The organism is Bifidobacterium sp. LH_512, from assembly GCF_056356435.1.
The window spans coordinates 922,382-980,052 of sequence record NZ_JBKEUE010000001.1 but is presented as its reverse complement, the minus strand read 5'-3'; the positions used below and the strand labels follow the sequence as shown (position 1 = coordinate 980,052).

Annotated in this window: 37 protein-coding genes and 4 pseudogenes (2 of these 41 running past the window's edge); 24 read left to right on the top strand and 17 right to left on the bottom strand. The window is 55.1% G+C overall.

The window, feature by feature from the left end; all coding sequences use genetic code 11:
- The 5 genes and pseudogenes from AC1AWD_RS04250 to AC1AWD_RS04230 form a co-directional block, all read left to right on the top strand.
- A protein-coding gene (locus AC1AWD_RS04250; RefSeq protein ID WP_476563966.1) for a hypothetical protein crosses the window boundary here: on the top strand, window positions 1-35 show its 3' end. 1,084 nt of this gene lie to the left of the window's left edge; the window shows 35 of its 1,119 coding nt (coding positions 1,085-1,119); its start codon lies beyond the left edge, outside the window; it ends in the stop codon at window positions 33-35.
- Window positions 36-189: 154 nt separating this feature from the next.
- Window positions 190-600 (top strand): hypothetical protein, encoded by a 411-nt coding sequence (locus tag AC1AWD_RS04245; RefSeq protein ID WP_476563965.1) that lies wholly within the window; start codon window positions 190-192, stop codon window positions 598-600.
- Window positions 601-796: 196 nt separating this feature from the next.
- A complete protein-coding gene (locus AC1AWD_RS04240; RefSeq protein WP_476563963.1) occupies window positions 797-5,716 on the top strand; it encodes a type ISP restriction/modification enzyme in 4,920 nt (1,639 codons plus the stop codon).
- Between the two features lie 161 nt (window positions 5,717-5,877).
- Window positions 5,878-6,741 carry a hypothetical protein gene (locus AC1AWD_RS04235; protein ID WP_476563961.1) on the top strand — a complete coding sequence of 288 codons (864 nt, stop codon included), beginning with the start codon at window positions 5,878-5,880 and terminating at the stop codon, window positions 6,739-6,741.
- Window positions 6,742-6,924: 183 nt separating this feature from the next.
- Window positions 6,925-7,093: pseudogene (locus AC1AWD_RS04230) on the top strand (transposase); the annotation flags it as partial.
- 562 nt (window positions 7,094-7,655) lie between these two features.
- On the opposite strand, the gene AC1AWD_RS04225 reads toward AC1AWD_RS04230, so the two are convergent.
- Window positions 7,656-8,930: a Fic family protein gene (locus tag AC1AWD_RS04225; RefSeq protein WP_476563959.1), complete on the bottom strand. Its 1,275-nt coding sequence runs from the start codon at window positions 8,928-8,930 to the stop codon at window positions 7,656-7,658.
- A 367-nt stretch (window positions 8,931-9,297) separates the two neighbouring features.
- Here AC1AWD_RS04225 and AC1AWD_RS04220 point away from each other — a divergent pair, with 367 nt between their 5' ends.
- Window positions 9,298-10,071, top strand: coding sequence for a DNA alkylation repair protein (locus AC1AWD_RS04220; protein WP_476563957.1), 774 nt, complete (start codon window positions 9,298-9,300; stop codon window positions 10,069-10,071).
- Between the two features lie 73 nt (window positions 10,072-10,144).
- Window positions 10,145-11,512: a 3-phosphoshikimate 1-carboxyvinyltransferase gene (gene aroA, locus AC1AWD_RS04215; RefSeq protein ID WP_476563955.1), complete on the top strand. Its 1,368-nt coding sequence runs from the start codon at window positions 10,145-10,147 to the stop codon at window positions 11,510-11,512.
- A 227-nt stretch (window positions 11,513-11,739) separates the two neighbouring features.
- On the opposite strand, the gene AC1AWD_RS04210 is transcribed toward aroA, so the two are convergent.
- The 4 genes from AC1AWD_RS04210 to AC1AWD_RS04195 all read right to left on the bottom strand — a co-directional run bounded on the left by AC1AWD_RS04210 (window position 11,740) and on the right by AC1AWD_RS04195 (window position 15,835).
- Window positions 11,740-12,969 carry an acetate/propionate family kinase gene (locus AC1AWD_RS04210; RefSeq protein WP_476563954.1) on the bottom strand — a complete coding sequence of 410 codons (1,230 nt, stop codon included), beginning with the start codon at window positions 12,967-12,969 and terminating at the stop codon, window positions 11,740-11,742.
- A 160-nt stretch (window positions 12,970-13,129) separates the two neighbouring features.
- Window positions 13,130-14,800: a phosphate acetyltransferase gene (gene pta, locus AC1AWD_RS04205; protein WP_476563952.1), complete on the bottom strand. Its 1,671-nt coding sequence runs from the start codon at window positions 14,798-14,800 to the stop codon at window positions 13,130-13,132.
- Between the two features lie 146 nt (window positions 14,801-14,946).
- On the bottom strand, window positions 14,947-15,378 hold the full coding sequence (locus AC1AWD_RS04200; protein WP_476563951.1) for a hypothetical protein: 432 nt from the start codon (window positions 15,376-15,378) through the stop codon (window positions 14,947-14,949).
- Between the two features lie 172 nt (window positions 15,379-15,550).
- Window positions 15,551-15,835: a hypothetical protein gene (locus tag AC1AWD_RS04195; protein WP_476563949.1), complete on the bottom strand. Its 285-nt coding sequence runs from the start codon at window positions 15,833-15,835 to the stop codon at window positions 15,551-15,553.
- A gap of 156 nt (window positions 15,836-15,991) precedes the next feature.
- Between AC1AWD_RS04195 and AC1AWD_RS04190 the strand changes: the two genes are divergently transcribed.
- The 3 genes and pseudogenes from AC1AWD_RS04190 to AC1AWD_RS04180 all read left to right on the top strand — a co-directional run bounded on the left by AC1AWD_RS04190 (window position 15,992) and on the right by AC1AWD_RS04180 (window position 20,175).
- Window positions 15,992-18,349, top strand: a complete 2,358-nt coding sequence (locus tag AC1AWD_RS04190; protein WP_476563947.1) for a hypothetical protein — start codon at window positions 15,992-15,994, stop codon at window positions 18,347-18,349.
- A gap of 100 nt (window positions 18,350-18,449) precedes the next feature.
- A pseudogene (locus AC1AWD_RS04185) lies at window positions 18,450-19,082 on the top strand (GyrI-like domain-containing protein).
- 112 nt (window positions 19,083-19,194) lie between these two features.
- A complete protein-coding gene (locus AC1AWD_RS04180; protein ID WP_476563945.1) occupies window positions 19,195-20,175 on the top strand; it encodes a GIY-YIG nuclease family protein in 981 nt (326 codons plus the stop codon).
- A 1,265-nt stretch (window positions 20,176-21,440) separates the two neighbouring features.
- Here the strand turns inward: AC1AWD_RS04180 and AC1AWD_RS04175 are convergent.
- Together AC1AWD_RS04175 and AC1AWD_RS04170 are read right to left on the bottom strand one after the other, a co-directional pair.
- On the bottom strand, window positions 21,441-24,761 hold the full coding sequence (locus tag AC1AWD_RS04175) for an nSTAND3 domain-containing NTPase (RefSeq protein ID WP_476563943.1): 3,321 nt from the start codon (window positions 24,759-24,761) through the stop codon (window positions 21,441-21,443).
- 379 nt (window positions 24,762-25,140) lie between these two features.
- On the bottom strand, window positions 25,141-25,287 hold the full coding sequence (locus AC1AWD_RS04170; RefSeq protein ID WP_476564580.1) for a type II toxin-antitoxin system mRNA interferase toxin, RelE/StbE family: 147 nt from the start codon (window positions 25,285-25,287) through the stop codon (window positions 25,141-25,143).
- Window positions 25,288-25,832: 545 nt separating this feature from the next.
- On the opposite strand from AC1AWD_RS04170, the gene AC1AWD_RS04165 reads away from it, so the two are divergent.
- The 7 genes and pseudogenes from AC1AWD_RS04165 (at window position 25,833) to AC1AWD_RS04135 (ending at window position 36,682) form a co-directional block, all read left to right on the top strand.
- Entirely contained in the window at window positions 25,833-26,216 is a 384-nt protein-coding gene (locus AC1AWD_RS04165) for a helix-turn-helix domain-containing protein (RefSeq protein WP_476563942.1), read from the top strand.
- Between the two features lie 826 nt (window positions 26,217-27,042).
- The gene (locus AC1AWD_RS04160) at window positions 27,043-28,263 is read left to right on the top strand and encodes an MFS transporter (protein ID WP_002584949.1); all 1,221 of its coding nucleotides are present in this window, start codon (window positions 27,043-27,045) and stop codon (window positions 28,261-28,263) included.
- Window positions 28,264-28,302: 39 nt separating this feature from the next.
- On the top strand, window positions 28,303-28,530 hold the full coding sequence (locus AC1AWD_RS04155) for a hypothetical protein (RefSeq protein ID WP_476563940.1): 228 nt from the start codon (window positions 28,303-28,305) through the stop codon (window positions 28,528-28,530).
- 116 nt (window positions 28,531-28,646) lie between these two features.
- A pseudogene (gene istA, locus AC1AWD_RS04150) lies at window positions 28,647-30,057 on the top strand (IS21 family transposase); the annotation flags it as partial.
- A 54-nt stretch (window positions 30,058-30,111) separates the two neighbouring features.
- Window positions 30,112-30,877, top strand: a pseudogene (gene istB / locus AC1AWD_RS04145) (IS21-like element helper ATPase IstB).
- 1,808 nt (window positions 30,878-32,685) lie between these two features.
- On the top strand, window positions 32,686-32,790 hold the full coding sequence (locus AC1AWD_RS04140) for a helix-turn-helix domain-containing protein (protein ID WP_476563939.1): 105 nt from the start codon (window positions 32,686-32,688) through the stop codon (window positions 32,788-32,790).
- A gap of 28 nt (window positions 32,791-32,818) precedes the next feature.
- Window positions 32,819-36,682 (top strand): AAA domain-containing protein, encoded by a 3,864-nt coding sequence (locus AC1AWD_RS04135; protein WP_476564579.1) that lies wholly within the window; start codon window positions 32,819-32,821, stop codon window positions 36,680-36,682.
- Between the two features lie 32 nt (window positions 36,683-36,714).
- Here AC1AWD_RS04135 and AC1AWD_RS04130 read toward each other — a convergent pair whose 3' ends face one another.
- The 6 genes from AC1AWD_RS04130 to AC1AWD_RS04105 all read right to left on the bottom strand — a co-directional run bounded on the left by AC1AWD_RS04130 (window position 36,715) and on the right by AC1AWD_RS04105 (window position 41,871).
- The gene (locus tag AC1AWD_RS04130; protein WP_476563938.1) at window positions 36,715-38,088 is read right to left on the bottom strand and encodes an ISL3 family transposase; all 1,374 of its coding nucleotides are present in this window, start codon (window positions 38,086-38,088) and stop codon (window positions 36,715-36,717) included.
- Between the two features lie 231 nt (window positions 38,089-38,319).
- Window positions 38,320-39,225: a putative RNA methyltransferase gene (locus tag AC1AWD_RS04125; RefSeq protein WP_476563937.1), complete on the bottom strand. Its 906-nt coding sequence runs from the start codon at window positions 39,223-39,225 to the stop codon at window positions 38,320-38,322.
- A 411-nt stretch (window positions 39,226-39,636) separates the two neighbouring features.
- The gene (locus tag AC1AWD_RS04120) at window positions 39,637-40,146 is read right to left on the bottom strand and encodes a hypothetical protein (RefSeq protein WP_148335440.1); all 510 of its coding nucleotides are present in this window, start codon (window positions 40,144-40,146) and stop codon (window positions 39,637-39,639) included.
- Between the two features lie 84 nt (window positions 40,147-40,230).
- The gene (locus AC1AWD_RS04115; protein ID WP_058985406.1) at window positions 40,231-40,602 is read right to left on the bottom strand and encodes a plasmid mobilization protein; all 372 of its coding nucleotides are present in this window, start codon (window positions 40,600-40,602) and stop codon (window positions 40,231-40,233) included.
- Between the two features lie 2 nt (window positions 40,603-40,604).
- Entirely contained in the window at window positions 40,605-41,684 is a 1,080-nt protein-coding gene (locus AC1AWD_RS04110; RefSeq protein ID WP_476564577.1) for a tyrosine-type recombinase/integrase, read from the bottom strand.
- On the bottom strand, window positions 41,665-41,871 hold the full coding sequence (locus AC1AWD_RS04105; RefSeq protein WP_024963414.1) for a hypothetical protein: 207 nt from the start codon (window positions 41,869-41,871) through the stop codon (window positions 41,665-41,667). Before AC1AWD_RS04105 ends, AC1AWD_RS04110 begins: the two co-directional genes overlap by 20 nt.
- Window positions 41,872-42,006: 135 nt before the next feature.
- On the opposite strand from AC1AWD_RS04105, the gene AC1AWD_RS04100 reads away from it, so the two are divergent.
- On the top strand, window positions 42,007-42,420 hold the full coding sequence (locus tag AC1AWD_RS04100) for a helix-turn-helix domain-containing protein (protein ID WP_025296209.1): 414 nt from the start codon (window positions 42,007-42,009) through the stop codon (window positions 42,418-42,420).
- A gap of 505 nt (window positions 42,421-42,925) precedes the next feature.
- Here the strand turns inward: AC1AWD_RS04100 and guaA are convergent.
- On the bottom strand, window positions 42,926-44,488 hold the full coding sequence (gene guaA, locus AC1AWD_RS04095) for a glutamine-hydrolyzing GMP synthase (RefSeq protein ID WP_476563935.1): 1,563 nt from the start codon (window positions 44,486-44,488) through the stop codon (window positions 42,926-42,928).
- 497 nt (window positions 44,489-44,985) lie between these two features.
- On the opposite strand from guaA, the gene AC1AWD_RS04090 reads away from it, so the two are divergent.
- The 5 genes from AC1AWD_RS04090 to AC1AWD_RS04070 all read left to right on the top strand — a co-directional run bounded on the left by AC1AWD_RS04090 (window position 44,986) and on the right by AC1AWD_RS04070 (window position 53,084).
- Window positions 44,986-47,463 carry a phosphoketolase gene (locus AC1AWD_RS04090; protein ID WP_476563933.1) on the top strand — a complete coding sequence of 826 codons (2,478 nt, stop codon included), beginning with the start codon at window positions 44,986-44,988 and terminating at the stop codon, window positions 47,461-47,463.
- 724 nt (window positions 47,464-48,187) lie between these two features.
- Complete coding sequence (locus tag AC1AWD_RS04085) at window positions 48,188-49,456, top strand: OFA family MFS transporter (RefSeq protein ID WP_476563932.1); 1,269 nt, start codon at window positions 48,188-48,190, stop codon at window positions 49,454-49,456.
- Between the two features lie 229 nt (window positions 49,457-49,685).
- The gene (locus AC1AWD_RS04080) at window positions 49,686-51,167 is read left to right on the top strand and encodes a DUF1846 domain-containing protein (protein ID WP_476563931.1); all 1,482 of its coding nucleotides are present in this window, start codon (window positions 49,686-49,688) and stop codon (window positions 51,165-51,167) included.
- Window positions 51,168-51,391: 224 nt separating this feature from the next.
- Window positions 51,392-52,444: an inorganic phosphate transporter gene (locus AC1AWD_RS04075; RefSeq protein WP_476563929.1), complete on the top strand. Its 1,053-nt coding sequence runs from the start codon at window positions 51,392-51,394 to the stop codon at window positions 52,442-52,444.
- A 16-nt stretch (window positions 52,445-52,460) separates the two neighbouring features.
- Window positions 52,461-53,084: a DUF47 domain-containing protein gene (locus tag AC1AWD_RS04070; protein WP_476563927.1), complete on the top strand. Its 624-nt coding sequence runs from the start codon at window positions 52,461-52,463 to the stop codon at window positions 53,082-53,084.
- 73 nt (window positions 53,085-53,157) lie between these two features.
- On the opposite strand, the gene AC1AWD_RS04065 is transcribed toward AC1AWD_RS04070, so the two are convergent.
- Window positions 53,158-53,913, bottom strand: coding sequence for a putative ABC transporter permease (locus tag AC1AWD_RS04065; RefSeq protein ID WP_476563925.1), 756 nt, complete (start codon window positions 53,911-53,913; stop codon window positions 53,158-53,160).
- 202 nt (window positions 53,914-54,115) lie between these two features.
- Between AC1AWD_RS04065 and AC1AWD_RS04060 the strand changes: the two genes are divergently transcribed.
- The gene (locus AC1AWD_RS04060) at window positions 54,116-55,534 is read left to right on the top strand and encodes an MATE family efflux transporter (protein ID WP_476563923.1); all 1,419 of its coding nucleotides are present in this window, start codon (window positions 54,116-54,118) and stop codon (window positions 55,532-55,534) included.
- An 89-nt stretch (window positions 55,535-55,623) separates the two neighbouring features.
- Here the strand turns inward: AC1AWD_RS04060 and AC1AWD_RS04055 are convergent, their stop codons facing one another.
- Complete coding sequence (locus tag AC1AWD_RS04055; RefSeq protein ID WP_476563922.1) at window positions 55,624-56,991, bottom strand: nucleobase:cation symporter-2 family protein; 1,368 nt, start codon at window positions 56,989-56,991, stop codon at window positions 55,624-55,626.
- Between the two features lie 192 nt (window positions 56,992-57,183).
- Window positions 57,184-57,671 carry the 3' portion of a xanthine phosphoribosyltransferase gene (locus AC1AWD_RS04050; RefSeq protein WP_476563920.1) on the bottom strand. 94 nt of this gene lie beyond the right edge of the window, so only the last 488 of its 582 coding nucleotides appear in the window; its start codon lies beyond the right edge, outside the window — the gene reads right to left on this strand; the stop codon is at window positions 57,184-57,186.

The following is a 57,671-nucleotide window of genomic DNA, read 5'->3' as shown; positions in this document are numbered from 1 at the left end:
AGGGCATCGCGTTCGGCCAGGGTGCGAGCAACTGAGGCTGGCCTAACCGGTTGGATGATGATTGTCAGGCGGGCGGAACAGTCGAATTCCTGATATTAATCGTGTAGTCGCGTTGGTTTTGGCTGTTCCGTTTTTGCCTGCATAGAAGGCAAGCGTTCCGATACTTATTATGTAGAAAGGAATGCCGTCATGACCACGCCCGACGATATCGCCCGTCACATCATCATGTCCCTACCGGACCCGCCGTCCGACACCGAGCTGGCCGATCTGGCCGAGGTCGGGTTGGACGGGATCATGATGTACGACGTGCCGCAACGTTTCGCCGATTTGCCGGATTTGTCCGCTCGGGAGCAGGCGGAGGCGGATGACCGTCTGTGGAGGTTTTACGACCATGTAGCCTGTGCGGCGTCCAAGGTCGGATGCGGCCCATATTTCGCGGCTCTGACTCAAATCCTGCCGTCCGTGACGAACTATTCAATCAGCGTATTGATGGAACTGTGCAATACGGAGAGCTTGAATCCTCGCGCAATCGAGATCACGCGTGACTGCATCGTCACCGCATTGCGCTCCGAGGCACGGAAACTAGGCGTGTATTGCTGAGCGTATTGCCGGGGGCTGCTGCTCCGCCGTCGCTTTTTGTGGAAGTCGCAGAGCGCTATCATTGGCTCGCCCATATCCCGATATCCTTTTCTGAATAATGTCTGTCATTCGGGCTTGTCTCCGGATGGTTTTCGACTGTGATTCGGTACAGTTGAGAGCGGAACAGTGTCGCCCGGGGTGAAAGGATGTCGTGCGTATGGTTACGACCGTTGATGAGGTGTTTGATCAGATCGTTTCCGATTCGGCCGATCTGCGGCAGCAGGGCACGCGTTGGGAGCGGGCGGTCCAGTATTTCCTGCAGCATGATCCGGCATGGGCTGAACGTTTCGCGAACGTGTGGATGTGGGATGACGCGCCGGAAGCGTTGAATCCCGGCCGTCAGGACACGGGCATCGATCTGGTCGCCCAGGACATGGACGGCGAGTATTGGGCGATCCAGGCGAAATGCTATTCCAAGCAGCTGTCGAACTTGGACGTGAGCACGTTCTTCATGACGGCGATGGCCGACGCGCGGTACAAGCATTACATCATCGCGGACACCGCCCCGTCGATCAGCCATAATCTGGAAAATTATATCAGCGAGCATGCCGATCGCGACATCGTGCGCATCGACTTGGATTGGATCCGCAACGCCAACATCGACTGGTCGCCGTTCACCGGCGCGGGCGTCAGTGCGGGCCGTGTCATCTACGAGCCGCGCGACTACCAGCGTGAGGCCATCGACGCCATCAAAAAAGAATTGAAGGATCATGACCGTGCGCTGGCGGTCATGGCGTGCGGCACCGGCAAGACATTGACGTCGTTGCGTTTGGCGGAGGAACTGTGCCCGGGCGGCACGGTCCTGTTCCTCGCTCCCTCGATCAGTTTGGTCTCGCAGACCATGCGCAGCTGGGTCAACCAGGTGCGCGGCAGGATCAACACGTACGTCGTCTGCTCGGACGGCAAGGCCTCCAAGGTCGTGGACGAAAGCTACGGGCAACTGTCCGACATCCCCTATCCGGCGACCACGAACGCTTATACGATCGCGGAACGCTTCAAACAGCGCGAGGACGCGTTGAACGTGGTGTTCAGCACGTACCAGTCGATCGACGTGGTCGCCAAGGCGCAGGAGCTGGGCCTGCCGGACTTCGATCTGGTGATCTGCGACGAGGCGCACCGCACCACGGGCATGGTCAAGGAGGAAGGCGCTTTCCAAAAGGTTCACGACAATGATTTCCTGCACGCGCGCAAGCGCGTGTATATGACGGCCACGCCGCGCATCTACGATACGGGCGCGAAGACCAAGGCGGAGACTATGGGAGCGGTCGCCGTCGCCAGCATGGATGACGTGGACACGTACGGCCGCTTGTGCTACAAGCTCGGTTTTGGCAAGGCCGTGGAGAAGGGCATCCTGACCGACTACAAGATCGTGGTCATGCAGATCAGTGAGAGCATGATTCCCGCCAGCATGCAGCAGCGTCTCGCCGAAATCACAGGAAGCGCGGAAATCAAGGTCGATGACCAGGCCAAATTCGTCGGTATCTGGAAGGCCCTTTTCGACCGTCGGCACGCCAGCGACCTCAAGGGCGTGGGCCGTCACGCGCGGTTCGAAGGGGACGAGGATGCGGGCCGTCTCCTGCATCATTCGATCGCGTTCGCCGCGAGCATCAAAGCCTCGAAACAGTTGAGCAACGAATTCCAGAACGTCATCAACGCGTACACGGCCGCGTTGGGCGATGAGAACGAGGAGGAGCGCAAGGCCCTCATGGACGAGGCCGGCAACATCACCTTCGAGGTGGATCATGTCGATGGAAGCATGGACGCGGTCACGCGCGCGGGCAAGCTCGCCGATCTGGCCGAGGATGACGGCGCCTGCCATATCCTGTCGAACGCGCGTTGTCTGGCCGAAGGCATCGACGTGCCCGCATTGGATGCGATCATCTATCTGAGCAGCCGTAAGTCGCGTACCGATATCATCCAGTCCGTCGGCCGTGTGATGCGCAAGGCCCCGGGCAAGGAGTACGGGTACATCATCCTGCCGATCTTCGTGCCCAAGGGCATGGACCCGACCATCAGTCTGGCCAACAGCCCGGAATACCAGATCGTCTGGCAGGTCGTGAACGCGCTGCGCGGCCATGACGAACGTTTGGAAGCCAAGATCAACGCGGCCGCGTTAGGCGACGCGGAGGCATTGAGCCATATCGTCGAGGTCGACGTGCTCGACGAGAACCGGCTCGTGGATCGGCGGAAAAAATCCGGCAAGCATCATATCGGAGAGAACGAGCAGCATCCCGGCGATCCGGAGCCGAGCGACCCGGACGATCCCAAATCCATGAAACAGGGCGAGTTCCAGCTCGACGACCTGCGCGAACTGGCGGAATCGATCCAGGCGCAGATCGTCCGCAAGTGCGGCACCCGGATCTATTGGGGCGAATGGACCGGCGACATCGCCGAGATCACCACGAGCCGCGCGGCCACCATCAGCCATCTGGTCGAGCAGGGGGCCGCGAAGGACGGGTTCGACCTGTTCCTCACCGGGCTGCGTGACAGCCTGAATTCCAACTACACGCCGGTCGAGGCGGTCAGCGTGCTCGCCCAGCACGAGGTCACCCGCCCGATCTTCGCCAGCCTGTTCGACAATCCCGAAGTGTTGGACAACAATCCGATCGTCAAGGGCATGGATCGTGCGCTCGAGGACTTCTACGAGGCCGGTCTGCCCCGTCAGCTGGGCGACAGGCGTCTGGAGGACCTGTACGACAGCGTGCGCACCTGCGCCGCGCAGGTCGTGTCGGACGGCGCGAGGCAGAACCTCGTCAAGGAGATCTACAACGACTTCTTCAGCGTCGCGTTCAAGGACATGGCCGCCGAGCTGGGCATCGTGTATACGCCCGTCGAGGTCGTCGACGCCCAACTGCACATGGTCCAGCGCGCCCTGCAACGCGAGTTCGGCCAATCACTGGGCGACCGCGACGTGCACGTGCTCGACGGGTTCGCCGGCACCGGCACCTACATGTGCCGCCTCATCGAGGACACAACCCTCATCAGCGACCGGGACCTCCCGTACAAGTACGAGAACGACCTGCACTCCAACGAGATTGTGCCCCTCGCCTCCATGATCATGGACATCAACATCGAACAGTCCTACCACAAGCGCATGGGCGGCGACTACAAGCCATTCCCCGGAGCCCTACTCACCGATACCTTCCAGATGAGCGAAGAAGGCGACACCATGGATGCCGGCTTGTTCTCGGAGAACTCCGAGCGCGTCAGACAACAGCTCAACACCCCGATCAAGGTCATCATCGGCAACCCACCCTACCGGGCCGGCGACATCGACAACACCGGCAACCAGAACACCAAATACCCGTCCTTGGACGCGCGCATCGAACAGACTTACGTGGCTGAATCGAATGCTACGTTGAACAGCAAGTTGTACGACCACTATATCCGTGCATTTCGTTGGGCAAGCGACAGGATTGGCGGCAGCGGCATTGTCTGCTTTGTATCCAACGGCGGATGGCTCACCGGAGCATCCAGCGCCGGCGTACGCCGCTGCTTCAGCCACGAGTTCAATGACATCTACGTCTACAACCTCCGAGGCAACCAGCGAACGCAAGGCGAGGAATCACGCCGTGAGGGAGGCAAGATCTTCGACTCCGGATCTCGCGCGACCATTGCGATCACCATGCTGGTCAAGAACCCCGGTTCTAACCATCATGGTGTCATCCATTACCGTGATATCGGCGACTACCTTAGCCGCGACGAGAAACTCGAAATCCTCAAAAAGACCGTGGACGCCGATCCCGAATATACCATTCTCAGCCAGGACAGATACGGCGACTGGCTCGATCAGCGCGACGACTCCTTCTACCAGTTCATCCCGATCAAGCGCATGTATAGAGAGACCGCTTTAGGAGTGTCCACGAATCGCGATACATGGGTTTGGAACTATGGGAAAGCGTCTCTACAGTTTAATGCTGAACGCATGTCCAAAGCTTACGAAAACAGCATTAGAAACGGTCATGAAACCGCTGATCCGTCCGCAATCAAATGGACCGCAGGATTGCGTCAGCGACTTAAGAGCAGGGAACCAATTCCGTACGACAGCAAAGCCATACGTGCCGCGATGTATAGACCTTTTTCCAAGCAATGGCTGTACTTCAACCCTAAAATGATTGAGCGTCCGAGTAGTCAACCAGCATTGTTTCCCGAGAAAGAAGTCAATAATTATGAAATATGTATCTCGGGCATCGGCAGCCGGAATTTTTCTTGTCTGATCACCAACGTACCCCCCTGTCTAGATTATGTGGGGAAAACACAGTGTTTCCCGTTGTATTGGTATGAGAAGGTGGAACCGGAGACAATTGAGTATCCCGATCCTGGAACGCTCGATGACGAACTGTTCGCCGATCCCATGCGTCAGGGCATGTTCAAGATGTCGAAGAAGAGCAGGTCGGCGGAATCGGAACATTGGGTGCGTCATGACGCCGTCACCGATACCGGTCTGAACGTGTTCCGCGAGGCGTATCCGGGGCTGCCGATCAGTAAGGAGGACATCTTCTACTACGTGTACGGGATCCTCCACAGCCGCGAGTACCGGACCAGGTTCGCCAACAACCTGTCCAAGGAGCTGCCGCGCATACCGCTGGCACGGGACTTCAAGAAGTTCGAGGAGGCCGGGCGCAGGCTCGCGAAACTGCATCTGGGGTACGAGAAGGTCGAACCGTGGCCGGTACGGGAGATCGGCGATTCCGAGAATCCGGGGCGTACGGTGAAGATGTCGTATCCACGCAAGGTCAAGGATCCCGAGAGCGGTAAGAAGGTGCCGGATAGGACGGTGCTGAACGTGGCGGAGAACCTGACCATCGAGGGCATTCCGGTGCGTGCCTACGATTACGTGGTCAATGGCAAGTCCGCAATCGACTGGTTGATCAAGCAGTACCAGGTCACCACGGACGCCAAGAGCGGCATCGTCAACGATCCGAACGAGTATTCCAAGGACCCACGCTACATCGTGGATCTCGTGGAAAAGGTCATCCGGGTGAGCATGGAAACCTTGGACGTCGTCAACGGTTTGCCGAGACTCGACGAACTGCCCAAACCCTCATGCTGGCCGGCGGAATGGGGCGAGGCATGAGTGATGACCGCGCTTTCCTGACCTGTAAAACGGGGATATTGCTATCCTCAACCCGTAGTCCAGATATGGGGTGTTACAGGGGCGTCGTTTCTTTTCGAGACCTATACTTATTGAGCGAACGGTTCATGTGCTTTGGCGCTGATGCGTGAGAAGGAGTCTATATGAAGGATGAGCCTTTGTATCGTTTGATAATGCCCGATGGGATGCATTTGGCCAATCCTAAAGATGACCCCAATGTTTATCTTGGAGCCTTCTTTGATGGTGACAACCATTTGAAAGGCCAGGCACGTTGGGAACCGGTTTTCGACGATACTGATGACGGGGATGGTGTAGAGGCAGGCGACGACGGGGGAGACTCTCCTGCGGCGGCCCTAGCCGCTGCTGCGGTTGCGGTTGCCGCCGTAGTTGGAGTGGCCTACTATCTCGCGAACAATGATCAATTCAGGAGTTGGTGGGACAGAAATGTCGTTCGCTGGTGGAAAGAGTCCGTCAAACCTGCAGTAGACATAATTTGGGGCAAAATGACTCGTCGTTCCAAGAAAAGCAATAACGACGCCCCTCAGCCAGTCGCTTTGTTATCTTCCACTCCCGAAGCGGCGAACGCATTCTCCAAAGAAGTTGACGAGGCAATTGAAGCGTGCCGGTTGCATATGGATAGCGAGGAAGCACAAAACCGATTGCTCATCATTCTGTACAAGGCGATGGATCTTGCGAAGGATATTCGTGAGCTTTCCCTTGCCAACATTCAAGACTCTGCATTTGATGAGAACATGAAACTGGAATTGCGCCAGACTATGGAGAAGCTGACAACACAGAATGTGACGGATCTTATCAATAAGGCTTTGGAACGGAACATCCCACTTCTGGAAAATCAAGAAGAATTCGACGGCTGGTCCGCGATTCTAGGGAAGATGACAGAAGACGGCAGGTTTGTGCCTTTGCGCAGTGATGCCATACGAACGGCATTGAGCTTGGAACCTTACCGCGCGCTGCTGGAGCCTCCCTCGAATAATGGCGAGGAATGACGATCTGCAGTGGCGTTCTTTTGCTTGAGAAACAGTATCGTCGCATAATTCCTCGTTTTATCCGACAACTGTGTTGGCTTGTTTTGACCCATTTGTCAGATTGCTCCTTCGGATAGCGCTATGCCATATTTGTCTGGCCACCCAACCGGACTGGCTCGTCCTGACGTCGTTCATGGGCAGAGGCGTGCGCTCAAGCGCCGCCTGCAGGACGTCCCGGCCTACTTCGACCACGCGTTTCCCCGCAACGGGCCCACCGAGGCCGTCAACGGCAGACTCGAACACCTGCGCGGCATCACCCTCGGCTTTCACCAACCTCGGCAACTGCATCACCAGAAGCTTTCTGTACGCCGGGGAGATTCAGACAAACCGTACGGGAACGAATCTCACAACCATGAACCCGACACTCTTGGAAAAGCCCGTACTTAGAAGTGCTCGAACTGAGGTCTGATTCATTTGGGACCAATCGAACTGAGATGTGATCTGCACCCCGCATCGGGTACAAATCGGGTACATTGCTACTCTCAACAGCGCCTAACAGCGTGTCCCTACGCAAAGTTAAAATCGTTAGAAAACGTTGAAAAATAGCCAAAAAGGTGGTTAACGCATGACAGTGCAAAACAGCGAAAAAACCACCTGTTATAGCAGGATGTCGCAGGTTCAAATCCTGTCAGCCCGACAATAAACCCCGGAATACCAACGTTTTCAAGGTGTTGGTGTTCCGGGGTTTTGTCGTGTCCGACACGATTGGACTGGTTAAGTAAAGAATGTTTCGTTCCGGTAGGCGCCTTCCACGGGTATGTTTGCTCGTCGGTGCGGCATGGCACGATCTGCGCGTTGATATCCGGATTGATTTCCTGCCCCCATGACGTCTCCTTCCTGCTGCTTTTGTGCTATCGGGAGCAGTCTTCCGCCTGTCAGTCTCTTGGCGTTTTCGCATCGCGTATGGTGTCCACACCCATACGTATGCGCAACGACTCGGACGCGCTGAATCTGAGCGGGCGCCTCCCGACGAATTCAATGAGGTCCGCGTTCGCCAGCTCGTCCACGTATTTGCGGACCGTCTGCTTAGTCAGCTTGAGGTCGTTTTCCGCGTCGCCGAGCGTCATCGACTTGGTGGTGTCGAACAGTTCCTCTTGCATGACCGCGTAAAGAAGTCGGATCGCGTTCGTGGACAGCGCATGATCCTCCTGTAGTTCGTCGCGCAGGTCGGTCGCCTTGTCGAGCTGGTCGATCTTGACGCCGAGTTCCTCAATCAGGGATTGCTGTGCCCGATCGATGAATCCGAGGATGGTGTATACGAAGAATGTGAGTTCCCCGCAGTTGAGCTTGTCTTCGGCTTCGGTGAAGGCCTTGTAGTATTCGTTCTTGTTCTCCGCGATCGTTCTGGATAGGGACAGCACGGTGGGCAGCGTGAGGTCGTGGCTGAGGTAGAGCGCGAGCAGGTATCTGCCGGTTCTGCCGTTGCCGTCGTAGAACGGGTGGACGTATTCGAACAGGAAGTGGCTGGCTATTGCCCTTTGCAGGAACGGTATCGAGTCCGATCTGGCGAGGTCCGTCATCTGTGCGAGTAGCGCCGATATCTTGGCTTCGCCGCTGACGCCGCTGTGGATGACCGTGCCGTGGGATCCTTGTACTTCTACGTCGCCTTTCCGAAACAGTTCTCCGTCCGGCTTGTCCTTGTCGTCGATCTCGTCGAGTGCGATCTTGTCGTATATGTCTCTGATGTCTTCGAGGGTCTTGGGGAGCTCGATGTCGTGGTCGGTGAGGTTGAGGTACAGTTTTGCGAATTCGCCGAATCTGGCCTTCTTCACGTCGCCTTCGGTCCTTGCCCGTTGGGCGGCGGCCACGGCCGCCTCCGTTTCCTTTCTCGTCAATCTGACGCCTTCCATCTCGTTGGTGGCGAGCAGTTCCTCGGAGATGGCGTGGTAAATGTAGTTCCACCGCATGACTCCCGGAATGCTCCTCCACATGACCGATACCCTCCGTTCGGCGAGGAGCACTTTCTGCGTGAGCATGCATATGCAGCGTGGCGTGGCGATGAACAGCTCGCCCAGTGGCGTGCCGATCCCGGTCGCGAAGGTGGAGTCGGACTTGAGGCGTTGTTTTGCAAGATTATCGTGGCTGGTGTATGCGTCACCGCTCCTGTCGGCGTGGAACAGTCTCGCCAAAGTCTTGTATTCCATGCTCATGCAGGTCATCACTTTCTGAAAATCATATCTATTTTATAGAGACTATAAAATAGAGGGTGGTTGTAGTCAAACCGATGTGACAAAAAGTGAAAAATCAACAATCAGCCTCTTTGTGTTTCCACCTCAACGGTTTCGTCTGCGTCCTGTCCCTGCTCCTGTTTCTCGGCGATACGCCGGCTGATACGTTGGTTATTGACTCTCCGCATGCATTTCAATCCTCACCGTGGTTTCGGAATCGGTGCGCTCTATACAGCGGGACGTCGCAGGTTCAAATCCTGTCAGCCCGACCACAAAGGCCCGGAATCCCAGCAATTCAGCACACAAGGGTTCCGGGCCTTTCCATATCCTTGCCTGCTATACTGCAAGCATGCCAGACACAATGACCAAGGCAACGGCAACGCAGCCGTCCAGAATCGTCACCGATCTGCGCTCGCTGGCGGACGGGACGTACCGGGGTTTCAGTGCGAAGCTCATCCCGAACATCGATCCTGACACAATAATCGGCATACGCGTGCCACGGCTGCGCATGTATGCAAAAGCACTGCTGTCCAACGATCTGAGCAACGGAACGCAGGTCGTCCCATGTTTTCTCGATGACCTGCCGCACCAATGGTTCGAGGAAAACATGCTGCACGCCATACTCATCGGCCTTGTATCGCCCAATATCGAAGACGCGTTCGACCGACTTGATGCATTCCTGCCGTATGTGGACAATTGGGCCGTCTGCGACGCGATCAAAATCACCGCATTCCATTCCAAAAAAGCCGACGCCGATCGAATATACCGACGATTGTGCCTATGGATAGACGAAGGAAACAAGATCGGGCATCCATATGCCATACGCTATGCGGTCGCGACCCTGATGTCGGAATTCCTCGACGACAGGCGATTCAAACCGGAACAATTGGAAACCGTCGCCACAATCCGCTCGGACGAATACTACGTCAACATGGCAAGAGCATGGTACTTCGCCACCGCGCTGACCAAACAATGGGACGCGACAATCCCACTGTTTCGAATGGACGTTCCAACCCATTCTCAACTCGATGATTGGACGCACAACAAAAGCATCCAGAAAGCACGCGAATCCAGACGCGTCAGCGACGAACGAAAAGCCTACCTGCAATCACTCAAACGTTGAATACACAATCCAAAATATCCCCATCACGGACAAAATCCCGAATCCGTGATGCCCGTCATATACGATGGGCGGCATGAGCGAAGCAACACACGAAATCTGGCCGGCACCAGTAGCGGAACACGCATTGCACGCAACAGTGACCATTCCAGGCAGCAAATCGTTGTCCAACCGTTACCTGATCCTCGCAGCATTGGGCAACAAGCCCGTCACACTCGTCGGCCTGCTTCGTTCGCGCGACACCGAACTTATGATGAAAGCCCTCAACGCATTGGGCGCTCGCTGTGAGGTCGATGCCGATGAGGAGACCACGGTCACGGTGACGCCGCCGGAAAATGGTGTCTTCCATGGCGATGTGGACGTGTTTTGCGGCCTTGCCGGCACGGTGATGCGTTTCGTGCCCGGTCTTGCATTGTTTGCGGACGGTCCGGTGCGTTTTGACGGCGATGAGCAGGCCTATGCGCGTCCGATGGGGCCGGTGTTGGAAGGCCTGCAGCAGCTTGGTGCAACGGTCGAATTCCACGGTGATGAGAACCGCTTGCCGTTTACGATTACGCCGCCGCAGTCGCTGCCGGAGCATGCGTGGGGCCATATCGATTCGTCCTCGTCGTCGCAGTTCATTTCCGGTCTGCTGCTGATTGCCTCCCGCTTGCCGGGGGGACTTGAGCTGCGCCATACGGGGGAGAAGTTGCCGAGCATGCCGCATATCCGCATGACGATGGAAGATATACGCATGGCGGGCGGTGACGTGACCATGCCTGAACGCGCATGCTGGCATGTGGACGAGGCGATGCTGTCGCTGCCGGAGCGGATCGTTGTGGAGCCGGACCTGTCGAATGCTGCGCCATTCCTTGGCGCAGCCATGATTGCTGGCGGCACGGTGAGTGTGCCGTATTGGCCGTATACGACCACGCAGCCTGGCGGTCTGCTGCCCGACATGCTGCAGCGTATGGGCGCGATGGTCACGTTGGATGGCGTGCCATTTGCGCAGGCGGTTGAGGAGAATACGGATCCGCATGCTTCTGGCATGCTGTCGGTGACGTCGGACGGGACGATTCTGGGGCTGGGACGGTTCGATATGTCTGCCGCAGGTGAGATCGCGCCGAGTATTGCGGCGTTGGCGGTGTTGGCTGATGGGCCGAGTGAATTGTTCGGCATCGGCCATCTGCGCGGACATGAGACGAATCGTTTGGAAGCCCTGGTCGCGGAGATTCGCCGTATTGGCGCGCAGGCTGAGGAATTGGCGGATGGCATTCGGATTATTCCGGTTTCTCGCGATGAACTGCACGGCGAGACGATGGAAACCTATGCGGATCATCGTATGGCGACTTTCGCCGCGATGATTGGCTTGGCCGTGTCGGGAACCGGTGTCGTGGACGTTGCGACCACACGTAAGACGATTCCTGATTTCACTGGCATGTGGATGTCGATGCTGGGGGAGTGACGCAGATCTTCGGATGCCTGCAATATTGCGACGCCGATATAGCAGGCATCCAATATGATGCTGCTACGTTGCGATATTTGTAAATAGTTGATTGTTGCTTTTGTTTTTTTATTGTGATGTGATTCGCGTATTGAAATGCTCGATACGAATTGAGCCTCGGCCAATTTCTTGGCCGAGGCTCAATCTTTAGTTACGCGTTGTTGTACGTACTAATCTAAACGTGATGCTCACTTGGCGAACACGTTGCCGTAGGAATCCTTGCCTTCTTCGGCGATCGCGGCGGACTTGCGGGCGATGGCCAGCTCTTCGTTCGTCGGGATGACGGCGATGATGATGGAGGAGTCCGGGGTGGAGATGATACGCGGTTCCTTGGAACGGGTATTGTTCTTCTCTTCGTCCAGCTTCACGCCGAACGGAGCGAGCTTGTCGCACACCATCTTGCGCACGATCTCATCGTTCTCACCGACACCGGCGGTGAAGGTGATGACGTCGACGCCGCCCATTTGAGCGGTGTAGTTGCCGATGTAGCCGACGATGCGGTGCACGTACACGTCGAGGGCCAGCTTGGCGTCCTCGTTGCCTTCGGCGATTTCACGATGGACTTCGCGCAGGTCGCCGAAGCCGGTCATGCCCATCATGCCGGAGCGCTTGTTGAACAGGGTATCCAGCTCGTCCACGTTCATGTGGGCGTTGCGGATCAGGTGGAACACGACGGCCGGATCGATGTCGCCGGTACGGCCACCCATCATCAGGCCTTCGAGCGGGGTCAGACCCATGGAGGTCTCGACCGGCTTGCCGTTGATTTCAGCGGAGGCGGAGGCGCCGTTGCCGATGTGCAAAACGATCTGCTTGAGGCCTTCGGCCGGCTTGCCGATGACGCCCGGGACCACGGAGGAGATGTACTCGTGGGAGGTGCCGTGGGCGCCGTAACGACGAATGTGATACTGTTCGGCGATTTCCTTGTTCAGCGCGTAGGTGCTGGCGGCCTTCGGCAGCTGGAAGAAGAAGGAGGAGTCGAACACGAACACCTGCGGGACATCCGGCAGCAGGGCGCGCATGACTTCAGCGCCCTTGGCTTCCGGGCCGTTGTGCAGCGGGGCGAGGACGGCCAGGTCCTTGACCTCATTGATGGTCTTGTCGTTGACGAGAGCCGGCTGCGGGAAGAGGGAACCGCCCTGGACGACGCGGTGGCCGACGGCGACGATGCCGGCGTCGGCAAGCTTCGGGCCGTACTCGTCGAAAAAGCCGAGAACACGCTTCAGACCCTGCTCGTGGTCGTGGATCGGCTCGTTGAGCTCGTGCTTTTCGCCGTTGAATTCGTGCTTGTAGTGGCCGTCAACCGGTTCGCCGATTTTCTCGACGAGGCCGGAAGCGAGACCTTCGCCGGTCTCGAGATCAACCAGCTGATACTTGATCGAGCTGGAGCCGGAATTGATGACAAGGACGGTTTTCGCCATTGTGGGCATCCTCCCATGTATTGATCGTGTACCGCGGAAAGCGGCTTTCCATTTGTAGATTACTCGTTAGAGGCTACAAACCCCGACATTCTCGGGGCTTGCAGCCTCATTTTCGGTGCGCTCTATGATTTAAACGTGTTGATGTGTGCAGGCCTTGCCGTCACTGCGCTTCGATGGCAGTCAAAGCAACGGTATTGATGATGTCCTGCACGAGTGCGCCACGGCTCAGATCGTTGACCGGACGGTTGAGTCCCTGCAGCACCGGGCCGACGGCAAGAGCGCCGGAGGAACGCTGCACGGCCTTGTAACCGATGTTGCCTGCGCACAGGTTCGGGAAGACGAACACATTGACGTGGCCGGCAGTCGGGTTGCCCTTGGCCTTGGTCGCGGCGACGGTCGGGGACCATGCGGCATCGAACTGAATGGACCCGACGACCTCGAGCTCCGGAGCCTTCTCCTTGACGATGGCCGTGGCTTCCTCGACCAGATCAACGTCCGGGCCCTTGCCGGAACCAAGCGTGGAGTAAGAAAGCATGCCGACCTTCGGTGTAATGCCGAAAGAGGCTGCGGTCTCCGCGGACTGGATGGCGATGTCGGCGAGCTGTTCGGCGTTCGGATTGAGGTTGATGGCACAGTCGGCGAACACGGCGACGTGATCCTTGAAACACATGAGGAACGCGCCGGAGACGAGCGACTGGCCGGGCTTGGTCTTGATGACCTGCAATGCCGGACGCACGGTGTTGGCGGTGGAATTCACGGAACCGGAAACCAGACCGTCGGCATGGCCCATCACGACGAGCATCGTGCCGAAATAGCTCGGATCGGTCAGCTGCTTGCGAGCCTGCTCTTCGGTCATGCCCTTCTTGGCGCGCAGCTCACACAGCTTGGCGACCATCGGCGCGAGCACTTCCTCGTCATCCATCGCCTGGAAACGGGCCTTTTCCAAAGACTCAAGACCCAGTTCGGCCCCGCGGGCAAGAATGGCGTCCCTATCGCCGACGATGATCAGATCGACGACATCGCGGGCAAGCAGATAGTCCGCCGCCTTGATGATGCGATCCTCTTCGCCTTCCGGCAGCACGATGGTCTTCTTGTCGGCCTTGGCCTTGCCCAGCAGGCTGTACTGGAACGCGTACGGCGTGGTGGGGGCTTCGAACGGGGCGCCAAGCGCGGCGACGACCTCATCCGCCGGAACGTTGTCGGCAAATGCGGTAACGGCCTTCTCGGCAGCGTCGTCTTCGGCAAAGTCGACGGCAGGAATCGTCCAGACCGGAACTGCATAGTCGGCGAACGCTTCCTTCAGCGGGGCCTTCTGGTCTTCGGCGCAGCCGGTGATGAACACGCCCAGCACCTTGGTGCCGGCGTCCTCGACGATCGCGGTGGAGGCCTTGACGGTCGCCATAACCTGTTCGGCAGTGCGTTCGATGGTACACACGGCGAGGAAGACCGGCGACTGCAGATCTGCGGCGACATCCGCATTGAACGCGAACATGGACGGATCGTTGACGGGGGAGCGGTCGGTCCCGACGATGACCATGGCCTCAGGCTGCACGGCGGCGATGGCTTCGCTGTACGCGGCAACGATGTCGGCTCGGGAATCGCCCTTGTTCTCGCGTGCACGACGCGGGCAAACACCAATGGCCTGTTCGCGGGTTTGTCCGGCATTGGATGCTCCAAGCAGCATGTCGGTGAAGGTGTCCTTCTTACACACTGCAGGGCGGAAGACGCCCGTCTTGCACTTTGCAGACAGCGCGTTGACGACGCCGAGGGCTACGATGTTGCGGCCGTTTGCGGCTTCAGGGCTGATGATGGTGACATTAGTAAGACTCACGTTGTCTCCTTAATTCACGAGGTTGGTCATGGGTGACCGCTTTGTTACACCAAGGCATCATTGTAATGCGTGAACGTTAACATGCTTCGAGCGTGTTGTATGCGTGAAAGTGTGAGCTGGATTACATTGACTTTCGTCAACTTGATTTACTGAATTCGAACATATAAAGCCTGCGTAAGATGTTGCTTGACTCTCCAAACAAGACAGCCGCATAAAGCGCCCACGACCGGAGCGATGCACCAGATTCCCGCCAGCATCCACGCTAATATATAGAATTCGCCTACTGTCACGAAAATCAGCACGGGAATGGCAAGCAATATCAAAGGAACAAGCACGCGCCATAATGGGCGGGTAGTCTCACACAAAATAATCTCAAGAAGCAACATAGGAATGCAATGCGAGAACAGTAGCAACAGCTGATGCAACGGCCCGATACCCAACGGCAGATCCGCAAAAGCCGTCGCAGATACAATGACATACGCCAGCATGGTCAACGCAAACAACGACAGCAAAATCCTGCCGTACCATCCTGCAGCAAGCTTCTTCACCCGCGTGAGCCAGTTTTCTGATCGTCCCATGTGATGCCCCGCAAATTCTAATGTTGTCTATTCATGTATGCAATCGATCGGCGTCGTCGCCGACAAGAGCGAATGATCATGACCGGCCGCGAACAAGATTCGCCGCCTCTTTAAGCCAGTCCAAAAGATCGTCGTCGATTTCTTCAAGCCGACTGATGACGACATGATTGGTTCAGCGGTGAGCGCTTATCTGGACGGGCGGGGTGACGCGCGGTGAAAAAAGAGGGCGGCCAAGACTGATGGACACGACGATATAGACGTCGGGCATTTCCGCCTTGTGCCGGACTCGTAGAAACAAAACGCATGCATACATGCGTTCGATGAACAACGATATCTGCGTTTTACGAACGTCGATACGGGTTCCGGGAATCGTCTCGAGAATGCGTGATTCCAGCTCGGCATACAGCGGCAGTGCGTCGGGATGCTGATGAAAGAACGAAACAGCTGTCTGATCCATAAGGGATTCCTTTCATCATTGAAGGTTTAGGCCTGTAAAATCAATGGTAGCGCCCAAATTGGTTGGTGCTCGGATTGCTTTGAGATGCGACTGCAAACATCTGCATTAATGTATATAGATACGAAGGTTATCTCATGCGATAATGATGGAGCTGGCATGCAGAAGAAACAAAGTCCTAGCGATTTCTTTAAAAAAGTGATGTCTGTATCGCAGGATGCTAAGAAAGCGGTGACGGGTTTTGCTGAGAATGCTGTCGAAAATACTCAAAATGTGGTTGTAGTCACTGCTGAATCAGTGCAGTCTGTATCACGGGATACGACAAAGACGATGGCGGATTTTGCGGGGAATGTTACGGAAAACACCCAAGATGTAGTCATATCTGCAGTTGAGATAGTGCAATCTGCATCGCAAGATGCCGTAAAAAAGGTGACTGGTGTTGCCGGCGACATCACGGAGAACGCTCGTGATGCAGTCATATCCACTGTCGAGAAAGTAAATGATGCAATTACTGAGCAGAAAGCTGCCGCTGAACTTGCCAGAAAAGAAAAATTTGATGCAGCGATGTTTTCCCTATCAGGTACGGGAGCAGAACAGTTCGTTCATGCACTTGGAGAATCTCCGGTTGATCTTACGGATGGCAAAATAAAACAGATTAAGAACACATTCCCAATTCCCCGCGAACAGAATATATTGTGGGCGGACGCCGAATTCGACCTCAGACCTAGCGGAATTGCCGTTACCGACAAAGGCGTGTTCATCAGAACAAACGCATCGATATATGAAGGCAAATTCAACGTACGCAATTTTGTGCTCAAAGATAAGGCCGCGGACGAACCACAGCGCTCGCAATATCATAGTGGGAAAGCGGTGTTGCTTTTCTACAGCTGGGATGATTTTGATCCAAGTTGGTTTGCTGGCGAGTCCGAAATGGAAAATAAGGCTTTGCTGGTTGATTCTCAATGCTCTAAACATTTTGTTGAAGTTTGTCGGGAGCGGTCTTTACAAGCTGCTTCCGATGGTGTCTCGATGGCAGATCTGGATATTTCGGATTCATCCTTTGACGAGACGACGATAAAAGCTGGTGCTGTTGCCGGGGCTGCGGTCGAATCAGCCCAGAATGCAATCTTCGCGGAGCAGAAAGCATATATCAATACTCTTGCTGGTCATGGTGAGATGGCGGAAGAAGCCATCAACATGCTGGATATACTTCACGGTCTTGACGCTCAAGTAGTCGGCCGTGATAATGCCAAGAATGGTGCTGACAGACAGATCGGCGACATCTTCATTCAGACAAAATACTATAAAACCGCCAGAGGCTCTCTTGAGGCTTGTTTCAGTCCTGAAACCGGGCAATATCGGTATATGAATAACGGGAAACCCATGCAGCTTGAAGTGCCGAAAGACCAGTACCAAAGAGTATTGGACGGTTTTAGAAAGAAAATCGAGAACGGGAAGGTTCCTGGTGTCACAGATCCGAACGATGCAGCCAAGTTTGTCCGTAAAGGCAGGCTGACTTATGCACAGGCTGTTAATCTGACCAAACCGGGAACCATAGAATCTCTCACTTATGATGCCGCGACCGGAGCTGTGACTTGCGCTTGCTCTTTTGGGATTACTTTTGTAGCTACCGTGTTTCTAAGCTGGAGAAAAACCGGTGATATAAAACAATCAATTCAAGCAGGGGCAACTGCAGGATTACAGGTCTTCGGCATGACGTTTATTCAACATATGCTTGTCTCCCAGATCAGCCGAACAGGACTGGCGAATTCTTTGCTGGGGCCGAGCCAATATATTGTCGGGCGGTTGGGATACTCGGCATCGGCGACGGTTGTGAACGGTATTCGTGCGCTTTCCGGGAAAAGCGCGATTTATGGTGCCGCTGCATCCAAACATCTTGCGAAGATTCTACGGAGCAACGTTCTTACGTCTGTCCTGTCTTTTGCGGTATTTTCAGTTCCTGAAACATATAACGTCGCCACATGCAAAATATCGGGAGCACAGTATGCCAAGAATATGAGTGTCCTTGCTGGTTCTATTGCTGCAGGCGCGGGTGGCACTGTTGCTGCAGGTGTTGTTGCCGCCAAAATTGCAGGAGCCGCTGGTACGGCTATTGTGCCTGGTGTTGGCACTGCAGTCGGGATTGTCGGAGGTTTTGCTGGCGGTGCCATAGGCGCAGCTGTCGTGAAAACAGCAGGTGATTTGCTGCATGAAGATGATGTTGAAACGCTCGGTAGATTGTTCAACGCTTATGTGTCTTTAATGATTGGCGAGTATTTGTTGGATGAGACGGAGATAGATAGTCTGGTTTCGCGTCTGAATGAAATTGATCAGAGAGAATTCAGGACTTTATTTGGAAACCTTGCAAAAGCAGATGAACAGGAATGCATCATAAGGGATTTCCTAAGCCCCTATTTTGAAGCAGTGACTGCTGAAAGGGCTCAGTTTGCGCTTCCTACGTCCGAGAATATCGTTGAAGCGCTGATCGAATTGTCTGAGGAGGATACAGAAGAGTGACCAATGCCTTTGGACGATGGTTGAAGCATATCTACCGCGGTATTGGCGTTGATTCACGGATTTGAGATAGCTACTGCACAATTTATTTAGGATGTGATTTATGGCGTTCGATTTTAAGAAGGAATGCAAGGAGCTGTATCAGCCTAAGATGCAGCCGGCGATAATTGCCGTGCCTGCGATGAAATTCATTGCAGTGCGGGGTGCGGGCGATCCGAATACCGTCGATGGCGAATATCAGCGGGCGGTAAGCGCGCTTTACGCCGTCGCCTACACCATCAAAATGTCGAAGAAAGGCGAGCATCAGATGCCCGGCTATTTCGATTTCACTGTGCCGCCGTTGGAAGGATTCTGATGGCAGGACGGTCTCAATGGTGTTGATTATTCGCGTAAGCAGGATTTTCGCTGGATCTCCGCTATACGCATGCCTGATTTCGTCACGCAGACGGAATTTGAGTGGGCTAAGGCTGAGGCGGAAAGAAAGAAACAACTTGACCTGTCGGCGGTCGGACTCGTCACGATTGACGAAGGGGAGTGCGTGCAGGCCATGCACGTCGGCCCGTATGATGACGAGCCGGCAACCGTTGCCCGCATGCATGCGTTCCTGCAGGATTCCGGTTATACGACTGATTTTTCCGACGAACGTCATCACCACGAAATCTACCTGTCGGATCCGAGACGTGTCGACCCCGCAAAGATGAAAACAGTAATCAGGCATCCGGTGAAGCGGATCTGATGTTTGCCAGTAGAACGCTTGATGCGGCTGGTTATGCTTTCACCGGCTTAACTTAGAGATTTCTTGCAGTGGTACAATTGTTTGTGCGAAGCAGCCGACAAGGAGGCCGGCTGTGAATGACGCAATGGGAGGTGCTGCGATGGACGAAAACACTATTTATTTTCTGGATTTGCTGGGCATTGACGAAGAGAACGCCAGCCAATATAGCATTCGATTGAACTCAGGCAAGTTCTTTAACATTCTCGACAAGTTCTTTGCGAATCGTGATGATCTGTTGCAATGGATATTTACTGAAAGATGGCCGAATGACGGCAGGGCGCAAGGAAGGATAAATACCCCCAGAGTCTTGCAGTTCATTCAGCTCAATCCGCAAGACAATGCCACATGGTTATACGTTGGTGGATATGAAGTGGGCGATTTGCAAGAGATGCCGGATGGCAGCAAGGTGTATGAATACACGCCTGTACCGCAGCTCATGCCATTGTCGGCACGCTCTCTAATCCGATACCGCAGAGAGCAAGGCCCAACGTGGATATGTCTTAACCTGAACGATGCAGATCGATATCGGAAAATCAGGAATGACATGACCCTGATTCGTGTTGCAGTAACACCAGAATCTGTCATGTCTTTCCCCGGTTTCAAGGAAGTCAACGTCACCTTCGATCAGCTTAAGGCCATACTGAAAAACGATGAATGGCGTGGCGCTCTAGGCTCTGTTGCCGGCGTATACATGCTAACCGATACGAACACGGGATGGCATTACGTAGGTTCTGCATACGGTCGCGGCGGCGCGTCCAGCGGATTGCTTTCCCGTTGGGAAACCTACGTTGAGGGAGATCATACGGGCGGCAACAAGCTGCTGCAGACACTCGCGGAGAAAGAGGGGAGCGAATACATTGAACAGTACTTCCGCTACTCCGTTCTCGAGATATTCGACCTCGATACCAGCAACAGCGACATCATCAAACGCGAACACTATTGGATGAGCGTGGTCGATTCCGTATATGATCCCGACACCGCCCACCCGCACGGCTACAACAGCAAACTCCAATGGAAGAACACCAGCGAAGGGACCGACGCCGGCACCCGGTGAGAATCGGGCCAGATGCGGTTAAGTGAATTGTGTTCCATCATCGGTGATGGAGCACAATTCGTACATGCAGAAAATTCGTGGCATTGCCTTGTGATTTTTCTTGTGCCGGAATAGACGATATCGAATTGGTAAACATGTCTTTTAGCTGATCCACAGCACCAGTTTTTCCCACTGTGACATATTTTTCCTAAAACTAAACTTATCGGCGGTGACTGTCCAAAGACAACCATTTTTAGTCAATATCGACATTTCAAACAATCCCGCGGCTTGACTATTAATTGCCATGTGATATGCAGTGGCAGGAATCTGCAGCAAGGGAAGTACTGGATGCCGATTGAGGAACAGTACCGCCTGTTATATGCCGTTCGTTACTGACGATATTCTGTCCGGCGGCATTGTCAAGTGCCATACTGAACATCATGGTGGCTATATCGAAATTTTATTCGTCGCAACTCAGATTCACGTCACCGGTGCCATTGATTTCCATCTGTCCCGGAGTCTAAGCGCCAGGAATATCAACCTTAACTTGCTTCTTTATCTGGAATGCATCGATATCTGTTGTCTGCGTTTCCTCGTGCACGGCATATGGAACTTCTTCACGCTGAATGCGAAGACGCTTTACGTGGTCTGGTGTCTCATCCTTAATCTGTGTTGAATTGTCGGTGTCCGTCAGCGATGTTAAGAATTTTGCGTGTACTTGGGACAGTGAGCTTTTGTGTCAAGGCCAAAGGCGATATCAAATGTGTACATGAGGGAAGGTAGCCTCTATGCATCATTATTTTGGTACTTGGATTAACTGAGAGTCGTATGGATAAAATGGGTGTTCCGGTGGAATCCGGAACACCCAAATGTTAACGACTCAATGCGCTACCGCAGGATTTACTCCCGCTCAATCGGAAAATTCGTCACCAATGGCTACGTGAATCACCTCATGCTGCTCCGTTTCAGATACTCTCTCACTGGTACGTATCGATACCTACTTGATAATTCACCCGCATGACGGACATCTGCTCTTCAGAGACGGTAGGAACTGTCTTTGCTGAATCGGAAAGCAACGTACTCGTCCTTCTATCCATGATCAAATCACTCATGGAATGTTCCAGCTCATTCTGAGTACACTGCCACTGCCGTCCAGAATACGTTCGGGCTAGCATCCTAAATATGTCTAATAGATGTCACATTTTCGAAATAAGGTGCTCCGTCGCTGATTACGTAAAGCCCACGCTCATCATCCCCCCCCCTACGTCGAAATCCCTAGATTTCCTTTAGACCGATTCGTGAAAGCTTCGCCATCTTTCTTGCTCGATCTCACGCTCCTTCGAACGGACGATTTTATCCAAGAACCTTCTGTGGTAGGCAAAACAAGCGTCCTCTGGCAAAGAGCTCGATATGGATTTGATGATCTCTATTTCCGCGGAATATGCGGGGGCAAAACCTTCTTTCACAGAACCAGAGTACGAAGAAGATCCGAATGGAAGAATTCCGAGAAGATTACCCTCCGGATCTTTGCTCAGCAAGTCGATGTAGGTTTCCATACGACTTTTAAACGGAATATCCGCAAGAACATAGGAATAGAATTCCGGAATGTCCTCCTCTGCCAGTCCACACTCTAGCTCTTTGACAATAAATCCCAGAACATCAAAGTCCGTGGAAAGGTATTCATTATGAGTCAGCAAGGTCCCGATATCAAATCTAGAAAGTTTGCGACAAGAGCCAAGACGCCAAACAACCTCATGCATCCTTTTCTCCGGATTACTCAGCCCAGAGGCCTGTCCCATGTGGCATATTATCTCACGGCGGTCATCATAACTGTCAGCAAGCTCAAGGCACCGAAATAGACAATCAATCGGATCAGCGCCTCTTTCATCAAGGTATCTAAACAGAACGCCAAAATAATCGAAATGCCTGTTTAGAATATTTGCCTCGTAAACTTCCCTCAGCAAGTTTTGGCAACCTTCGAAGCAGGTGTCCAGCACTTCGGTCGAATTATCCGATTTGACAAGAGGCAAAAAGAAGTAATACGCGTATTCCGGTTTTGCAAGCAGACACTTCTTTGCCGCCTTGCAATAGCGCTTTGCAAAGCCAGAAGATTTTCGCTCGATGCTTATGACGCCGTCGATACGCATCAACGCCCGCCCATTACTAGCCAGGCTAACCAATGAATCCAAATCGCTAGCAGTCAAAACCTCTGCTGGCGCGCTCGCGATGACGGTGCCAACCAAAGCAGAAAGGCCACGAGCCCGCGCTTGATCGATCAACAGACGCCAGCCCATCACCTGTGCTAACCTTTCGACGATTTTTGATCCGATTGATACATCTTGATCACCACTGTAAAGAGTGCAGAAAAATTCAAATATTTGTTTTATATCGACGGAAGAGTCATCCTTTACCAACAAAGACACTAACACCCTGTCGATAAGGGAACCTGCGTAATACGAGTTCAGCTCCCCGTGTTGCCACATCTCCCGATTGATGCGAAGAACGTTCTCATATCGCTGAACATCCCAACCTGCAGTGGCAGAGATTATTTCCCCCTCGGCAGGGTCAAAACTCTCCATAAGTTTCTCGAGATCGAAAAACTCTTTTGGCAAAAGTGCAGACACTTTCTTGAACCCCGATATCGAAAGTGCCTCACAGGCGAGGACACAATGATAGACGAGCTCGCGCTCTTCTCGCGTAGCAGGCCTATATCCCGCCGGAATCGCTGATGCAAATGCTTCTACACCATCTTTTAGGAATATCTGAATGTTTTCTCCAATTGTAGTTTTGTTGAATATTCCAACATGAGGAGTAAGAATCCTGGCAGCTTCGACCCGATAATCCGGAGAGCAAAGTAGGCTACAGAGAAACGCTATCGCATCGCTTCTAAGCTCGAGAGAGGCTTCCGATTCAGGCATCTCAATCGTGATATAGCGAACCGACCCGCTTTCTTCAATCTCGTGCGATGTATGTGTGAAAGCAAGATACTGCTCGCAAAGCTTCATCCCAAAGTACTGCAGATTACGAGCATCGGACCTAAGGGCAATCATCCGACTTATGCCATCGATAAGAGCGCGTTCATACTCGAATCCGCTTTCGACGGAGTATGCCGATATTGCCAACGGTCCTTCAATTGTTGAACGATAATCTCCGAGCTCAAAGCAGCCCTTCTCAACGGCAGAAAACAAAGTGGGAATCGCATCGGGAAAGCGCTTATGATCCCTCAACTCACATAGAATAGCCAAGCTGGTTGGGGGCGCGCTAACCACTTGCCTTTCATAACCACCTCGCTCAGACAGGGAAACTGGAGAAGGTGTCGCACCAGCAATTTCATTGAGCGCGAAGTGATAGGCCTCGTCCGGAATGAGTGAGTAGAGCGCATCCATAATCTCATGTCGTTCAGCATCCGACTCCGGTTCAAAATCCCTCCAAACTTTCGCGCATTCAGATTTGGCGTAAGAGAGCGTCGCATCGTCACCAAACACGGAAATGAGGATGTTGAGGACCCTGATAACCTTCCGTCTATCCCGAGCAACGAATTCCTCGATGAAGTTACAAAGGCTGATGATGTGCTCTTTGAAAATCGCTTTGTAGACGCAGTAGTCTTGGAGATTCAGCTGCTCAAACTTGACTGCGACAGTTCCATCGGAACTCTCCAGCAAATCGAGAATGCTGCGATCATGAAGCTTTCTCGCTCTTCGCTCTATTGAAGAACGAGATATTCCCTCCGACAACAACCTGTCGTAAGCTGGATCGTCCTCTTTGAAATCGCACGGGGCGTATACACTCAGATATGAGAGAAGGACAAGATCTTCCTCTTCAAGTTCGTCAACGAGCTTGCCATAGAAGACATCCATGATCCCATAGGCACTTTCAATGCCGGAATAGCCGTCAAGCTTAGCGCACAGCGCCGCCATTATCGCGATTCTTAAGTTGCCCCGGACAATCCTTTCAATCTTATAGAGAAACAAGGGGTTGATAATTTTATAGTCTTCCCGCAGTAGCGCCCTTATAGACGCATCCTCCAATCGCTCAAGTGAGTAAGTCTCACTCTTCATCGAACGTCGAACGGCATGCATCAGCTGCTCATAGGCGTAATCCCTCACTGTGAGGATTACCCGAAGACCTGGGTTCCTTACAACCGCTTCGAGAACCGCATCAAGTCCCTCGGATTGCTGAGCGTCATCGACCAGGAGCGCGACATCCCCCTCTGATAGAAAGACGTTGATATCCTCTGCAACACCAGAAATCCATGCCTGCGATAATACGTATGACTCTATTTGCTTGCTATCTGCGTAGCGCTTTACAACTTCCAGCGCAAGCCTTGTCTTTCCGTTTCCCGACGGGCCCTTTAGAACAAGAACTTGAACTTGGCCAAGCTTTTTTTCGAGCTCATATAGTTCCCCATCCCTATAGCGCAAAGGTCCAGATTGTGGAGCGGCGAAGCTCTTCCGTCCTTCCCTCTCAATCCATTCGTTTACAGCAACAAGCGTTCCTTCCCCCATTCGAATATGGAGAAAATCAGCCGCAAGATCGTGATATTCGGTGGCCAGATCCATGGCAATGGTCTTGGGTCCAAGAAGCTCGACGCGTGAATCGATTCCCAAGAGCGCACCCTCCTGCGTAGGCGTCAGCCTCCACACGAGATGGCATCAGACGATTTTTCTACTATATCCTTCGGGTATTTGAGTAGAAACGCATTCCTCGATATCGCGTTTGAGCTTTGCAAACGAATTACGTTGGCCGGTGGTAAACGGGATGAGAATAGCTTCACCATTAGCCAAGCTGTGGGCATCTGGGATACCCTTCGTCGTCTTATTGGTTCCAGGCTGCGATCCAAGTGTCGTAATCGTTTTTAGATGAAGTTTGCGACACACGTACGCCTCGGCAAGCTTCTGAAAGAGCCGCCGTCGAGCTGCTTTAGCTTGTCCTCAACCAGATTCAATCGAGACATTATTCCTTCTTTGCTATGCAGATTTGAACGGCTCACAGCCCCAACAACTCGCTATGACCCGTACGCGCGGCAACGAGGACAAGCTCTTTCTCGTCGATGCGGTAGGTGAGCAGACAGTCCGACTTGACGTGACACTCACGATGGTCGCAGTACGTCTTTTCCGGTGAGTAATCGTGCATCACATCTGATAGAATTCCCACGTACGAGGATTTTGAAGGCTGCCCCGAGCTTCGAGGAATTCTTGCTTTGCCTCTTGACACGCTTGTAGTCTTTCCTGAACTTCGTCGTGAATCTTAACTCCATCATGATCTATTTCCTTGTCGAACGTTGTCACGACCTTCTTGGCAGTGCCGTAGGGACTAGAGAGAGGTTTCTGCTCGTCGTCGCGTCATCTATCGCAGAGGGCATCTCAGGGTTGAACCCGCAAAGTTCGAGGGGCCGAATGGGAAGAGTTGAACGCGGAAACGAACTTGCGGATGGCATTGCTCAGGGAGGCCCGATTTCGCCGCAGACAGAGGTAAAGCAGGCCTCCTCATTTTTGCGAGGCTTAGTGAAATGGACTTAGTTGTCGCTGCGCTAGCCACAACAATCTCTTACTATATAACCTTACTTTATCAGACACCGTGTGCCTACCGTTGTCGCGTTCCCGGGTTCAAAATAAAAATGCAACGTTGCCCCTAGCGTTGGAAGTGTTCAGATTCCAGCCAGAGAAAGCGCCGCACCCATGAGCCAATGTTATTCGCACCTATCGGCAAACGAACGAAATATGATCGATATGTCCGGGAACCGCGAGGGGTTGAGCATACGCGAGATTGCCCGCAGGATTGGCCGAAACGGCTCGGGGCCGGCCCCGTGGACCTCGGATGTTTTATTCAATTGTTTAGGTCAGTTTACAAGGAACTACACGCAGACCGTGAAACGGGCTGCTGACAACAAACGGCGCTATGCTCCCGGCTGGGTGCATAGCACCTGTTTGTTGCGGGGGTTTCCAAAGGGGGCAGCGCCCCATTTGGCACACGACTTTGCGGAGCAAAGTGTAGTGTGTTATACGCTCTGTCGGCGTTGCCCTGAAAATACCGTTGCCGCCGGGGAGGGCAAGGGCATTTGACGCGGCAGGAAAGCAGGGCTTTGTTTGGGGCTGGTAAGCCGGAAACAAAGGGCTGATTTCAGCAGCAGACAGGGCGTATTATGAAAGCCCCCGTCCCTCGTCCTCCGCCCCCGGCCTATGGGACAAAAAGTCCCAAAGCTCTGGACACCGTGACCAGATGTGTGGCCACACTCCGGGAAAAGTAGCAGGACGGCAGGAAACCGTCAAGGCTGAAATGAATGGGCTGACGCCCGGCCTTGACCGTTCCCCGCCGCCCCGCTGGATGGGTGGACAAGGTGGCCAATCCCTAAAAGTGTTTGGCCGCACTCGTTCATTTTGGGGCCTTTCTTCTCCCAAAATTGAAATGGGCGGGAAAGCCCTAAAATGGCTTTCCCGCCTTGATTACCCATTAGCAAAGACGGGCGAGACTGTCAACGGCGGCGCTGAAAGCGCCGTTCATCTTGACCGTTGACTGGCTCGCCTGGCTTTGCTACTGCCCGTAAGAGATGGAAAAACAAGATGGAAAACAAGGTTAAAAATGGTTGACAAGTCTATCGGATGTGTGTTATACTGTGCGACAGTTTGAGATTGGAAGGAGGCTTACGTGTGTTAATTTGTGTACGCTAATAAGCAATAAAAAGTAGAAGTACCTTTCCACATGATGGTGGGCTTTTTTTGCGTGCGTATGCAAAGGAACACGTAGGTTTGACACGAGCAGTCTTTGAACTGTATCGTGGTGTTTTTTCGTGCTTTGTTGTTATGCAGGCGTCTGCCCTCTCTGTGGGACAACGCCTGCTTTTTATTGCAGAAACAAAGGAACAATGCAATAAAAAAGGAGGTTCGCATTATGACCCAAAACAACAATTCATGGAGAAAAACTTATTTTACACTTCTTGCCGGACAAGCAATATCCTTTATTAGCAGCGGTATTTTGCAAATGGCCATTATCTTTTATTTGGTTGCGAAAACTAATTCTGCAATCATATTGACGGCGGCAACACTGATTGGATTTTTGCCGCAAGCCTGTTTAGGCCCGTTTGCAGGTGCTTTTGTTGACCGGCACAGCCGTAAAAGCGTAATGATTGGTGCGGATTTGATAATTGCCGCCGCTGGCGGTATTCTGGCGCTGGTGGCGTTTTACATGGAATTGCCCGTATGGTCTATTATGGTTGTCCTGTTAATCCGAAGTGCGGGAACTGCTTTTCATTCTCCAGCATTCAGCGCAGCAACACCTATGATTGTGCCAAAAGAGGAACTTACAAAATGCGCTGGTTACACGCAGACCATGCAAGCAGTAAGTGCGATTATCAGTCCAGCTGCCGCAGCGTTTTTATATGCTGTTTGGCCTCTTAATGCAATTATATTGTTAGATATTGTGGGTGCAATCCTTGCCTGTGTGACTGTTGCGATTTCGTCCATACCAACGCCTGAACTATGTCCAGAAACGAAAAGACAACAGTTTTTACAGGATATGAAAGAGGGGTATGTGGTATTAAAGCAAAACAGGGGCCTCTTTGCTCTGCTCTGGATTGGTGTAATTTATATGTTCTTTTATATGCCAATCAGTACGCTTTTTCCTCTCATCTGTATGTCATACTTCAAAGGAACACCGGCCCATGCCTCTGCCGCTGAAATTGCTTTTGCGGTTGGTATGCTGCTTGGCGGAGTCATTCTGAGCATTTGGGGCGGTTTTAAGAAACGGCGGTACACCATCGGTCTTTCCGTTCTCCTGATGGGCGTTAGCAATATGCTCTCCGGGCTTTTGCCGCCAGACGCATTTCTTGTCTTTGTTGTGTGCTGTACTGTTATGGGAATTTCCGCTCCATTTTACGGTGTGCAAAATGCGATTTTTCAAGAAACGGTCAAACCAGAATATCTGGGGAGAGTTTTTTCTCTACTGACAAGCGCCGCTTCCCTCGCCATGCCGTTTGGCCTTGTCATTTCCGGGCCTCTGGCGGAGCGGCTGGGAGTTGAGAAATGGTTTGTCATTTGCGGAATTGGCATTATCATCGTTGCGCTTGCCGTATTTTTACTACCCGGTTTGAGAGAGATTGACAATACGCAATAATCAACTGCACCTTTTTCTATTACTAAACAAAATGCCTGGATGGTGGTTCTGAAAAACCAGAACCGCCGTTCAGGCATTTTTTATCTTCGTCCTCTCTGCGGTTTTGGATTCTTCAGCAAGTCGGATTTTTCCGCAATCTTTTTCAGCCACTTCCGTTCTTCTACTGACAGCTTCCTAAAATTCAGCTTGAGCCGTTTGCAGATAAACGCCAAGTACGCTTGTTCCGTGTCGCTGTCCTGGCTGACGATTTCACCAGCAGTTTGTTGAGGTTTTAGTCATGTAGTTTTTTCGGGTTTAGGCAAAAGGCATGCCGACCACCCGTGGGCCTTATCTTGATGGTGCTTCGTTTTCCGTCAAGGAGGTCCGGAAAGGTTATGATCAGCATGCCCAAAGTCCAGTCTATCCGTCGTCGCAGGATGAACGGCGAGTCGATCGCGTCGATAGCGCGCAGCGAGAATGTCAGCGAGCCGACGGTGCGCAAGTACCTGAAGGCGGGGGACCTGTCACCCATGCCGCCGGTCAGGCGGAGACGCGCGGAGTCGGTCATCGACCGTTACGTGCCGGTGATTCGGGCAGTGGCTCGCGGAGGATCGCGGCACGTGGCGCAAGCAGCGTCATACCGCCACGCGGATATGGGAGCGTCTGCGTGACGAGTACGGGGCGGAGGTGTCGTTGTCGACGGTGACGAGGAAGGTCGCGCAGTTGCGGCGCGAGTTCGCTGTGGAACGCGAGGCCGGTTATCTCGATCTGGTGTGGCATCCCGGAGAGGCGCAGGCCGATTTCGGCGAGGTCGACGTCAGGTATCGGGGTGAGGTGTCTCGCATGCGTCATTTCGTGCTGGATTTCCCGTATTCGAACGTCGGGCCGGCGCAGCTGATGCCCGGGGAGAACGCGGAGTGCGCGTGCCAGGCGCTTCGCGACATCTTCGAGTGGCTGGGCGGCGTACCGCCGCGGATCGTGTTCGATAACGCCGCAGGCGTGGGCCGCCGCACGTTCGAGCGGGTGCGTCTGACCCGCCTGTTCCAGGCGTTCCAGGCGCATTACGGGTTCGACTATGCGTTCTGCAACCCGTATTCGGGGCATGGGAAGGGCGGCGTGGAGTCCCGGGTCGGCGCGGTGCGCCGCAAGCTATTCGTGCCGGTGTCGAGCGTGTGGAACGTGCCGGCGTTCAACGGCAGACTGCTCGAACGGTGCCTGGATCTGGCCGACAAGGAGCACTACCGCGGGGGCGGGCGTGAGACGGACCTGTTCGCCGAGGACCGCAGGGCGCTGCTGGCCCTGCCGGAGGAGCGCTTCGACGTGGTCACGTGGAAGCGGGCGAAGGCCGACAAGTACGGAATCGTCACCGTCGAAAGCAAACATCGGTACGCGGCTGGGCCCGAGCACGCCGGACGTGAGCTGATCGTCGGACTGCGCGCGTTCGAGGTCGAGCTGCTCGACGCGGGCGGCGCCCGCATCACGACGCATCCGCGTGCCTATGGCGACAGGCCCACCAGCAGCGACGACCCGTCCATGCAGATCGGGCTGCTGTGCAGCAGGCCCGGGGCCTGGCCCAACAGCCGGGTCCGTGAGGCGCTTCCCGACCCGCTGCGCGAATGGCTCGACATGCAGGAGCGCGCGGTCCTCGCCGAGGGGCTGCGCACGCTCCGGCAGGCCGAACGCGAGAGCGGATGGGCGAATGCGGTGGCCGCGATGGCCGAGGTCCTCGAGACCACCGGCGGCATCGATCGCGCCGGCGTATGCCTGGCCGCGGCCCGCCATGCCTCCGGGATCGCGCCCGTCGCCTACGACGAACCCGTCGACCCGACGCGGATACGACCTGGCGTTCGCCGGGAGGAAGGACAACGCATGAACCAGAGAAACGAGGAGCGCACGGACGTCGACCGGCTGCGGGCGAGGGCCCGCGGCCTGTTCATCTCCAAGGCCACGGTCGACGACCTGCTGGCCTGGGCCACGCCCAGGCAGCTGCAGGCCGTCGACCGGCTGCTGCGCACGGAACCGGGGCCACCGCGAGACCTCGAAGCGCGCCAGGCTCCTGCGCCGCGCCCGGTTCCCCGTCCCCAAGACGCTGGACGGCTACGACTTCGCGAACGTGAAGCTGCCGGACGGGTACACCCGGGACGAGCTGCTCTCCTTGGACTTCGTAGGCAAGGCCCAGGATCTCGTGTTCTACGGCAAGACCGGACGCGGCAAGACCCATCTGGCCACCGCGCTGGGCATGAGCGCGGTCGGCCGGGGCATGAACGTGCGGTTCCTGCCCACGGCCGAGCTCGTCCTGCAACTGGGCCGGGCCAAACGCGACGGCACCTTCGAGACCATGCTCAGGGACATCGCCAAGGCCGACCTGATCATCCTGGACGGGTTCGGCTACGTGCCCTTCGACGTCGACGGCGCCAGACTGCTCTACCAGGTCATCGCCGGCAGCTACGAGAGAAGGAGCATCATCTTCACCACGAACATCGAGTTCAGCAAATGGGGCACGATCTTCGCCGACGACAAGCTCGCCGCCTCGATCATCGACCGCATCGTCCACCACGGGCGACTCATCGAATTCACCGGACAAAGCCACCGCATCAGCCAGGCCCTCATGTTCGGCAAACCCCAAAACCAATAAACCCACCCCCGGCCGGCACGCCCAAGCCCAAACCCGAAAAAATACCCGACGAAAACCGAAACGCCGACTTGACTAAAAACACCTCGGAGCCGTTCTATTCGACGATGACGGCGCAGCGCAAGGCTGAGAAAAAGCGGAAACGGCTCCGCAAACCGCGGCGCATGGCGTGCGGCCGCCTGCGAGACTGGGGTTGGACGGGCTGAGGCGTGGCTGGAGCCCGGAACTGATGCCGGGCTGGTTGTGAAGGCCGAGCGTCCCGACAATCAGACCATGCGCGCCGGCCATGAATGCCTGTACCGGTGGTCTACGCCGCAGAGAACAAGGGGATGGGCCTGCGCCAGTACCTGGCTCGCGGGGAGCGATGCCCCACCAAACGCTGCGGCAGGGGCTTGAGGTGTGTGCCAATCCTGATGGGCATCCATCGGCGACAGCCCGCAACGCGTGGGCTCCCGCGTCGAATTCGTCCATTTTGGACACCGTCATTGGCTCCGGACCGTCGAAACGGCGCACCGGCACGCAGATCGAACACAAGGTCCGTAAGCTGTTCGCCGGGTTCGTCGACGATAAGAGCGCTGCGCGGACCGCCATGGCGGAATACGACATCCGCAAGGACATATTCCGTCTGCGGTCCGGATCGACCGCACATGGGGCAACGGGACGGAATCGTCGTTGTAACCACTGGTGGACGAGGTGCCGGGCATGCCCGCGTGCTATGCCGATCCGTACAGTTCATGGCAGCGCGGCAACAACGAGAACAGGAACTGCGGGATACGCCGCTGCCTTCCCAAGAGACCGGTTTCGAGGTCCTCGTTTACCGAACGCCCAACGAGATTTGGCAGGAGGAGATCCGGCGGCTGTCATCGAAGACCGACGGCGCAGAGGTCGGTGTCGCACTTACAAATTGAATCTGGGAATCGGGCTGCGGTAGATTACTATTTAGGATGCGGGAGGAGCCCTGCGAGAACCATCCGTGCCGGGGGATACCCCCAGCAGACAGCTGCTCTCCCTCTGGCTCGACGAGTATGCGCCCGGCGAGCGGAAAAGACGGCCAACGGCGGGATACCGTGACGGTATCCCGCTCGAAGAGAAGGTACAGGCTGTCTCCGAACTGGAGGTGAGAACGGGTGTATTTTACTAAGTTTTCCGGTCACACGACCGGCCTGTTTTAAGTCGTTTCGTCACATGTTCGGTTCCCGGCCCGTCCAGATCGCTTTTTCGTTATTGCATCAGGGCGAGTCCTGCGCCAGGACTCGCCCTCGAACCTGATTATCCTGCCGTGGCGCACGGTATGATCGATGATTGTGGCGGCCATATCCGGAGCATCGAACACGCGCCCCACCCGCTGGACTCGATGTTCGTGGCGTATATCAGGTTGTGTGTCTCGTACGCGTTGGATACGGTTTGGAACAACATCCGGCTTCCCTTCTCGTCGCATCATATCGAGTTCGTGTTGTTTGTGTACGCATTTCCTAGGGGGAGGGGCCCTTGTTTTGTCTGTATTTGTTCTGTCAGAGCCGTAGCGTACAGCTGTTCGGATGGCCTTAGTTCGGCTATGGTGTCGGCGTAGCTATGGTCGAATCTGATGAATGCCTTGATGGCCTTCCCCGCGTTGCTCCTCGCTGTACGCGCGATGTTCCTCCTGTCCGTCTCGGACTAGGTTTTCCATCGCAGAGTCCCAACAGCGGGAATATAGCCGAAAGTGCGTAAGATCGCGAGCACTATTCTTGATTGACTTGGATATTAAAGAAAGAAGAATTTATAGCAAATTGTCGGAGTCGGTTCTGTTCTGATTGCCGAAATGGACAGTAGTGAAACATGTATCAACAGATTCACTTGTCACACTTTGCAAAGTTTTAAACTGTGATATAGGCGACATCATGGAGATTGTTCAAACATTCAATCAAGGCATGTAAAGGAAAAGGAGGTGTAATCTTGGATAATATGATTGCAACCGCTGAAGCAAAACAGAAAATCACCAAGCAGGAAAAAGTACTGTCACTCTTTAAATTCATTGAAGAATTGAATGAATTAAAGCAAAAAGTGGTACTTAGGGTATCGGATTATCCTTGGTCTCGCTCCATCAACTCTCTTCCTGATGACCAGGAAAACATCAAAGTCTATTACAGAGATCGAGTAGAAGAGGAAGACACTGAGAATACGACAGATGTGCTGCTGGCTGTCCATAAGCCTGAATTCCAGAATTGCCCAGACCCCAATCCCAACTTTGAAAATTGGCTGGAACAAGGCTGGGACAATTACCATGATAAAGCCAGAGTTAAGAATTTTATTCTTCGGCCCTTAAATCAATTACATCTTTCGGAAGAAATTGCGAAAGATGACAGGGAGCGCATTGACGAAGAAAATCAAACATATAAAGAGTTTTTCACCGACAGTGAAGAACGTGTATCAACATTTCGTGCCTGGACGGCAAAGCGAGATGTGTGGGCTGAAAAGCAGAAAATGCTGGAAAAAACCAGAGATCTGTTCTCTGAACTCTATAAGATCAGTACCGATTTGGAGCGTGAATCTGAAACCTTGGAACTGGTGGTCGTTGACGGCTTTCTCCGGGATCGGGATATGCCTGAACTGGATCATCCTATTTTGACTCGACGCGTAAAGATTCGGCATGATGCAGTGGCGAATACGATATATATCGTAGACACCACTGTGGAAACTGAGCTGTACACCGTAATGTTCCAGAGCATGGACGGGATCAACCTATCTTCCATCAACCACATGAGGGATGACCTCCATCAGAATGATTATCATCCTCTGGACCGTAATGAGCTGCCTGTATTTCTTAAAATATTTGTCCACCAGCTTTCTTCGGAGAGTATCTATGCTGAAGATGGTATTCCTGATAACTGGCAGAAAAAAGAAAGGCTCCTGCTGTACCGTAATCCATGCTATATCCTACGCAAACGCATGGATGGTACGCTGAAAGCCATTGAGCAAATTATTGAGCATGTCGAGGAAACCGGCGAGGTCCCTGCCCCAATCGGCGATATTGTCGAGGGTGGTAAAATCGATATTCCCGAGGATTTCGGAGAAGTTTCTATTGAGGAACAGCTTGCAGCAGTCGGCGGTGAGAGCGTAGATATTCTGCTTTCTAAAGAAGCTAATAAGGAACAGCTGGAGATCGCCCGGCGAATTGAGCGCTATAACGCTGTTTTGGTGCAGGGCCCTCCCGGTACAGGCAAGACACATACCATTGCGAACCTGATGGGGCACTTTCTGGCCCAAGGCAAGAGCGTTTTGGTGACCAGTCATACGCAAAAAGCATTGAGTGTTCTGAAAGAAAAGATCGCCCCTGGTCTGCAAAGCCTGTGTGTTTCCATGCTGGATGATTCGAATGTGGATATGGAAAAATCCATCGATGGAATTACAAGTTATATGTCTCAGTACACCTCTTTTGAGCTTGAAAAGGAGATGGAGGCCTTGGGGCGGGAGCGGAAACAGATTATTCATGATCTTGCGGAAACCCGAAAGAAACTGTTTTCTATTATCAATCAGGAATGCAACTGTATTGTTTATAATGGAGAGGAGATTTCTCCCTCTTTGGCTGCAAAATTTGTTCAGGAAAATAGTGAAACTCTATCCTACATTCCTGGTACAGTCCGACTTTATGAGCCGTTGCCACTTACTGCTACAGAATTATCTGAGCTGTATTGGAGCAATGGTGTTATTTCCACAGAAGATGAATCTGAATTCGACCACGATCTTCCAAATCCGAATGATGTGATGTCTCCGAGTAGTTTCGAAAAGAATTGTAATTTTCTAAATTCAGCGCGGTCTCATCTTGACACTATTTCTGAAAACATTCAGTGGGAAATTCAGAATCTGTCCGCTGAAAACAAAATACGGATTTCTGCGCCTTTCGGCCAGTTGACGCTAAATTATCCGAAAGCAGAAGCTGTTGATCAATTGCGAAACTACGTTGCAGCATTTCCCAAAGTAGAGCCTTGGATGCTGTATTGCGTTGTAGATGGAAAGAAGGGGGATGCATATAAACAGTTGTGGATTCGACTGATTCAGCAGATTCAGGATACCTCTGCGTATGCTGAGAGATTGACCGATGAGAAATTCGGCAAAGAGGTTCGGATTCGTAGCCAAGACCCTAATTATGCAGAAGCAATGAAACAGTTGCTGGAGAAATACGAACAGAATAGGGAGGTTGGAAAACTTACGCTGTTTTTCAATAAGCAGCTGAAGGTGGCGTTGAATGGTGCAACTGTGAATGGGCAGCAGCCACAGACAGCAGAAGATTGCCAGCTGATTCTTCATGTTATGGAAATGAAGTCGATGCGGGATCAGTGTGCCTCTTACTGGAATGATCTGTTTTCCAAGCATGGTGTTCCTGAGTTCTATGATCTGGATTCATCTGAGCCAGAACGAGTTGCCGCAAACTATATCCCTTATGTTCAACGGTATCTGAATTGGTTCCAGAAAGAATATGAAGTGCTCACCATGCGAATGGATGCTGTGGGGTTGCCCTGTGATGTGATTTTCCAGAGCAATGTGCAGGATTCTGAAATCGTATCCACTGAGAAAATCTTGACAGCTCTTGGAAATACCATCCCCAAGATCTGTGATATTTTTAAAGTGGTTCAGGCGATTGCCGACAAGCAGAAGGAGCTGGAGGAGAACCGCAATATTCTTCAGATGGGGAAGCGTATGCATTCCGATGTCTGCAAAGCGCTACTTTTAGCTGCGGAAGGCTATAAGCCTTATGAATATCGGAATGCCTTCGCAATTTTGGAAGAAACCTACGACAAGACAAGTCTGAAAGCCAAGCGTGAAGGCTATTTGAATCGTCTGGCTCCGGTGGCACCTCAGTGGGCTGACGCTATTCGTACCCGAAACGGTATTCATGGGGAATCGGCTGTTCCAAGTGACATCGATGATGCTTGGAAATGGAAACAGTACTATGAGATCATTGAAGAAATTACTGCGGAGCCTTTCTCGGAACTTCAAAAGCATAGTCTTAGCCTCAGTAAAGAATATCGCAGCATTACTGCAAAGTATGCCGAGAAATCTGCCTGGTACAATCTTTTGCGGACGACTGAGCATGATATCAGTATGAAGCAAGCATTGGTAGGCTGGAAACAGACTGTCAAGAAAATCGGCAAGGGAACGGGTAAAAATGCTCCGATGTATCGTGCCAAAGCCCGTGAATTGATGGCTAAATGCCAAAGTGCTGTTCCTGGCTGGATTATGCCTATTGGTAAAGCATTGGAAAGTCTAAATCCCAGTACCAATAAGTTTGATATTATCATCATTGATGAAGCCAGTCAGTCGGATATTTCTTCTCTGGCTATTTTGTATATGGGCAAAAAACTGGTTATCGTGGGTGACGATAAGCAGGTTAGCCCTATGGCGGTCGGCGTTCAGGTTGATAAGACGAATATGCTGAAAGAAATGTACATTGCCGGCAAAATCCCCAATGACCACCTTTATGATGCCAAGACATCAATCTATGATATTGCGGCAACCACATTCCAGCCGTTGATGCTCCGAGAACATTTCCGTTGCGTACCGGAGATTATTGGATTTTCAAACTGGCTTTCTTATGACTTTAAGATTAAGCCCCTGCGGGATTGCAGCAATAGTGTTCTCTTGCCCGCTGTTGTAAATTATCGGACTGCAAACGGCAAGCGTATCGGTAAGACTAATCCCAATGAGGCAAAAGCAATTGTTGCTCTGATGCAGGCTTGTATGGAGCAGCCGGAGTATGCAGGAAAAACATTTGGGGTCATCTCTTTGCTGGGAGATGAACAGGTTAAAAAACTCCAAGAAGAAATCTGAGGCTTCGGTAGTTTGTGTGACAAGGGGCTAGCCTAGGCAGCAACGCTCTTCGCTCCCTTCACGCCCTTCTTCCTCGCCTTCACCGGGCGACCCGGGAGCTGGGGCTGGCAGTCGCCGCACCTGAGCATGAGCAGGGCCACGAGGTTGTCGGTGTTGCGGAAGCCGTAGCCCATCCTCACCGTCACCTTGATCTTGTTGTTGATGGCCTCTACGCGCCCGTTGCTGATGCCGAGCTCGACTGCGGCGATGATGTCGTCGCGCCGGCGGCGCACCTTCTTCTCCACGGCGACGACCTTGGCGATCTTGCAGTAGGCGGCCCTGTGCATCCAGTCGTCGAGCAGCTCGGCGGCCTCGGAGCCGTCGGCTGCCCGGAAGACGGCCCGCAGGTCCTCCTTGAGCTCCCAGGCCCTGACCAGCCGCGAGCCGGCCCTCTTCTTGAGCGCCTCGAGCCTCGCCCTCTGGCCGTCGGTGAGGTCCTCGGGGTTCTTCACGAGCGCGTAGCGGCTGCCCTTGATGGAGGCCGCCTCCTCCTCGAGCGCCCTGACCTCCTCGGGCGGCAGCTCGCCTTTGGCAGGCCTGCCGCGCTTGCCCTCGGGCCTGGGCCTGGCGGCCCTGGCGGCGGCCCTGGCGGCGTTCCACTCCTCGCAGCGCACGGCGTCGAGCGCGTCGTTCATCCACTGGACCACGTGGAAGGGGTCCATGACCCACCTCGCGTTGGGGCAGCGGCGCTTGACCAGCTGCCTTATCCACCTCGCGCCGTCGGCGGTCACCACCTCTATGGCGCGCCTCTGCTCGCGCGTGAGCTCGTCGAGGAACAGGTTGAGCACGTCCTTGCCGGTGCCCTCGTGCGCCCAGATGAGGCAGCCGCGGTCGTGGTCGACGACCACCGTGACGTACTTGTGGCCCTTCTTGTACGACGTCTCGTCGATGCCGATGCGGCGCACGCCGTCGAACCTCGAGGCGCCGCGCGCGGCCTCCAGCTCGGCGTAGACGCGCCTGCACACGCCGCCCACGCTGTGCCACTCGACGCGGGCGAGCTCGGAGACCGCCGAGGCGGTGCAGCGGACCGCCAGCCACGCCACCCAGTCCTCGAAGTCGCGCGTGAAGCGCGCCCCGTGCCGCGCCCAGGGGACGGCCTCGGTGCGCACGCCGTGCTCCGGGCAGCGCACCCTGCAGGGCGCGTACTCCAGGTAGCAGGCCGAGCGCGCCAGGTCCATCGCCCTCCACAGCCTGGGGGCCCCGCGGTTCGCCATGTCGTAGAAGTCGCAGGCCCTGCCGCATACGGGGCAGCGGCGCTGCTCGCGCTTGTAGAGCCGGACGCTCACGACGATGCGCTCGGCCTCGATGCGCGCGCCCAGGACGACCGTGCGGGCCAGACCGAGGGCGAGAAGTAGTAGACTCTTCATGCGTCACACCTCTTCGGTTGTCTGAATTTGGCTTAGCAATCATAGGCGGATGACGCGGAAACGGCCCCTCCCGGGGCCGTTTCAGTTCCAGATCGTTGTTTTCGCCCGCTGAGCTGGGCCTATGCCGGAATCTCTCCCACAGAAACCACCGAAGAGCCAGATTTCTTCTGGGGCGGTTGACAAGGGCTGTCCTTCAGCCCTGCAATTAAGAGGATGATGAGCTGGCTGAGCTCATGAAGGGCCTTGGGAGCGAGGGGTGCCCACCAGCAATTCAGCCTCGATGGTGATGCTTTTCACACGCGATAGATTTAGGGACTCCGCGTCGATGCCGAACAGCAGCGGCGTCATCTCGGCGAACACGCGGACGTCCCTTTCGGACATCTCGAAGGTGCGCGTCACCTTGATGCGGTCGGTCATCTTGAAGTGCTTCTCAAAGCAATCGGTCACCAGCTGGTTTGAGTATTCCTTGCTGCGCAAAAATCCTTCAGCAAGGTGGCGCAGCTCCGTAAGATGATTGCTGCCTGGAACCACTTTGACCAGCACTCCTGGCGCGGAGGCGTTTCTGGTTGGGGTGAGAACGCGCTTGAATTCGTCGTAGTTCGAGGGAGCGAATACGTCCACCACGCAGTTGATGGAGCCTTTCAGCACGGGGATGTTCGTCAGGTCGCCAACCAGCCATTTGACCGCCTTTCTGGAATCGTGGCGGGCCGCCATCAGCATGGCGTCTTTTGAGAGGTCAAACGCCACCACGTCGACACAGAGGTTTTCTCGGATTGCACGTGCATAGAAGCCTTCTCCGCATCCCGCGTCGAGCACGCGGAATGGCGTCGCGTTCACAGCTGCAGGACCCTCGCTTGGGGAAAGGGCCCTTCCTACCGCGGTGAGGACGGCTTCTTTCACGTGGTCGTAATACCCTGCCTCCAGGATTGCCATGCGGCTCTCAAAGAATTCTTTGCTGTAGTGGGCTGACTGCCTGGAGGGCCCTAGAAGGTTTACGTACCCCTGCTTTGCGATATCGAAGCAGTGCCTCTTCGGACATACGAGGCTCCCTTCCTGCAGCTTCAGGGCGCTGTGGCAAAGGGGGCAAGAGAGCACGTCGGCGCTGTCAGCAAATCGCGCGTATCTGTCGAGTACCATTGCGTCTCCTTTCGTCCAAGCAATTCTAGCAGATGAGTCTTCCCCAGCAGTGCATGGCTAATCACAGCAGGCAGAACCGCACAGTGACAAATAGCTGAGCTATTTCAAGCTGGGATTTCGGTATTCTGCTGCCCTCTTTTGGGCCACTTCATTTCGCCACGCTTTTGACAGGAGCAACAGGGTCCTCGCGCGCAAAACGCATATGGGCAATGCAGCCGTCTGTCAGGGCATGCCTGCGCCCCCGAACCTGCCGAAAAGGCGCTGATCTGCCCGCCAGGGCATGCCTGTGCCCCCGAACCAGCCGAAAAGGCGCTGATCTGCCCGCCAGGGCATGCCTGTGCCCCCGAACCAGCCGAAAGGGCGGTGGATCTGCCCGCCAGGGCATTGGCAGAAGAAAGAATGCCGAGATACTCAATAAGAAGATTGATAACCTTCAGCAGGTGAAAAGATTATCCTCCCATTTCCAAGGTTAAACTCAGCTCGTTGTGCATCGTTGCTTGATGAGTCCAGTTTGAGCTTGAAAGAAATCAGGGTATTCCCAGTTAAATGCAAGGAACTATAGTCGAGTTGCCAGTAATAGCAATCTTGATTGAGTGGGACTGAATAACGGATTGCTCGAAGATCAAGAGCTTCCAATTGCATCTCTAAACAACCTGAACACCGATTAACTTTAAGCAGAACATCGCAGTTCTCAAATCGAAATAAAACGGCCTGAGGTTTCGCTTCACCGTTTGCGTAAGCGTTACAAAGGACGTAGGCCGCTACAAATTCCATCCCATACAGGTCTTCGAGCGTGGCGGATTCATTCTTCCCATAATCGTTCTTTTGATTGGGGATAACTAGCTTGGCGCGTCCAAAAGGATGCGCCAAGCTAGTTGGGCTGCTGATGGTTTCGGGCCTTACGCACGCATTGAAATTCATATGCCAAACCCCTGTCGTTGTGTATCAATGCCAGAAGAATTTTACGATGAGTACGATGGCACCTTGTCCCTACCAACGGACACCCTAGTATCTCTCAAGATCCCAAACACTTTCGTATTCTCGGTCGATATTGCTGGTGGTGTCTGCAGCTGGCGCAAGGCCGTCAAAGAACTTCGCCAGCAGTCCGATAGTTTCCTCCATTGAGGCGTCCAGCTCGCCTCCTGCGCGGATTCTGAGCAGTTGCTGGTATATTTCCGCCATTGCGTCTTTCAAGGCCTTGTAGACCCTCGTAGAGGGTCTTACGACTATCTCGTGATCCATCAGTTTGGCCATGATGAAATCTTGCTTGTCCATCCCGCTCAACTTGGCCAAATTGGTGATCCGCTCGTATTCCTCCGGGCTCACCCTGAAAGCCATGGTCTTCGACCTCTTGCGCGCGGAGTTAGGGCAGGGCATGGCTAGCCCTCCTTGGTGCACTCAAGAGCGTTGGCGATCTCGGTCTGTTTGTTCGGGAAGAGGTGGGCGTAACGGTAGGTGATATCGGTGCTCTCGTGGCCAACGCGATCAGCGATCGCCAACGCGGAGAAGCCCATCTCGATGAGCAGGGAGACATGGCTGTGCCTCAGGTCATGGACCCTGATCCTCTTGACTCCGGACTCCTTGCATCCGCGCTCCATCTCGTGCGTCAGGTAGTACTTCGTCACGTCGAAGATGCGGTCATGGGGACCAAGGTCGTCTCTGAAGTCTTCCAGGTACTCCTTCATCTCCTCGGCGAGGAACTTGGGCATGGCGATCCTTCGCACGGAGTTCGGAGTCTTCGGGTCGGTGATGGTGTCGATGCCCTTCAAACGCTGATACGACTTCGTGATGCTGAGCTCCGAGGTCTCGAAGATGAAATCGGATGGGGTGAGGGCGAGGAGCTCTCCACAGCGGATACCTGTCCAGTAGAGGACCTCGAAAGCGTAAAAGGAAAGAGGTTTGTCCATGATGGCCTCCGAGAACCTCAGATACTCCTGCTTCGTCCAGAAGTTCATCTCTCCGCCTTTCTTCGAGCCCATCTTCGTTACCTTCCTGCACGGGTTGCCCGTCAGGTCGTAGTAGCGCTCGGCATGGTTGAAGATGGCGTTCAGCTGGTTGTTGATGGTTCTGAGGTAGGTGGCCGAGTACGGCTTCCCGTTGGCGTCCTTGTGGTCGATAAGCTGGTTCTGCCAGCGGACGACGTCGATGGGCTTGATCTCGGACATCCTCATCTTCCCGAAGAAGGGGATGATCTTGTCCTTGATCATGTACTCCTTGGTCAGCCAGGTGTGCTCCCTGATTCGAGGCCTAATCTCGGTGGCGTACACGTCGACGAAGTCCGCGAAGAGCATGTCCATGGTGCCGTTGTGAACCGCTAGGAAGTCCTTCTCCCACATGAGCGCCTCGAGCTCGGTGGCAAAGCCCCTCTTGACCTTGTGCCGCTTCGCGCCCCTGCCGTCACGGTAGAAGCACTGGGAGTAGAACGTCCCGTTCTCGCTTCTATATACGGGCATCTTCATCACCGGCAAAGAATCTTGCCTCGAAGTGGTCGGAGCGGACGCGGCCCTTGACCACCGCGCGACCCTTCTTGATCTGCTCCTCGTTCATCTCCTGGATGATCTTGTAGGCGAACCCTTTCGACATGTTCAGCCTCTGTGCGACCTGCTCGGCGTTGAGCATGGTGGGCCTGTTTTCTTCCTGGTTCATTTGTCCTCCTAATATCGTACGATTACGTACGTTTGATATGAGCGAATCATAATCGTACGCTTTCGTACTGTCAAGAAATTGCGTACGTTTGCGTACGGTGCTAGAATTACGAGGTTTAGATTTTCAGGAGGGAAGATGACGACTGGCGAGAAGATCAGGTACTACCGCAAGCTGCGCGGGCTCTACCAGGGAGAACTGGGCGAGAGGATCGGCGTCTCGGAGGGTGCGATCCGCCACTACGAGACGGATTTCAGGACCCCCAAGCAGCCTCAGGTGGAGGCCATTGCCGAAGCCCTCGACATCTCCCCGCTTGCCCTGAAGGACTTCGGGGTAGAGAACGCCCGAGACCTCCTGGGCCTCCTTCTGCAGCTGGAGGACGAGTTCGGCATCGTGCCCGCTGAGGATGGCTCTGGTCTTTCTATCGACGCGTCTGCCGAGAAGGCGCCCAAGACGACCCAGATGCTCAAGGCCTGGGCCGCAAAGCGAAACGAGCTGGAATCCGGAGAGATCACGCCGGAGGAATACGCCGACTGGAAGGCCAAATTCTAGGAGTAAATATTTACTGAAACGCGAGCAGGTGGCTTTACCCCCGCAATTGGGAGTAAAACACCTGCTTTTCTTATGCCCGAAACCCACCATTCGAAGTGGGTTAAAGCCGATAAAATCGCTTGGGGGAGTAATTTTTTACTCCCCATTGTTGACCTGCGGTTTTGCTGAAAAGCCACCATATTTCGCCCCGTTGAGTTTCAGTTGAGTTTTGGGGTCCGTTTTGCCCCACTGGGACAGGCGACTGGGACAATTTACTCCCCCAACAAACCTTTTACTCCCCGTCCGTGGGGTGCCGCCATGTCCGCCCTGTACGGCAATTAGGAGTAAAGCTTCCTAAAACAGCAGGTCAAAGCATAAAAAATACCCCCGATTTCAAGTGGAAATCGGGGGTATCTCGCTCAATTTATTCCCCCAAGTTGCTGGGGGCTTTGCGTTTCTTCCGTACGCTGCGACACTCTGCGGTACTCAGCGGACGGAAAATCGAGGCTTCAAAATAGCCTTTCGACTACTCCCACTCAATCGTTGCCGGCGGCTTAGAGGTGCAGTCGAGAACGACGCGGTTGATCTGGCGGCATTCGTTGGTGATGCGGGTCGAGATGGTGGCCAGCACGTCGTACGGCAGGCGGGACCAGTCGGCGGTCATGGCGTCTTCGGAAGACACCGGACGCAGCACGATGGGGGAGCCGTAGGTACGTTCGTCGCCCTGCACGCCGACGGAGTGCACGTCGGCCAACAGCACGACCGGGCACTGCCAGATGTCGCGGTCCAGACCGGCCTTGGAAAGCTCTTCGCGGGCGATCGCATCGGCTTCGCGCAGCAGGTCGAGGCGTTCCTTGGTGATCTCGCCGATGATGCGGATGCCGAGGCCCGGGCCCGGGAACGGCTGACGCCAGACGATTTCATCCGGCAGACCCAGTTCGGTGCCGATGGCGCGCACTTCATCTTTGAACAGGGTGCGCAGCGGCTCGATCAATTCGAACTTCAGGTCTTCCGGCAGGCCACCGACGTTGTGGTGGCTCTTGATGTTGGCCGCACCGTCGCCGCCGCCGGATTCGACGACGTCCGGGTACAGGGTGCCCTGTACGAGGAATTTCACTTCCTTGCCTTCGGCGCCGGCTTCTTCGATGACCTGGCGCTGGGCCTTTTCGAAGGTGCGGATGAACTTTTCGCCGATGATCTTGCGCTTGCGTTCCGGTTCGCTCACGCCGGCCAGTGCGGTGAGGAAATCGTCGGCCGCGTCGACTGCGATCAGCTTGATGCCGGTGGCTTCAACGAAGTCGTGTTTGACCTGTTCGACCTCGCCCTTACGTAGCAGGCCGTGATCGACGAACACGCAAGTGAGCTGGTCGCCGATGGCCTTGTGCACGAGGGCTGCGGCGACGGCGGAATCAACGCCGCCGGACAGGCCGCAGATTACCTGGGCGTCGCCGACCTGTTCGCGGATTTTGGCGACCTGGTCTTCGATGATGCTGGAGGCGTCCCAATTGTTGCCCAGTCCTGCGCATTCGTGCAGGAAGGTTTCGATGAGCTTTTGGCCGAGCGGGGTGTGCTTGACTTCCGGATGCCACTGCACGCCGTACAGCTTGCGGGATTCATCCTGCATGGCGGCGACGGGTGCGCCTTCGGTGTGGGCGAGGACTTCGAAGCCTTCCGGAGCGGTCTTGACGGCGACGCCGTGGCTCATCCAAGTGTCCTGGTCGGCGGGGGAGCCGGCGAGCAGGCCTTCGGCCTTGTCGATGACGGTTGCGGTCTTGCCGTATTCGCCCAGAGCGGCCTTATCGACGTCGCCGCCGAGCTCATGGGCCATGACCTGGAAGCCGTAGCAGATGCCCAGTACCGGAACGCCGGCTTCAAAGATCTTCTTGTCAATGGTCGGGGCACCCGGCTCGTATACGGAAGCGGGTCCACCGGAGAGAATGATGGCCTGCGGATCCTTGGCCAGTATGTCATCGACCGGCATCGAATGCGGCACGAGTTCGGAATAGACATTGGCCTCACGCACGCGGCGGGCGATCAGCTGGGCGTACTGGGCTCCGAAATCAACGACGAGCACAGGACCTGTTGCCATAACACTCTCCCTTATATATAGACACAGTTTTCACGGATGGAATGGAAATGAACAGTATATCCTATTTTGACCTTGTTAGGCGACAAAGAAACGGCTTCGTGCCGCGCATTCTTCCATATCGGGAGGTGCTTTCCCGAGAATATGAAAACATAACAAACCCTCACGTTTGTTTAAGCAACACGCCGCACGGATATTCACCAAAACGAACGCGGGAAATTGTATTCAATGCCCTTAAATGGCTATTTTCCGCCCTTTTTGTTAAGTGCTGACACATTTGCATCTTTCACAAATCGGTCATGAAATAATCACAAAAACGAAATTTTTCTTAACAGAATCAAACATACTTGCAAAAAAACAGCCCAAAGTCGCGCACGGCTCGTAATATACCGAAGTGATTGGTGACGAGCTTATGCGCGGAATCGCAAGGTTTCGTACATGGCGGTCATCAAACGTTAGTATCAATCGCACAGTAAATGTGCAGGAGTACAGGAGTACACATGACGAGTCCTGTTATTGGCACCCCTTGGAAGAAGCTGAACGCTCCGGTTTCCGAGGAAGCTCTCGAAGGCGTTGACAAGTACTGGCGCGCCGCCAACTATCTTTCCATCGGCCAGATTTATCTGCGCAGCAACCCGCTGATGAAGGAGCCCTTCACCCGCGAAGACGTCAAGCACCGTCTCGTCGGCCACTGGGGCACCACCCCGGGCCTGAACTTCCTGATCGGCCACATCAACCGTCTCATCGCTGACCACGGCCAGAACACCGTGATCATCATGGGCCCGGGCCACGGTGGCCCGGCCGGTACCGCTCAGTCCTATCTGGACGGCACCTACACCGAGTACTACCCGAACATCACCAAGGACGAAGCTGGCCTGCAGAAGTTCTTCCGCCAGTTCTCCTACCCGGGCGGCATCCCGTCCCACTTCGCTCCGGAAACCCCGGGCTCCATCCACGAAGGTGGCGAACTGGGCTACGCCCTGTCCCACGCCTACGGCGCTGTGATGAACAACCCGAGCCTGTTCGTTCCTGCCATCGTCGGCGACGGCGAAGCTGAAACCGGCCCGCTGGCCACCGGCTGGCAGTCCAACAAGCTCGTGAACCCGCGCACCGACGGTATCGTCCTGCCGATCCTGCACCTCAACGGCTACAAGATCGCCAACCCGACGATCCTGGCCCGCATCTCCGACGAAGAGCTGCACGAGTTCTTCCACGGCATGGGCTATGAGCCGTACGAGTTCGTCGCCGGCTTCGACGATGAAGATCACATGTCGATCCACCGCCGCTTCGCCGAGCTGTTCGAGACCATCTTCGATGAGATCTGCGACATCAAGGCCGCCGCTCAGACCGACGACATGACCCGTCCGTTCTACCCGATGATCATCTTCCGTACTCCGAAGGGCTGGACCTGCCCGAAGTACATCGACGGCAAGAAGACCGAAGGTTCTTGGCGCGCCCATCAGGTGCCGCTGGCTTCCGCCCGCGATACCGAAGAGCACTTCGAAGTGCTGAAGAACTGGATGGAATCCTACAAGCCGGAAGAGCTGTTCGACGAGAACGGCGCCGTGAAGCCGGACGTCACCGCCTTCATGCCGACCGGCGAACTGCGTATCGGTGAGAACCCGAACGCCAACGGTGGCCGCATCCGTGAAGAACTGGTGCTGCCGAACCTCGACGAGTATGAGGTCAAGGAAGTCAAGGAATACGGCCACGGCTGGGGCCAGCTCGAAGCTACCCGCCGCCTGGGCGTCTACACCCGCGACGTCATCAAGAACAACCCGGACAGCTTCCGCATCTTCGGACCGGACGAGACCGCTTCCAACCGTCTGCAGGCCGCTTACGACGTGACCGACAAGCAGTGGACCGCCGGCTACCTGTCCGAGCTGACCGATGAGCACATGGCTGTCACCGGCCAGGTCACCGAGCAGCTGTCCGAGCATCAGATGGAAGGCTTCCTGGAGGGCTACCTGCTCACCGGTCGCCACGGCATCTGGAGCTCCTACGAGTCCTTCGTGCACGTCATCGACTCCATGCTGAACCAGCACGCCAAGTGGCTGGAAGCTACGGTTCGTGAGATCCCGTGGCGTAAGCCGATCTCCTCCATGAACCTGCTGGTTTCCTCCCACGTGTGGCGTCAGGATCACAACGGCTTCTCTCACCAGGATCCGGGTGTCACCTCCGTCCTGCTGAACAAGACGTTCAACAACGATCACGTCGTGAACATCTACTTCCCGTGCGACTCCAACATGCTGCTGGCCGTCTCCGAGAAGTGCTACAAGTCCACCAACCAGATCAACGCCATCTTCGCTGGCAAGCAGCCGGCCGCCACCTGGCTGACCCTGGACGAAGCTCGTGAAGAGCTCGCCAAGGGCGCTGCCGAATGGAAGTGGGCTTCCAACGCTGCCTCCAACGACGAAGTCCAGGTCGTGCTGGCCGCCGCCGGCGATGTTCCGACCCAGGAAATCATGGCCGCCGCCGACAAGCTGAACGCCATGGGCATCAAGTTCAAGGTCGTCAACGTCGTTGATCTGATCAAGCTGCAGTCCGCCAAGGAAAACAACGAAGCCCTCTCCGATGAGGAGTTCGCTGAGCTGTTCACCGAAGACAAGCCGGTCCTGTTCGCTTACCACTCCTATGCGCACGACGTGCGTGGCCTGATCTTCGACCGCCCGAACCACGACAACTTCAACGTTCACGGCTACAAGGAGCAGGGTTCCACCACCACGCCGTTCGACATGGTGCGTGTCAACGACATCGACCGCTACGAGCTCGTCGCTGAAGCTCTGCGCATGATCGACGCCGACAAGTACGCCGCCGACATCGACAAGCTCGAAGCCTTCCGTCTGGAAGCCTTCCAGTTCGCTGTCGACAACGGCTACGATCACCCGGATTACACCGACTGGGTGTACTCCGATGTGAAGACCGACAAGCAGGGTGCCGTCACCGCCACCGCCGCCACCGCTGGCGACAACGAGTGACGTTAGCGCGAACGCATAACGGTTCATAGCAGATGAGGGCTCGCTGGGCAACCAGCGGGCCCTCATTGCGTTTGCGGAGTTGTCGGGGGAGAAGCGGATTCGGCGGTGAAGGAACTCTAAAGCATCAGCATCTTCCGCTCATTTAGCACTTCCCGCATATAACATTTCCGTACACTGTGACAGCTGTGGTCGCACATCGTATTGGTCTCACACGCACATTGTGTATGTAACACCCACACAATGTGCTAGTCCCACATACACAATGTGCGTAGACTGCCCGGGTGACGCACATTGTGCGCCGAATCAACGCACAATGTGCGTGGGAACAGCGCACAATGTGCTAGTGGAAGACATCCGACGCACATTGTGTATGTGGCATCTACACATTGTGTATGTGATACTCACACATTGTGCGTGTGCCACTAGCACATTGTGCGTCGGAATGGGGCGTGAGAATGGGTTTGCTTACAGAGATGTGGGTTGTGACAGTTCTCTCATCTTTTCGGAATCGTGATTATCGGAAATGATGTGGGCAGTACACCAATATCACCCCGATATAGAGCCATCTATGGTTGTTGCCTTACAGGAGGAACAATAATGTGACCCACCTCACCTGTGAAATTTCGCACAAGTAAGGTGTGCGTTTTTCATGGGTGTTTTCGCGTAGCCTGTTTCCCGTGCGGGGCACAAGAGAGGATATACGTCCCGTACGGAAAGGGATGATATGGCAACGATTCGCGAAAACCGTTGGGTGCGTGCCGTGGCTCCGGCCCTGCTGATCCATATCTCCATCGGTACCGTCTACTGTTGGAGTGTGTTCAAGCAGCTGATAGCCGATGAATTCCAAGTCGGCGCCGGGCAGATCGAATGGGCGTTCTCGCTGGCGATTTTCTTCCTCGGCATGTCCGCCGCGTTCCTGGGCCCTATGGTCGAGCGTGACATCAAACGTTCCGCACTGATTTCACTGGTCTTCTTCATCGTTGGTTTTGCCGGCACAGGCGCGAGCATCATGCTGCATTTCCTGCCGGGTGTATACATCTTCTACGGCGTAATCATGGGTATCGGCCTGGGTGTCGGTTATCTGACCCCGGTCAAGAATCTCATGCTTTGGTTCTCCGACAACAAGGGCCTTGCAACAGGCATCGCCGTAGCCGGCTTCGGCCTGGCCAAGGCGATCGCCAGCCCGGTCATGGAATGGCTGATCGCAACCAGTGGCCTGGTCAACATGTTTTTCATCCTCGCCGTCATCTACGCCGTCATGATGATCTTCGGCTGGCTGCTCATCAAGCGTCCCGCCGGCTACGTGTATGACGCGCAAAGCTCGCAGGTCAGCCGTCTTTCCATCATGCGCCGCCCGGTCTTCTGGGGAATCTGGATCACCTTCTACCTCAACATCACGTGCGGCCTTGCTCTCATCTCCCAGGAAAAGGACATTCTTTCCGACGTGCTGCACATGAGCCCGCAATACGCCGGCCTGAGCGCGACCGAATTCTCCACGGCCATCGCCGGCATCATCGGCACCGTGCTCGCGGTGGACGCCGTCTTCAATGCGGCGGGACGTCTCGGCTTCTCCGCATTGTCGGATCGTTGCAAACGTCGCGAAACCGCATACAAGGCATTGCTGATCATGTCGATCGCCGTCTGTGCGCTGCAGCTGCTGACCGGCAGCATCGCCAACGGCATTCTGTGGAGTGTGCTCGTCATGCTGTTCTTCGTCAACGCCGGCTACGGCGGCGGCTTCTCCACGCTGCCGGTGCTGCTCGATCAGCATTTCGGCATCAAATCCGTTTCCACCGTGCATGGTCTCGCCTTGAGCGCGTGGGCGTTCGCAGGCCTTTCCGGCAATCAGCTGGCATCCTTCATCGTCTCCCATGCGTCGAATGCGGAGAACCGTTATATGACGCTGATTCCGGTGCTGACCGTGCTGTATGCGATCGCGCTGGTTTCCATGTGGCTTGTCAGCCGCAAGAAAACGGAAGAAACGGTTGCCTGATGATGCGATGATTGCTTGATTGTGCGATTGCGGATTGTGCGGTTTCACACCATTGGCGACCATCAACATTCCCGGATAGGGGAGTGCGCAACAGGGAGGTCCCATGGAATATTCCATGGGACCTCTTGCATTACATGCATCGAATACCGCAGGTCGGCGTGCTGATACCGTCATACCGCTATAATCTTTTGGTCACGAAAACGTTGCTTCACAAGGAGCCCATACACCTATGCGTCAGGGATTCGACAACGATAAGTACATCGCGCTGCAGGCGGAGAACATCAAAAAGCGTATCGCGCAGTTCGGCGGCAAGCTGTATTTGGAATTCGGCGGCAAGCTGTTCGACGATTATCATGCGTCGCGTGTATTGCCCGGCTTCGAGCCCGATACGAAATTCCGTATGCTCAAGAGCCTGTCGGATGACGTCGAGATCATCATCGCCATCAATGCGAATCATATCGAAAAGGCCAAGATGCGCGGCGATTTGGGCATCACTTATGACGAGGACGTGCTGCGACTGATCGACGTGTTCCGTTCCCGCGGCTTCTATGTCGGTTCCGTCGTGCTGACGCAGTATGCGGGCCAGCCGGCCGCCGACGTGTACCGTCATCGTCTGGCGCAGCTGGGCATCACCTGCTATCTGCATTATCCGATCGCCGGATATCCTCACGACATCGAGCACATCGTATCCGAGGATGGCTATGGCAAGAACGATTACATCGTCACCAGCCGCCCGCTGGTCGTCGTCACCGCTCCTGGCCCGGGGTCGGGCAAGCTGGCCACCTGCCTGTCGCAGCTGTACCACGAGAACAAGCGTGGCATCAGCGCCGGCTACGCGAAGTATGAGACGTTCCCGATCTGGAACCTGCCGCTGAACCATCCGGTGAACATCGCCTACGAGGCCGCCACCGCCGATCTCGACGACGCGAATATCATCGACCCGTTCCACCTGGAGGCATACGGCGAGACCACCGTCAACTACAACCGTGATGTCGAAGCGTTCCCGGTGCTGAAGGCCATGATGGAGAAGATCATGGGCACTAGCCCGTATCAGAGCCCCACTGACATGGGCGTGAACATGGCAGGCTATGCCATCGTCGACGACAAAGCCTGCCGTGAGGCGGCGAATATGGAAATCGTACGCCGCTATTTCGATGCGGCGGTGCATTATAAGCGCACCGGAACCGGTGAGGAGCAGGTTGAACGTCTGCGTTCCATCATGAAGAAGGCCGGCGTCGATCAGGATCTGTCTCCGGCGCGTTCCGCCGCCTTGCTGAAGGAGGAGATGACGGGCGCGCCGGCCGGTGCCATGGTGTTGCCGGATGGCCGTGTCGTCACAGGCAAGACCGGTGATCTGCTGGGTGCCGCCAGCGCATTGCTGATGAATGCGTTGAAGGCCGTGACCGGCGTGCCGGAAGACGAACTGGTGATCAACGAATCCGCCATCGAGCCGATCTGCCAGCTGAAGACCGAGCATCTGTCGAGCGTGAACCGTCGCCTGCATTCCGACGAAACGCTGATTGCGCTGTCCATCACCAGCTCCGAAAGCGAACGTGCGGCCAAGGTGATCGGCGGTTTGGAACAGCTGCGCGGCTGCGATGCGTTCTTCTCCGTCATCATTTCCGCGGCCGACGAGAACCTGTACCGCAAGCTCGGCATCAACGTGTGCTGCGAGCCGAAGTATGAGCGCGTGAGCCTGTATCACAAGTAATCCGCAATCATTTTCGGAACTTCGCTTCATGCATGGATTCGGTGCGACGCCCCTGTTCATCGGGGGAGTCGCACCTTTTTCATCGCAATGCGGTTTTATGTAGTCGTGAAACGGCGACTATGTAGGTAATTCGCTGTGCGTCGGGTACAATCATTGATTGTTTATCAAATATTCGCGGAAAATTAACCGTCGGATTCACTTTAATGAGGAAGGTGACGACGCCCTTGGATGTGTCTTTCTCCTATTTCATCCAACAGATCTTTTCGAATCCGGCGTTGGCCATAACCACGTTATTAACGCTTGGTGTTATTTTCGTTAATGGATGGACGGATGCACCCAACGCCATCGCCACGTGCGTGACGACACGGTGCATGCGCATTCGGCCGGCGGTGATCATGGCCGCCGTCCTCAATTTCCTTGGCGTGTTGGTCATGACGCAGATCAACGCTTCCGTGGCCTCCACCATCAGCAATATGGTCGATTTCGGCGGCAACACCCACGAGGCGCTGATCGCGTTGTGCGCGGCCCTGTTCTCCATCGTCGTCTACAGCGTGGCCGCGTCCCTGTTCGGCATCCCCACATCGGAAAGCCATAGCCTGATCGCGGGTCTGTCCGGAGCGGCCATCGCAATACAAGGCGGCATGGGCGGCATCAACATGGACGAATGGGTCAAAGTGCTCTACGGCCTCGTCGCCAGCATCGTACTGGGCTTTGGCATCGGCTGGATGGCCTGCAAGATCGTGACGCTGGTCTGCGCGGGGCTTGACCGTCGGCGCGCCAATGGCTTCTTCACCTATGCCCAGATCGTCGGCGCCGCGGCGATGAGCTTCATGCACGGCGCCCAGGACGGACAGAAGTTCATCGGCGTGCTGTTTCTTGGCATGGCGTTTTGCAACGGACAGTCCAGCGTCGTGGGGGTCGTCATTCCGGTTTGGCTGATGCTGTTGTGCAGCGCCATCATGGGTGTCGGCACCAGTGTGGGTGGTGAGCGCATCATCAAGTCCGTCGGCCAGGACATGGTCCGTCTCGAAAAGTATCAGGGCTTCTCCGCCGATCTGTCCAGCGCGGTGTGCCTGCTGCTCATGACGGTGCTCGGCATTCCCGTGTCCACAACGCATACAAAGACCAGCGCTATCATGGGTGTCGGCGCGGTCCGTCGCCTGTCCGCCATCAATTTCGCCGTCGTGCGCGACATGATGCTTACCTGGGTGTTCACGTTCCCTGGCTGCGGCATCATCAGCTTCGTCATGGCAAAGCTTTTCATGTTCATGTTCTAAGGAAGGAACCCGACTAATGGCAAGGAAAAACGATTCTTTTTATTTCGACGGATTCCGTCAGAGCGCTGAATGCGCATGCCAGGCGGTGAAGCTGCTTTCCGACGTCATGCATGACTATGATTCCGACCAGCTGCGCGACCGTATGGACGACATGCACCGCATCGAGCAGGCCGCCGACGAAATCCGTCACGGAATGATGGATGAGCTGGTCACCGCATTCATCACGCCGTTCGAACGTGAGGACATCGCCGCATTGTCGAGCGCATTGGACGACGTGGTCGACACGCTTGAGGAGACGCTGTATTGCCTGTACTACGACAATGTGCGGCAGATGCGTCCCGACGCGTTGCAGCTGATCGATATGATCGAACAGGCATGTGACCGCATGGGGGAGCTGGTCGCCGAATTGCCGCGTTTCAAGCGTTCCAAGACGTTGCGCGAGCACGTGTTCGCCATCAACAAGATCGAGCAGGACGCAGACCGTCTGTTCGTCGATGCGATGCGCACGCTGCACACCACCTGCACCGATCCGCTGCAGGTGTTCGCATGGCATGAGCTGTATTCTCAGCTGGAACGCTGCACCGACGACTGTGAACGCGTCGCAGGCGTCATCGACAGCATCGTCATGAAGAACAGCTGACGCACATATCGTGAAAATATGGGAATGGGGCCGGAATCCGTAAAGATCCGGCCCCATTCCCATATTCAACGTTTTAGGGACGGCGATGCCGGCGACGTTCTTCGAGAGCGTGACGAATCTCGTCGAGGATTCGTTTATCGCGTATGGACATCATTTGGGGGAACGCATCGATCAGTCTGCGCTGCTGCCAATTGAGCGTTTCATGAATATGTTCGTTGAACTGCGAAAGACGTTCATGCTCTTCCGTGATTCGCTCATTGACCGCGTCGATGCGAGCCGCGCGATGGCGATTCAGCTCGCTATTCAGCATGGCGAGTCGGCTATGCAGCGTGTATAGGCCTGCGGCGTTGAGCGCAAGGTCGACCAGCAGCAGCACCGCCAGAATGCCGGCAATGAGGTGCAGCTCGAACGAAGTGAACGTTGCGGTCATTGCCGAAAGCCAAGGCTGGACGAACAGCATGACGAGCGTGGATCCGGCTCCGAACGCAATGAATCCATTGAGATATACGCGCCCGTGAATATTGAAAGGCTTGCCTGTGTAGTCCCAGAGCCTGACACTGAACAATCGTTCAATGGCATATGACGTGAGGTATTCGATGACGCATGCGATGACGCCTGAGCTGAGGAACAACGCGAACGGATTCTCCACGTCGTGCAGAAGCAGAATCACGCTGATGCCGCCGAACCCGTAGATCGGGCATATCGGACCGTTGAGTACGCCTCTGTCTACGAGACGATGCCGCAGCGCCAATGCGAGCAGGGTCTCCCATATCCAGCCGACGAATGCATAGAACATCCACCATAGGAACAATTGTTCGAGATATGACATGATGATTCACCCACCCCGCCTGCTGCGAAGCATTATATGCCGTCGTCGCCACTCTACCGCACCTTGTACAGGTATGCATTCGGCATAACAAGGGGTATAAATCCGTGTTCCGGTGATATGCGACAGACCGGTACGTTGCCTTCCCGGTGATAGAATGCCGCGTGTGACACGAGAACGACGGGCTGGGAAACAGGAAACGAACATGCATGCGAAGGCTGATGCGAAGTATGTTCAGATGACGCAGTCGCCGTTGAAGCCGCTGATCCTTCGCCTTGCGGCTCCCGCCATCATTTCGAATCTCGTCACCGTCACCTACAACATGGCCGACACATGGTTCATCGGCCGACTCGGCACCGCGCAGTCCGGCGCGGTCGGCGTCGCGTTTTCAGTGATGACCATAATGCAGGCGATCGGTTTTTTCTTCGGTCAGGGCGGCGGCAATTCCCTGTCCCGTGAATTGGGCAAGCGCAACGAGGAACGCGCGCTGCGATTGCTGGCGGTGGCCTTCTTCGGTTCGGTCGGATTCGGCGTTGTATTGGCGGTATTGGGCCTGTTGACATTGCGGCCGCTCGCACATGGCCTTGGCGCTACGGATACGATTGCTCCGTATACGGTGCAGTACCTGACGCCGCTGCTGGTGGCCACGCCTTGCGTCACCGGCTCGTTCACCATGAATGGCCTGCTGCGTTTCCAGGGCCTTTCCGCATATTCGATGATTGGCCTGGTATCCGGCGCGTTATTGAATATCGCGCTTGCTCCGGCCCTGATTTTCGGTGCGGGACTCGGTATTTTCGGAGCCGGTCTGGCGACTGCGATCTGCCAGACGATCAGTTTCTGCATTTTGACGGTGATGTGCGTCCGTGTCGGTGTGGTGAAGCTGTCCCCTCGTTGGTTCCGTCCCGATATGCTGCTGGTACGTGAGGTGGTCGGCGGGGGATTGCCGTCATTGCTGCGCAACGGTGTCGGCTCGGTCGCCGTGACCTGCGTGAATCTAGCCGCAAATCCATTCGGTGATGCGGCGATTGCAGCAATGGCGATCGTCAATCGCATTGCGTTGACGGCAAATTCGATGATCGTCGGCTTCGGCCAGGGCTTTCAGCCGGTATGCGGCTACAACTACGGCGCAGGCAGATTCGAGCGCGTGCGTAAAGGCTTCTGGTTCGGCGTGCGTGTGGAGACGGTCATCCTGATTTGCGCGGCAGCGGTGTTCGCGATTTGGTCGCCTGATCTGATTGCGCTCTTTCGTGATGATGCGCAGGTGATCGCGATCGGTACACTGGCATTGCGATTGCAATGCTGCACGTTGTGGGCGAATGGTTTTTCGATGATGTCGAATATGAGCCAGCAGACGATGGGGCATACGCTGATCGCGTCCGTGTTGGGCGTCGCACGTCAAGGTCTGTTTCTTGTGCCGCTGGTGTGGCTGCTGCCCACGATTCTGCCGGTTTTCGGTTTTCCGGCATTGCTGGGCATCCAGATGTCGCAGCCGATTTCCGATGCGCTGACATTGGCGTTGTGCGTGCCAGTGCAGTTAAAGTCGTTGCGTCGATTGCAGACGGATGATTCGCATCGCGTGCTTGCGCAGTCGGCTAAGGAATCCTTGTCGTCGACGATGCGATGATCGATGGGACCATGTGTGGAATATGAAGGAGGCGGGCCATGCGGCCCGCCTCCTGCGACATACGATTTCACTTCCCGACCGGAAGCAGATCACTCACTGTCAGTGTTGTCTCTCTTGGATGCGAGGAAGTGCTCTTCGCTTGGCAGCACCAGGCTCAGGATGAGGGCGACGACGAACGCCACGGCGATGCAGTTCGAAGCGAAGATTTGCTGGAACAGAACCGGGAAGTTCACGAAGATGTCGCTCACCTGGGTGAAACCGATGCCGATGGTCAGGCTCAACGCGGCGATGGTGATGTTGCGCTGAGTGAAACCCGCTTCGGCAATCATCTGGAAGCCGGAGAGGATGATGTTGCCGAACATCATGATCGTGCAACCTCCAAGCACTGCCTGCGGCATGGAATTGAACACTTCGGCGATGGCCGGCACGAAGCTGGCCAGCACCAGAATCAGGCCGCCGGAGAGAATGACCTTGCGATTGACGACCTTAGTCATGGCGACCAGGCCGATATTCTGGGCGAAAGAGGTCAGCGGAAGGCACCCGAACAGGCCGGATACGGAAGAAATCAGACCGTCGCCGGCGATGGCGCCAGCGGTTTCCTTCTCCGTAGGCAGACGATTCAGGCCGACCTTGGTCAGAGCGGCGGTATCGCCGAGCACTTCGACGGAGGAGACGACGTACAGCAGGCCGAGGGAGATGATTGCGCCCGGATCGAATTCAGGCTTGAACGGCATGAACTGCGGCACGGACACGATGGACAGGTTGGCGAAGCCGGAGAAGTCAACCTTGCCCATAAAAATGGCGATCACATAGCCGACGACCAGACCGAACAGCACGGACAGCTGCTTGGCGGTGCCTTTCATCAGCAGCTGGAAGGCGAGGCAGGCGATCAGGGAGATGATGCCGAGCGTCAGGTTCTGCCAGGAACCGAAGTCTTCGGCACCGGAACCGCCGCCGAAGCTTTCGGCGCCGACCGTCAGCAGGGAGAAACCGATTGAAGTGACCACGATGGCGGACACGATCGGCGGCACGAAACGACGCCAATACTTGGCGGTCAGGCCCAGCACGAGCTCCAGCAGGCCACCGACCATGACGGCGCCGACCACGGCGCCGTAACCCTTATCTGCGCAGATCGCCACTGCGGCGGCGACATAGGTGAAGGAGATGCCGGTGACCATCGGCAGGCGGGAGCCGATCAGCCAAGCGCCGTACAGCTGCAGGCACGTGCCCAAGCCAGCTACAAGCAAGCCGGCCTGGATCACAGTGGCAGACTGCGCTTCGTTCATATTTGCCGCGGAGGCGACGATGAAAATCGGGGCAAGGTTCGCCACGAACATCGCCATAACATGCTGCAGGCCGAACGGAATGCCGCGCCAGAAGGCGACCGGAGCATCCAAGCTGCTCAGAGCTTCAAAGGAGACGCCGGATTTCGTCGTCTTATCCTTATTTGTTGCCATTGTTATTTCTCTCTTATCTCTTTGTTCTTTCGAAACAAATATCTTGGAAAACCCAAATACCAATCTATTCAGCTTGTGTGACGCAAATTGTCGAATCGTTGAAGCATAACATCACAAAATTGCATCGTCTATGATTGCAGGCAGAAAAAACCGGGGTGCCCGCAATGCGGGAGCCCCGGAAAATCCTGCATATTACTGGCGGAATTCAATGGTGCCGGATTCCGGATCCATCGATTCGACAATGGCCAGCGAATCAACGTCATAACCGTCGGCGCGCAACTGATCGCCGCCACCCTGGAAGCCCTTCTCCACAGCGATGCCGATGCCTTCGACGACAGCGCCAGCCTTGTTGCACAGGTCGATCAGGCCATGCAGGGCCTTGCCATTAGCCAGGAAGTCGTCAATCAGCAGCACGTGGTCGCCTTCATTGAGATACTGCTTGGCTACGATAACAGGGAATTCCTTCTGCTTGGTGAACGAGTACACCGTGGTGGAATACTGGTCGCCATCAAGATTGATGGACTGGGCCTTCTTGGCGAACACAACAGGCACGTTGTTGAAATGGCGGGCGGCAAAGCATGCGATACCAATGCCGGATGCTTCGATGGTCAGAATCTTGGTGATGTTCTTACCCTTGAAATGTTCGGCCCAAGCCGCACCCATGGCATCGAACAGCGTCA

Bases quoted from the DNA above. Each gene is read 5' to 3' on its own strand.
- AC1AWD_RS04245 (WP_476563965.1), top strand. From the start codon at position 190: ATGACCACGCCCGACGATATCGCCCGTCACATCATCATGTCCCTACCG.
- AC1AWD_RS04240 (WP_476563963.1), top strand. From the start codon at position 797: ATGGTTACGACCGTTGATGAGGTGTTTGATCAGATCGTTTCCGATTCG.
- AC1AWD_RS04235 (WP_476563961.1), top strand. From the start codon at position 5,878: ATGAAGGATGAGCCTTTGTATCGTTTGATAATGCCCGATGGGATGCAT.
- AC1AWD_RS04225 (WP_476563959.1), bottom strand. From the start codon at position 8,930: ATGAGCATGGAATACAAGACTTTGGCGAGACTGTTCCACGCCGACAGG.
- AC1AWD_RS04220 (WP_476563957.1), top strand. From the start codon at position 9,298: ATGCCAGACACAATGACCAAGGCAACGGCAACGCAGCCGTCCAGAATC.
- aroA (WP_476563955.1), top strand. From the start codon at position 10,145: ATGAGCGAAGCAACACACGAAATCTGGCCGGCACCAGTAGCGGAACAC.
- AC1AWD_RS04210 (WP_476563954.1), bottom strand. From the start codon at position 12,969: ATGGCGAAAACCGTCCTTGTCATCAATTCCGGCTCCAGCTCGATCAAG.
- AC1AWD_RS04200 (WP_476563951.1), bottom strand. From the start codon at position 15,378: ATGGGACGATCAGAAAACTGGCTCACGCGGGTGAAGAAGCTTGCTGCA.
- AC1AWD_RS04195 (WP_476563949.1), bottom strand. From the start codon at position 15,835: ATGGATCAGACAGCTGTTTCGTTCTTTCATCAGCATCCCGACGCACTG.
- AC1AWD_RS04190 (WP_476563947.1), top strand. From the start codon at position 15,992: ATGCAGAAGAAACAAAGTCCTAGCGATTTCTTTAAAAAAGTGATGTCT.
- AC1AWD_RS04170 (WP_476564580.1), bottom strand. From the start codon at position 25,287: ATGCACGATTACTCACCGGAAAAGACGTACTGCGACCATCGTGAGTGT.
- AC1AWD_RS04165 (WP_476563942.1), top strand. From the start codon at position 25,833: ATGAGCCAATGTTATTCGCACCTATCGGCAAACGAACGAAATATGATC.
- AC1AWD_RS04160 (WP_002584949.1), top strand. From the start codon at position 27,043: ATGACCCAAAACAACAATTCATGGAGAAAAACTTATTTTACACTTCTT.
- AC1AWD_RS04155 (WP_476563940.1), top strand. From the start codon at position 28,303: ATGGTGGTTCTGAAAAACCAGAACCGCCGTTCAGGCATTTTTTATCTT.
- AC1AWD_RS04135 (WP_476564579.1), top strand. From the start codon at position 32,819: ATGATTGCAACCGCTGAAGCAAAACAGAAAATCACCAAGCAGGAAAAA.
- AC1AWD_RS04130 (WP_476563938.1), bottom strand. From the start codon at position 38,088: ATGAAGAGTCTACTACTTCTCGCCCTCGGTCTGGCCCGCACGGTCGTC.
- AC1AWD_RS04125 (WP_476563937.1), bottom strand. From the start codon at position 39,225: ATGGTACTCGACAGATACGCGCGATTTGCTGACAGCGCCGACGTGCTC.
- AC1AWD_RS04120 (WP_148335440.1), bottom strand. From the start codon at position 40,146: ATGAATTTCAATGCGTGCGTAAGGCCCGAAACCATCAGCAGCCCAACT.
- AC1AWD_RS04115 (WP_058985406.1), bottom strand. From the start codon at position 40,602: ATGCCCTGCCCTAACTCCGCGCGCAAGAGGTCGAAGACCATGGCTTTC.
- AC1AWD_RS04110 (WP_476564577.1), bottom strand. From the start codon at position 41,684: ATGAAGATGCCCGTATATAGAAGCGAGAACGGGACGTTCTACTCCCAG.
- AC1AWD_RS04105 (WP_024963414.1), bottom strand. From the start codon at position 41,871: ATGAACCAGGAAGAAAACAGGCCCACCATGCTCAACGCCGAGCAGGTC.
- AC1AWD_RS04100 (WP_025296209.1), top strand. From the start codon at position 42,007: ATGACGACTGGCGAGAAGATCAGGTACTACCGCAAGCTGCGCGGGCTC.
- guaA (WP_476563935.1), bottom strand. From the start codon at position 44,488: ATGGCAACAGGTCCTGTGCTCGTCGTTGATTTCGGAGCCCAGTACGCC.
- AC1AWD_RS04090 (WP_476563933.1), top strand. From the start codon at position 44,986: ATGACGAGTCCTGTTATTGGCACCCCTTGGAAGAAGCTGAACGCTCCG.
- AC1AWD_RS04085 (WP_476563932.1), top strand. From the start codon at position 48,188: ATGGCAACGATTCGCGAAAACCGTTGGGTGCGTGCCGTGGCTCCGGCC.
- AC1AWD_RS04080 (WP_476563931.1), top strand. From the start codon at position 49,686: ATGCGTCAGGGATTCGACAACGATAAGTACATCGCGCTGCAGGCGGAG.
- AC1AWD_RS04070 (WP_476563927.1), top strand. From the start codon at position 52,461: ATGGCAAGGAAAAACGATTCTTTTTATTTCGACGGATTCCGTCAGAGC.
- AC1AWD_RS04065 (WP_476563925.1), bottom strand. From the start codon at position 53,913: ATGTCATATCTCGAACAATTGTTCCTATGGTGGATGTTCTATGCATTC.
- AC1AWD_RS04060 (WP_476563923.1), top strand. From the start codon at position 54,116: ATGCATGCGAAGGCTGATGCGAAGTATGTTCAGATGACGCAGTCGCCG.
- AC1AWD_RS04055 (WP_476563922.1), bottom strand. From the start codon at position 56,991: ATGGCAACAAATAAGGATAAGACGACGAAATCCGGCGTCTCCTTTGAA.